Raw genomic sequence first — 57,671 nt, forward strand, 5'->3', positions numbered from 1 at the left:
CACCGAGGAAGCACTGCGGCTTTCGGAGCAGAAATTCGCGTCGGTGTTCCAGCAATGCCCGGACATTCTGGTGATCGCGCGGTTGTCCGACGGCTGCCTGCTGGAGGTCAACGAAGCCTTTGAAGCGCAGATTGGCCTGAAGGCGGAAGATGTGGTTGGCCAGACAGCCACTGAACTGAATATCTGGGGCATCCCCGGGGTCGGGCCCGGGCTGTTACAGCGCTTGCAGGCCGGCAGTATCCGTAACCTGGAGATGCCCTTTCGCCGCAACAATGGCCAGGTGTTTACCGGGCTGATCTCGGCCGAACCTTTCGACCTCGACACCACTCCGGCGCTGGTGGTGGTCGTGCGCGACATCACCCAGCTCAAGGAAACCCAACAGCAACTGCAAACCTCCGAAGAGAAGTTCGCCAAGGCCTTTCACGCCTCGCCGGACGGCTTGCTGCTGTCACGCCAGAGCGATGGCTTGCTGCTGGAGGTCAACGAGGGTTTCAGTCGCATCACCGGATTCAACAGCGCTATGTCGGTGGATCGCTCGGCGCTGGATCTGGGGATCTGGGTCAACCTCAACGAACGCAAGCAGATGCTCGACCTGCTGCACAGAGATGGCTTCGTGCGCGATTTCACCTGCCATATCCGGCGCAGCGACGGGCAGATCCGCCTGTGCGAAGTGTCCAGCCGTCCACTGCCGATCGGCGAAGAAGACTGCATGCTGACCATCGCCCGGGACATCACCGAGCGCCACTTGATGCAGGAAAAACTGCAGCAGGCCGCCACCGTTTTCGAAAGCACCGCCGAAGGCGTGTTGATCACCGACACCCAGCAGCACATCAGCGCGGTCAACCGTGCCTTCACCGAAATCACCGGCTACAGCGAAAGCGAAGCCCTTGGCCATACCCCGCGCCTGCTCGCCTCGGGACTGCACGACAGCGCGTTTTATGCGGCGATGTGGCACCAATTGACCGACGAGGGTCACTGGCAGGGCGAGATTTCCAACCGGCGCAAGAACGGCGAGTTGTATCCGAGCTGGCTGACCATCAGCGCCGTGCGCAATCGCGACAAATTCATCACCCACTTCGTCGCGGTGTTCGCCGATATCTCCAGCCTTAAACACGCGCAGGCCAAGCTCGATTATCAGGCGCACCATGACCCGCTCACCGGCCTGCCCAATCGCACCCTGTTCGAAAGTCGCCTGCTCACTGCACTGAACAGTCAGCAGGAAAATGGCGGTCAGGGCGCCGTGTTGTTCCTCGATCTCGACCGTTTCAAACACATCAACGACAGCCTCGGCCACCCTGTCGGCGACCTGCTGCTCAAGGGCATTGCCGTACGTTTGAAAGAACAACTGCGCGATATCGACACCGTCGCGCGCCTGGGCGGTGATGAATTCATCATTCTGCTGCCGGGCCTGCAACAAGCCAGCGATGCCGATAACATCGCAATCAAACTGCTCAACTGCTTCGGCGCACCGTTTCAGGCTGGTGAGCACGAGTTTTTCATCAGCGCCAGCATCGGTACCAGCCTCTATCCACGCGACGGCTGCGACGTCGCCACACTGGTGAAAAACGCCGACGCGGCGATGTACCGCTCCAAGGCCAAGGGCCGCAACCGCGTCGAAAGCTACACCCGCGACCTCACTGCCCAGGCCAGCGAACGTGTGGCGCTGGAGCACGAACTGCGCCGGGCCATCGAGCGCGAAGAGTTGTTCCTCTACTACCAACCGAAAATCAGCCTCGACGACCATCGCCTGGTCGGCGCCGAAGCACTGATCCGCTGGCGCCACCCGACCTTCGGCGAAGTGCCGCCGGAGCACTTCATCCCGCTGGCCGAAGAGAACGGCATGATCCTGCAGATCGGTGACTGGGTGCTCGAAACCGCCTGCCGGCAGATGTTCGAGTGGCACCAGATCTACGACAGCCTCGGCCCGCTGTCGGTCAACCTCGCCGGTGCGCAACTACGCCAGCCGAACCTGCTCGGGCGCATCGAACAACTGCTCAGAGACAACCGTTTGCAGCCTGATTTACTGCAACTGGAAATTACCGAAAACTTCATCATGAGCCAGGCCGAAGAGGCTTTGGCGGTGCTGCACCAGCTCAAACACTTGGGCGTACAACTGGCGATCGACGACTTCGGCACCGGTTATTCTTCGCTCAGTTACCTCAAACGCCTGCCGCTGGACATCCTGAAGATTGACCAGTCCTTTGTTCGCGGACTGCCCGATGACCCGCACGACGCGGCGATTGTCCGCGCGATCATCGCTCTGGGCCGGAGCATGCAATTCACCGTGATCGCCGAAGGCGTCGAGACCCAGGCCCAGCAGCAATTCCTCGCCGCCGAAGGTTGCGAACAGATCCAGGGCTACATCGTCAGCCTGCCGCTGCCCCCGGAAGAATTCGCCGCGACGTTTCTCCGTGTAACCGTATCGGATTATTCGGATAGCACAGCCGCCAAACCGTCGCTATAATCCGCGGCCTACTGAGGGCCTATAGCTCAGTTGGTTAGAGCAGAGGACTCATAATCCTTTGGTCCACGGTTCAAGTCCGTGTGGGCCCACCAAACAAACAAAGGCTTATGCTTGATGGCATAGGTCTTTTTTTGTGTCTCGTCAGCCAATCAGCTGAACCCGTCCACCTGGATGTGAATGGTGCATGCGGGGAATACGTAAGATCAAATCGCAAGGGAGCACGCAGTGAGCGCAATGGAAAAGGAACTTCCAGAAATACACATCGACGACATCATCAAAATTCTTGAACATTTGAGTACGTGCAGACCCCTGAAGGCATCTGCAAGGCGTAGCAGACTCGAATTGAATGCGGAGAAATTTGCCAATTGGTGTCTCGTTGTCGGCGGTGCCGGGATGGCCGTCGCTGCCTGCATGGCCTACTGGCATACGTCGCAGACTCCGCTGCCGGAAGGGGCCAAGTATCTGGCTCTCTATCTTGTGCTCTTCTCGACAATATCCACTTTGCTGTCGCTGCTTACACCCATGCTGGCACTGATCTATGCGCTCTTCCGATGGGAGACCATCACCTTGAAAAGCATGATTGCCGATTTCAGACACGAAAATGCGTTAGTGGATTCGCTTCAACCTCATCCGGAAGTGGCACTTCTGGATGCCAAGCATTGGCTCGAACTCAGAATCAACCGAGCAGAAGCACGTGTCGCCCTGTTTTTTGGAGAAAAAGCTGCAGCCCTTGCTCTGCTGGGAACGGCCTACGTCTGCGCTGAAAAATTCGGCGGTTTTCCCTGGATCAGTAAGACCTTGTTGGCCGGGCCTGTGAGCGGGAACTGGGGTAATAGCGCCTTGTTGATGATCATTGCCTTGGTACTCGGTCTTTCCATAGGAGCGGTATTGCTCAAACGTGTAAATCTCCGATATCGCTTCCAGATCGAGCTTATCGATCAAGCCTTACGCAGAATGGCCAGATAACGGCCAATCCAACAGATAAAAATCCGCGCAGTTACGCGGATTTTTCGTTTCCACTCTTCGCGCCCATTGGCCAACAATTCGATTACCGGCCACAAGCGTCTCTTCGGTCGAGCCTGTAACATGCTCGCTCCAGGATCCACGCCCTATGGAGCGCAACCCTTGCCCGACACCCGCCCCCCCGCCCTCGACGAAATCGACCGTCAGCTGATCGCCGCCCTGCAGATCAACGCCCGCGAAAGCGTGGCCATGCTTGCCCGGCAGTTGGGTATTGCGCGCACCACCGTCACATCGCGGCTGGCGCGGCTGGAGAAGGCCAAGGTAATCACCGGGTATGGCGTGCGGCTGGGGCAGCGCGTGGTCGATGGCGGTTTGCAGGCGTATGTCGGGATCAAGGTGCAGCCGCGTTCCGGCAAGGAAGTGCTGCGTCGGTTGAGCGCGATGGCGCAGGTGCAGCAGTTGTGTGCGGTGAGTGGCGAGTTTGATTATGTGGCGTGGTTGCGCACCGATTCGCCGGAGCAGCTCGATCAGTTGCTGGATCAGATCGGCAGTGTGGATGGGGTGGAGAAGACTACGACGTCGATCATTTTGAGTAGCAAGATAGATCGGGGGCAGCCGGTTTGAGTAATGGCAATAACCTTCCGATTGGCAAATAGGGCCTCTTCGCGAGCAAGCCCGCTCCCACGTTTGACCGGGTTGAGCGCAGAATCTGCGTCAGACACAACACCCACTGTGGGAGCGGGCTTGCTCGCGAAAGCGGTCTGTCAGACACCTTCCTTGGTGGCGGGAACATTGCCTTCGCGAGCAAGCCCACCCGCACAATGATCGAAGTGCAGTAAAAGATTGTCACTTTGATCAATAGAATGGCAAAACGACGACACTTTGCGTCTTATTAACGTGTTCTACGCTCCCTAGAATGGCTGGCATCTTTTCCTATACTCAGACGCGCACCCTGCGTCGGGTCGCCAGCAAGGTCAGCCATGAACAAGAACAATCGCCATCCTGCAGACGGTAAGAAACCCGTCACCATTTTCGGCCCTGACTTCCCGTTTGCCTTCGACGACTGGATCGAACACCCGGCCGGTCTCGGCAGCATTCCTGAACATAACCATGGCGCTGAGGTGGCGATTGTCGGCGCCGGTATTGCAGGTCTGGTTGCCGCCTACGAACTGATGAAGCTCGGCTTGAAACCAGTGGTGTACGAGGCCTCGAAACTGGGTGGCCGCCTGCGCTCGCAAGCGTTCAACGGCACCGATGGCATCGTCGCGGAACTGGGCGGCATGCGCTTCCCGGTGTCCTCCACCGCGTTCTATCACTACGTCGACAAGCTCGGTCTCGAGACCAAACCTTTCCCGAACCCGCTGACGCCGGCCTCCGGCAGCACCGTGATCGACCTCGAAGGCAAAACCCATTACGCACAAAGCCTGAAGGATCTTCCTGCACTGTTCCAGGAAGTGGCTGACGCCTGGGCGGATGCGCTGGAGGCCGGCTCGCAGTTCGCCGATATTCAGCAAGCGATCCGCGACCGCGATGTGCCACGCCTCAAAGAGCTGTGGAACAAACTCGTACCGCTGTGGGACGACCGCACGTTCTACGACTTCGTGGCCACTTCCAAAGCCTTCGCCAAACTCTCGTTCCATCACCGCGAAGTATTCGGTCAGGTCGGTTTCGGTACCGGTGGCTGGGACTCGGACTTTCCCAACTCGATGCTGGAAATCTTCCGTGTAGTCATGACCAACTGCGACGATCACCAGCACCTGGTGGTTGGCGGTGTGGAGCAAGTGCCGCAAGGCATCTGGCGCCATGTGCCGGAGCGCTGCGTGCACTGGCCAGAAGGCACCAGCCTGAAATCCCTGCACCGTGGCGCGCCGCGTTCCGGTGTGAAGAAAATCGCTCACGCCCCGGATGGCCGCTTTGCCGTCACCGACAACAACGGCGACACCCGCGAGTACGCCGCCGTGCTGACCACCTGCCAGAGCTGGCTGCTGACCACCCAGATCGAATGCGACGAAACCCTGTTCTCGCAGAAAATGTGGATGGCGCTGGACCGCACGCGCTACATGCAATCGTCGAAGACCTTCGTAATGGTCGACCGGCCATTCTGGAAGGACAAGGATCCAGAAACCGGCCGCGACCTGATGAGCATGACCCTCACCGATCGCCTGACCCGCGGCACCTATCTGTTCGACAACGGTGACGATAAGCCGGGGGTGATCTGCCTGTCGTACTCGTGGATGAGCGACGCGCTGAAGATGCTGCCGCACCCGGTGGAAAAACGCGTAGAGCTGGCGTTGAACGCGCTGAAGAAAATCTACCCGAAAGTCGACATCGCCGCGCGGATCATCGGTGATCCGATCACGGTTTCGTGGGAAGCCGACCCGTACTTCCTCGGTGCGTTCAAAGGCGCCCTGCCCGGCCACTATCGCTACAACCAGCGCATGTACGCGCACTTCATGCAGGACGACATGCCAGCCGAGCAACGCGGGATTTTCATTGCCGGTGACGACGTGTCGTGGACCCCGGCGTGGGTCGAGGGCGCGGTGCAGACTTCGCTCAACGCAGTGTGGGGCATCATGAAGCATTTCGGCGGGTCGACACATAAAGAGAACCCGGGCCCGGGTGATGTGTTCAAAGACATCGGCCCTATCGCCCTGCCCGAGTAAGAGGAATCCCCGATGCGTGTAGCCCTTTACCAATGTCCACCGCTGCCCCTGGAACCCGCCGCCAACCTGCATCGCTTGCAGCAACTGGTGATGGAGGCCAAGGGTGCCGACCTGCTGGTGCTGCCGGAAATGTTCCTGACCGGCTACAACATCGGCAAGGAAGCGGTCAGCACCTTGGCCGAGGTCTACAACGGTGAATGGGCGCAGCAGATCGGTCGAATCGCCAAAGCCGCCGGGCTGGCGATTGCTTACGGTTACCCAGAGCGCACGGCCAACGGGCAGATTTACAACGCCGTGCAGTTGATCGACGCGCACGGCGAGCGCCTGTGCAACTACCGCAAGACCCATCTGTTCGGCGACCTGGATCGGTCAATGTTCAGCGCCGGCGAAGATGATTTTCCGGTTGTTGAACTCAACGGCTGGAAGCTCGGTTTCCTGATCTGCTACGACCTGGAGTTTCCCGAGAACGCGCGGCGTCTGGCGCTGGCCGGTGCCGAGCTGATTCTGGTGCCGACGGCAAACATGATTCCGTTCGATTTCGTCGCTGACGTCACCGTGCGTTCCCGCGCCTTCGAAAACCAGTGTTACGTGGCTTACGCCAACTATTGCGGGCATGAAGGCGAGATCCACTATTGCGGGCAAAGCAGCATCGCCGCACCGGACGGCAGCCGCATCGCCCAGGCTGGCCTTGATGAAGCATTGATCGTCGGGGAACTGGATCGCCAGTTGATGGCCGACTCGCGCGCTGCCAATCGCTACCTCAACGACCGTCGCCCCGAGCTTTACCACGCGTTGAACAAGCGCTGACCCCACGCAATCCGCTAGCATTGGCACTTCACTGTTCTGGAAGTGCCCATGCCTGCGCCGACTCACCCCCGCCCCCACACTGAAACCCTGCCAAACGGCTTGCGCGTGACCCTGCGTCAGGCGCCCGGCCTGAAGCGCAGTGCCGCTGCGTTGCGGGTAGCTGCCGGTAGCCATGACGTGCCACTGGAGTGGCCGGGGCTGGCGCATTTTCTTGAGCATCTGCTGTTTCTCGGCACTGAGCGTTTTCCTACCGATCAGGCGCTGATGGCCTACGTGCAAAGTCACGGTGGGCAAGTAAACGCCAGCACTCGTGAACGCACCACAGACTTCTTCTTCGAATTGCCAACCTCGGCCTTCAGCGCCGGGCTTGAGCGTCTGTCAGACATGCTCGCGCACCCGCGTATGAATCCGGACGATCAATTGCGCGAACGGGAAGTGCTGGACGCGGAATTTGTCGCGTGGTCGCAAGATCCTGCGGCTCAGCAGGAACGGGCGTTGTACGAAGGGTTGCCCGCTACACATCCGTTGCGCGGGTTTCATGCGGGAAATCGCAACAGCCTGAAAGTTGAGTTGCCAACATTTCAACAGGCGCTGAAGGATTTCCATCAGCAGTTTTATCGCACCGGGCAAATGACGCTAAGCCTGGTCGGGCCGCAGAGCATTGAGGAGCTGCGCGTACTGGCGCAGCGGTTCGCCGCCGCGTTGCCGGTTGGGGATAACGTCGAGCAAGCAGCGCCACTGCCATTGGCGGTAAAAAGTTATCAACAGGTCGGCGAGCGAAGCAGCAATCTGCTGTTCGCTTTCGAAGCACTGCCCGACTCGTCCGCCGAAGCGCTGGCGTTTCTCTGCCATTGGCTGAACAGCGCCAAGCCCGGCAGTTTGCTCGCCCATCTGCAGCAACAACGTCTCGCGGACAGTTTGAAAGCCGTGCCGCTGTATCAGTTCGCCGGGCAAGCGCTGCTGCATCTGCAATTCAGCGCCCCCGCCGAATCCCTCAGCGCCATTCGTGAACAGCTGCTGGACTGGTTGAGCTTCTTTGCCGCGCAACAGGACTGGGCCGCGTTGCGCGAGGAATACGCCAGGCTGCTTGAGCGTCAGCAGCAAATCAGCGGCGCCCTGCAACTGGCGCGGCTCGACAGTGAACAACGCGAAAACGGTCTGTCGGAAAACGGCGTGGTTGCGCTCAAACAGATCCTGCGCGACATCGGTGTTGTGGATAACTTCGGCGACCATTGGCACCTGCCTGCCGCCAACCCTTTCCTGCGCTCCAGCGAACCGCTGGCCAACGCCGGTCTGATTCGCGGCCAGACCAGCGCCCATCGTGGATTGCGGACTTTCGCTCAGGATCGCTCGCGCGGGCGGCGTGAGCGTTCGCCGATGCAATTCAGCCAGGCATTGCCCGATCATAGCGATCACGGCGCGATTTACCTGCGTTGGCAAACGGAGGCGGCCGCTGGCACCGATTTGCAAGGCAAACTGCAGCGCAGTCTGCGGGAAACGCGGGAAGACGCGCAGCAGGCCGGCGTCGAGTTGGCGTTCAGCGCCACCGGCACACAGTGGCTGCTGAAACTGACCGGCTTGCAGGAGCCGATGCCCAGTGTCCTCGAACACGCGCTGAAATGTCTGACGCAAATTGACGCCGATTCAGCGAGCGCAGAGCCAGAAGCGCCGCTGATACCGATCCGCCAGTTGCTCAAGGCATTGCCTGAACATTGCCTGCCATCGACCGTCGAGTCGAACGACGCCAGACAGCTGTGGACAACTTCGCGCTGGGACGGACTGGCCCTTGGCCTTAACGCACAGACGCAATCGGCCATGGGCCTGGCCCTGAGCCGCATCCCCGGCACACCGGACAATCAATTGCCGGCAGCGTCGACGCTCAATACGCAACATCTGTGGTGCCACATCGATACGGCGTCCAGCGAACATGCTTTGCTGCTGTTCTGCCCGAGCGCCAGTCGCGAGATCGCCGACGAAGCCGCCTGGCGCTTGCTCGCGCAGCTGTGCCGGACACCTTTCTATCAGCGCCTGCGGGTCGAATTGCAATTGGGCTACGCGGTGTTCAGCGCCTTGCGGCAGGTGCACGGCCAGACCGGATTGCTGTTTGGCGTGCAATCGCCCAGCGCCACACCAGCGGTGCTGCTTGGGCATATTCAACAGTTTCTCGCCAGCATTCCCGGGCTGATCGAACGTCTGGATGACGACAGCTTCAACCAGTTGCGCCAGTCACTTGCGGAGCAATTCGACGAGAGCAATCTGTCCCCCAAGGATGCCGCCGAACTACTGTGGCATTCCAGGCTCGCCAGCCACTCGTCGGATTATCTGACGCAACTGATCACGGCCATCGCGCAACTGCAGCGTCCGGCGATGCTGGCGGCCGCGCAACGCTTGATCAGCGAAGCAGGCTGGCACTGTCTCGCGAGCAGCGTGGCACCCGGCGCCCCGTGGCAAGGGAAAAAATGATCATTACTCAGGCTGCAAGGAGCTTTCTCAAAGATTCACGGGCAATACCGTTGAAATTTTGAGTAACATAGCAGCCTAACTATTTGGAACATCCCTGCGCTGCCGTGGACTATAACTATGGACAGCGCTATCCCACCCACCCTGAAGGAGACACCCATGTCCTGGACAAAACCGGCTTACACCGACCTGCGTATCGGCTTCGAAGTCACCATGTACTTCGCCAGCCGCTGAGTTCTGCCTACGCAGACTTGCAGTGCAACGCCTCGGCTCGCCGGGGCGTTTTATTTTCAGCGTTGAAAGATGGGAGCGTTCATGTTCGTCCAGATTCTGGGTTCGGCCGCCGGTGGCGGATTTCCGCAGTGGAACTGCAACTGCGTCAATTGCGCAGGCTTTCGCGACGGCAGCCTGAATGCCAAGGCCCGCACCCAATCATCCATCGCGATTTCCGATGACGGCGTGAACTGGGTGCTGTGCAACGCTTCGCCGGACATCCGCGCGCAACTGCAGAGCTTCGCCCCGATGCAACCGGGCCGCGCCCTGCGCGACACCGGCATCAGCGCGATCATCCTGATGGACAGCCAGATCGACCACACCACCGGCCTGCTCAGCCTGCGCGAAGGCTGCCCGCATCAGGTCTGGTGCACGGACATGGTTCACGAAGATTTGAGCACCGGTTTCCCGCTGTTCAAGATGCTGACCCACTGGAACGGCGGGCTGAACTGGAACCGCATCGAGCTCGACCAGAGCTTCACCGTTGCGGCCTGCCCGAACCTGCGCTTCACCCCGCTGCCGTTGCGCAGCGCGGCGCCACCGTATTCGCCGCACCGTTTCGACCCGCACCCGGGCGACAACATCGGCCTGATCGTCGAAGACCTCAACACGGGCGGCAAACTGTTTTACGCCCCGGGCCTGGGCAAGGTCGACGCACCGCTGCTGGAAATCATGACCGGCAGTGATTGCCTGCTGGTGGACGGCACGCTGTGGGATGACGATGAAATGCAGCGCCGTGGCGTCGGCACCCGCACCGGTCGCGAGATGGGCCACCTGGCACAGAACGGCCCCGGCGGCATGCTCGAAGTGCTGGAACAGCTTCCCGAGCAACGCAAGGTGCTTATCCACATCAACAACACCAACCCGATTCTCGATGAAGATTCGCCGGAGCGCGCGGAGCTGGCGCGGCGTAATGTTGAAGTGGCCTATGACGGCATGAGTATTGTGCTGTAGCAACCGGCCTCTTCGCGAGCAAGCTCGCTCCCACATTGGATCTGTGGCGTTCACAAACCCTGTGGGAGCGAGCTTGCTCGCGAAGACGTCCGCACAGACACCCAGGATTTTAACGGTTGTTCCCCGGAGAACCGCAATGAGCGACACCCCGCTGTCCCCCGCCGAATTCGAAGCGGCCCTGCGCGCCAAAGGCGCCTATTACCACATCTACCACCCGTATCACGTGGCGATGTACGAAGGCCGTGCCACCCGCCAGCAGATTCAGGGCTGGGTCGCCAACCGCTTCTACTATCAGGTGAACATCCCCCTGAAAGACGCAGCGATCCTCGCCAATTGCCCCGATCGCGAGATTCGTCGCGAGTGGATTCAACGCCTGCTCGACCACGACGGCGCCCCCGGTGAAGACGGCGGGATCGAGGCCTGGCTGCGCCTCGGTCAGGCCGTCGGTCTCGACCCGGATCAATTGCGCTCCCAGGAGCTGGTATTGCCCGGCGTACGTTTCGCCGTCGACGCCTACGTCAACTTCGCCCGCCGCGCCAGTTGGCAGGAAGCCGCCAGCAGCTCGCTGACCGAACTGTTCGCGCCGCAGATCCACCAATCGCGTCTCGACAGTTGGCCGCAGCATTACCCGTGGATCGACCCGGCCGGTTACGAATATTTCCGCACCCGCCTCGGTCAGGCGCGGCGCGATGTCGAGCACGGTCTGGCGATCACGCTTGAGCACTACAAGACCCGCGAAGGCCAGGAGCGCATGCTGGAAATTCTCCAGTTCAAACTGGACATTCTTTGGAGCATGCTCGATGCCATGAGCATGGCTTACGAACTGAACCGCCCGCCGTATCACAGCGTCACCGAGCAGCGGGTCTGGCACAAAGGAATCACCCTATGAGTTTTGATCGCAGCAAGATCCCGACCTGGCGTCCCGGCTACCGTTTCCAGTACGAGCCGGCGCAAAAAGGCCACGTGCTGCTCTACCCCGAGGGCATGATCAAACTCAACGAGAGCGCCGCACTGATCGGTGGTTTGATCGACGGTGAACGTGATGTCGCGGCGATCATCGCCAAACTCGACGAGCAGTTCCCCGGCGTGCCCGAGCTCGGTGACGACATCGAGCAATTCATGGAGGTTGCCCGTGCGCAGCACTGGATCGAACTTGCCTGAGGCATCGGTGCAAGTACCGCCAAAACCTGAAGTCGGCCTGCCGCTGTGGCTGCTCGCCGAGCTGACCTACCGCTGCCCGCTGCAATGCCCGTACTGCTCCAATCCACTGGATTTCGCCGAGCAGGGCAAAGAACTGAGTACCGAGCAGTGGATCAAGGTCTTCCGCGAGGCGCGGGAGATGGGTGCGGCGCAACTGGGCTTTTCCGGTGGCGAACCGCTGGTGCGTCAGGACCTCGCCGAGCTGATCCACGAAGCGCGGCAGCTGGGGTTCTACACCAACCTGATCACTTCCGGCATCGGTCTGACCGAGCAGAAGATCAGCGACTTCAAGAAGGCCGGCCTCGATCACATCCAGATCAGTTTCCAGGCCAGTGACGAGCAAGTGAACAACCTGCTCGCTGGCTCGAAAAAAGCCTTCGCGCAAAAACTGGAAATGGCTCGCGCGGTGAAGGCCCACGGCTATCCGATGGTGCTGAACTTCGTCACCCATCGGCACAACATCGACAAGATCGACCGCATCATTGAGTTGTGCATCGCGCTCGAAGCGGACTTCGTCGAGCTCGCCACCTGCCAGTTCTACGGCTGGGCACAGCTCAACCGTGTCGGCCTGTTGCCGACCAAGGAACAACTGGTGCGTGCCGAACGCATCACCAACGAATACCGCGCCAAACTGGAAGCCGAAGGGCATCCGTGCAAGTTGATTTTCGTCACTCCGGACTACTATGAAGAACGCCCGAAAGCCTGCATGAACGGCTGGGGCAGCATCTTTCTGACCGTTACTCCGGACGGAACCGCCCTGCCCTGTCATGGTGCCCGACAGCTGCCGGTACAATTTCCCAACGTGCGCGACCACAGCATGCAGCACATCTGGTACGACTCGTTCGGCTTCAATCGCTTTCGCGGTTACGACTGGATGCCCGAGCCGTGCCGCTCTTGCGACGAAAAGGAACAGGACTTCGGCGGCTGCCGCTGTCAGGCGTTCATGCTTACGGGTGACGCGAGCAATGCCGATCCGGTGTGCAGCAAGTCCGAACATCACGGCGTGATTCTCAAGGCCCGCGAAGAAGCCGAGACCGCCACCCAGACCATCGAACAACTGGCCTTCCGTAATGAACGAAACTCACGCCTCATCGCCAAGGGCTGAGCCTTTCAGCGCCGCCCAGGCCGTCGCCGCCGGCATGGACTTCGCCGAACTGCAATTCGGTGCCCAGGGTTTGTTCTGGAACGAATATCGCCCCGAAGATGCCGCGTGCCGGATCTGGCACTGGCGCGACGGCGTAGCGAAATGCCTGACGCCGAATGGCTTCAGCGTGCGTAGCCGGGTGTACGAATATGGCGGTGGTGCGTTTTGTCTGACGCCAAGTGGAGTGGTTTTCGTCAATGAGGCGGATCAGCAGTTGTATCGGCAGACGTTGGATGGCGCGCCCGAGGTGCTGACTTCTGGCGAGTGTCGTTATGGCGATCTGCATTTTGCTTTCGGCCAGGTGCTGGCGGTTGAGGAGCTGCGCGACCAGCATCGGCTGGTAGCGATTGATCTGGCTGATGGCACGCGGCATTTGCTGGCGGAAGGTGCTGACTTTTACGCTGCGCCGACCATCAGCCCGGACGGTTCGCGACTGGCCTGGATCGAATGGAGTCGGCCGCACCAGCCGTGGACATCCACCCGATTGATGGTTGCCGAGCGTCTGGCTGAGGGTGGCTTCGGCGCACCGCATTGCGTGGCGGGGGCTGACCTTGAAGAGTCGATCCAGCAACCCCGGTTCGACGCAAAAGGACGCTTGTTGTGCCTGACTGACCGCGGCGGTTTCTGGCAGCCCTGGAGCGAAACGCCCGACGGTTTGCAGCGACTGCCCTGCGCCGAGGCCGATCATGCGCCCGCCCCGTGGCAAATGGGTGGCTGCACCTGGTTGCCGGTGGGCGATTCGTTTCTGGCGAGTTGGAGCGAAGGTGGTTTTGGTCGCCTGGCGCTCAACGGTGAAGACTTCACCGGCAATTACAGCCGCTTCCGGCATCTGGCGCTGGATCGGCAATTCATCTACTGCATCGCCGCCTCGCCGATCAGTCCTTCGACCGTGATCGCTATTGATCGCACCACCCACTCAGTGCAAGTGCTGGCTGGCGGTGTGGCACCTCTGCCGGCGGAGCGCATCAGCCGTCCGCAGACCTTGCGCTACCCGAGCGGCAGCGGTGAGGCTCACGGGTTCTTTTATCCGGCGATGAACGACGAAGCCAAGCCACCGCTGGTGGTGTTCATCCACGGTGGCCCGACCTCGGCCTGTTATCCGATGCTCGACCCGCGCATTCAATACTGGACGCAACGCGGCTTCGCCGTCGCCGATCTCAACTATCGCGGCAGCAGCGGTTATGGCCGCGAATACCGTCAGGCGCTGCATCTGAGCTGGGGCGAGGTGGATATTGAAGACGCCTGCGCAGTGGTGACGTATCTGGCCGAGCAGGGCCTGATCGACGGCGAGCGCGCCTTCATCCGCGGCGGCAGCGCCGGGGGTTACACCACTTTGTGCGCGTTGGCGTTTCAGCAGGTGTTCCGCGCGGGCGCCAGCCTCTATGGCGTCAGCGACCCGGTGGCACTGGCCCGGGCGACCCACAAGTTCGAAGGCGATTATCTGGACTGGCTGATCGGTGATCCTGAGCAGGACGCCGAGCGCTATGCCGCCCGCACGCCGCTACTGCACGCGAGCAACATCCAGGTGCCGGTGATTTTCTTTCAGGGTGAGCTGGATGCCGTCGTCGTCCCGCAACAAACCCGCGACATGGTCGCGGCGCTGGAGCAAAACGGCATTCCGGTCGAGGCGCATTACTACGCCGAGGAACGCCATGGCTTTCGCCGGGCGGTGAATCAGGCGCATGCGCTGGAGCAGGAGTGGCGGTTTTATCGGCGGGTGATTGGGTTGGTGGACTGAGCATCGCATTTACATTTCAAAATAGCGGTGCCCCTATCGCGACCAGGCTCACTCCTACAGTTGACCGTATTCACAACACGCATCCCCTGTAGGAGTGAGCCTGCTCGCGATAGCTGTTTATCTGCCTCAGCAATACTCAGCGCTTGGCGATGATGTACACCGCATGCACGATCCCCGGGATATAGCCGCACAGGGTCAGCAGAATATTCAGCCAGAACGCGCCGCCGAACCCGACCTGCAGAAACACGCCCAGTGGCGGCAACAGAATGGCGATGATGATACGAATGAAATCCATGGGTCAGCTCCTGAATGGGGGTTGGCTCACATGAGCCATACAAGCTAATCGACCTGCGCCGTTCGTCAGGGTTCAGTGCAAACGCCATTTGATCGCCACCATCGGGCACAAAAAAACGCCCCACGCCAAAAGAATCAGGCGTGAGGCGTGCGTTATACCGCGAGACGGTTCTTCAAATCGGGCAGGAAACTTCAGCTCAGACGGCAATCCCTTTGCGGCATTGCAGTTGCGCGGTACGCACTCGCGAGAAGGCGCGGGCCAGGCGCAGGAGCATTTCGTCGATGTTGGCCTTGCTGACGGTGAGTGCCGGGGTGAAACGCAGGCAGTTGGCTTGCGGCGCGTTGAGCAGCAGGCCCTCATGCAAGGCGGCTTTGACTACAGCATCGGCGCAATCCTCTGACAGTCTCAGTCCCCAGAACAGACCTTGCCCACGCAGCTCACCGTGACCGTAACGGTGCGCCAGTCGCGCGAGGCCTTCGCGCAAGTGCTGGCCGTGGTCGTTGACCTGCTGCAGAAACGCCCGGTCCTGCACGCTGTCGAGCACCACCAGACCGGCCGCTGTCATCAGCGCGTTGCCGTGATGGGTGCCGCCCAGCTCACCGGCGTCAAAACAGCAGGCCTTGCCTCGGGCCAGCAGGGCCGCCAGAGGAACGCCGCCGCCGAGGCCCTTGCCGAGCACGACGATATCGGCGCGCACGCCGTAGGACTGTTCGGCGAGCAAAGTGCCGCAGCGGCCGATGCCGGTCTGAACCTCGTCAAGGATCAGCAGAATGCCCAGCTCACGGCACAGGCGCTCGACGCCCTTGAGGTAATGCTCGGTGGCCGGAATCACCCCGGCATCGCTCTGGATCGGTTCGAGCATGATTGCCACGGTTTGCGCGTCGACAGCTGCGTGCAGCGCCGGCAAATCGTTGAACGGCACCAAATCGAAACCAGGCAGCGACGGGGCGAAGCGGTTGTGCAGGTTGCAACTGTCCGACGCGGAAATCGTCGCCAGACTACGTCCGTGACAGCCTTGCTTGGCCACGATGATCCGCGACGCGCCGCCACGATGCAGTTGACCCCATTTGCGCGCCAGTTTGATCGCCGCTTCACAGGCCTCACTGCCGCTGTTGAGCAGGTAAGCCTGATCGCTGCAAGTGCTGGCGCACAACCGCTCGGCAAGGCTGAGCATGCCGCGATTATGCACATTGAAACCGGGATTGATCAGCGCCTGAGCCTGACTGGCGATGGCTTTGACCAGTGCCGAAGGGCTGTGGCCGAGGCTGTTGGCGCCGCCGGCCTGAGAGAAGTCGAGATAAGCGCGGTCGTTGCTGTCCCACAGCCATGAGCCCTGACCGCGAACGAACACCTGTTGCGGGCGTTCGACGCTGGGCATCAGCCGCTCGGCATTCAGGCTTTCGCCCGCATCAGCAGGATTGGCCTCGAATGCGAGGTCATCAAGACTCGGCGCCTGGCGCCGCAAACTGAACAGATTCATTGCAAAAAACCTCGCTTGAGGTTTTTTGAACCGCCTATGCAAACCTTATCGAAGCAAACGCTATTCATCGCGCTCTCTGGCCCTGCAAGCCTTGTGATTGCGGTTAGACTAGGCTCACTGACGGCTTCGGGCCATTTCGATTTACCAGCATTTTCGATAAGTGTTACTTATGGATTTCAAACAACTGCGTTATTTCGTCGCGGTCTACGAAGAGGGCCATGTCGGTCGGGCCGCCGAACGCCTGTCGATCTCGCAACCGGCGCTGTCGCAGCAGATTCGCCAGCTCGAACAGAACCTCGACGTCACGCTGTTCGAGCGCAGCAGCAAACGCCTGTTGCCAACCCTTGCCGCGCACACGCTGTACAACCACGCCGTGCCGCTGCTCGACGGTTTGCAGCGGGCGCGGGAAGCGCTGGGCAACTTCAAGGGGCAGGCCTTGCGTACGCTGGCGATCGGCGTACTGCAAACCGTGCACACCAGCCTCGTGCCGCAAATGCTCGAACGGGTGCGCAAGGCGCAGCCGCATCTTGTGGTGCAGATCTATGAACTGACGGGGCTGGAGATCGAGCGCCGTTTGCTCAACGGCTCGCTGGACATCGGCATCAGCTACTTGCCGCCGCGCCAACCGGGGCTGCATGGCGTGATGCTGTATGAAGATGAGCTGACGCTGGTCATCCCGGCGGATCACCCACTGCGTGAATTCAAAAAGGTCTCGATGCGGCAGGCAGCGGAATTGCCAATGTTGCTGCTGGGCGAAGAGTTTCAGATCCGGCAGATCTGGCAGGCGCAACTGACCAGCCTGGGTCGGCGCCCGCAAGTGCAGGCCGAGCTGAACAATATGCTGGGGATTCTCGACAGTTTGCCGCACACCAGACTGGCGACGGTGCTGCCCGGGCGCTCACAGCGGGAATACGACGAGCAGGATCTGCTGTGGAAGCCGTTGAGCGAACCACGGGTGCCGCTGAAGGTTGGGCTGGTGTGCCGCGACGTGCAGCGTCAGCAGGCGTCTCTGGCGTTGCTGCGCACGTTGCTGGAAGAAGTGATTCAGCGTGAAGAAAAACCGCTGAAAGCCGCGCCACCACTGGATCCGCTGGCCTGAAAACTTTTCTGCAGGCAAAAGAAAACCCCGCCGAAGCGGGGCTTTGCAGACTGTTTCCCTGACATCCATTTCACTCCGCCACCCTGGCAGAATCCTACGTGTCCGTGTTGTTGCTTTGCGCTTCCTGCGCGACGTCCATGAGTTGTAGATTAGCTGTGGATCCAATCTACGCCTATGGGAGAACAGCAGCACGTCATGTAAGAGAATGCTTACATGACGTTACATCATCAGAACTGCTCAGCATTCAGCAGGAACAGCGACTCGCTACCCGCCTTCACCGACGCGCTCAACGAGTGGATACGCGGCAGCAGACGGGCGAAATAGAAGCGCGCGGTGCCCAGCTTGCTGGCGTAGAAATCGTCCTGCGCTTCTTTGCCCAGCGCAGCTTTCGCCATCAGTGCCCACATGTAGGCATAAGCGGTGTAGCCAAACGCTTGCAGATATTCGACCGAGGCCGCGCCGATTTCGTTCGGATTGGTTTTCGCCCGATCCAGCAGCCACGCCGTCAGCTCGTCGAGGGTGCTGACGGCATCGTTCAGCGGCTTGATGAATTCGCCGAGGTCAGCGCTGGCGGTCGCGGTGAAGTGGCGGATCTCGTCTGCGAACAGCTTGTAGAACGCGCCACCGCTACCGACGATCTTGCGCCCGACCAGGTCCAGCGCCTGAATGCCGTTGGTACCTTCGTAGATCTGGGTGATGCGCACGTCACGCACCAGTTGCTCCTGACCCCACTCGCGAATGTAGCCGTGGCCGCCGAAAATCTGCTGGCCGTGGACGGTGGTTTCCAGACCCAGGTCGGTGAGGAACGCCTTGGCCACCGGGGTCAGCAGCGCGACCAGATCTTCCGCGCGTTTGCGGGTGGTGGCGTCTTCGCTGAACTTGGCGGTGTCGAGTTGCATCGCCACGTAAGTGGAGAAGGCGCGACCGCCCTCGTTCGAGGCTTTCATGGTCAGCAGCATGCGACGCACGTCCGGGTGAACGATGATCGGGTCGGCAACCTTGTCCTTGTTTTGCGCGCCGGTCGGCGAACGGCTCTGCAGACGATCGCGCGCATATTCGACGGCGTTTTGGTAGGAACGCTCGCCGCTGGCCAGGCCTTGAATGCCGACGCCCAGACGCTCGTAGTTCATCATGGTGAACATCGCCGCCAGGCCCTTGTTCGGCTCGCCGACCAGATAGCCCACGGCTTCGTCGAAGTTCATCACGCAGGTCGCGGACGCCTGGATGCCCATCTTGTGTTCGATCGAACCGCAGTTGGCCGGGTTGCGCGCGCCCAGGCTGCCATCGGCGTTGACCATGAACTTCGGCACCAGGAACAGCGAGATGCCTTTCGGTCCGGCCGGTGCGTCGGGCAGTTTCGCCAGCACCAGGTGGATGATGTTCTCGGTCAGATCGTGCTCACCGCCGGTGATGAAGATCTTGGTGCCGCTGACCTTGTAGGAACCGTCAGCCTGCGGTTCGGCCTTGGTGCGGATGATGCCCAGGTCGGTGCCGGCGTGCGGCTCGGTCAGGCACATCGAACCGGCCCAGATGCCGGCGTACATGTTCGGCAAGTACGCGGCTTTCAGCTCTTCGCTGGCGTGGGCGTTGATCGACAGACAGGCGCCGGCGGTCAGCATCGGATACAGACCGAACGACAGGCTGGCAGAGTTGACCATCTCTTCTACTTGAGCCGAAACGGCCTTGGGCATGCCCATGCCGCCGTAGGCCGGATCGCCGCCGACACCGACCCAACCGCCTTCGGCGTAAGTCTGATAGGCCTGTGGGAAACCGGCCGGGGTGCTGACGGCACCGTCCTTCCAGTGGCAGCCTTCTTCGTCGGCCGCACGGCTCAGTGGCGCGATGCTTTTGCTGGTGACCTTGCCGGCTTCTTCGAGAATGGCTTCTACGGTTTCTGCATCGACAGTCTCGGCCAAGGCCGGCAGTTCGGCCCAGAGTTTGGCGACTTCGAATACTTCATTGAGGACGAAGCGCATATCGCGCAGCGGCGCTTTGTAGTCAGCCATGGCAAACCTCGCAAGATCTAAACAGGTGATTCGTGGAAGAGTGTTTTCGTTGAGGCCGAGTGTACCTCAACAACTTTTGCGACACATAGGGTCAACCGGTGACTGATTTGTTAATTTTGGTCACTGACATTCAGAGATAAAACAAAGCCCGCAATCAGCGGGCTTTTGAGTGATGACGCGTGGCTTGAGTCAGCCAGCGGCGCTGTCCATCCGCACCGCACCGCGACGGTTCTGTCCAAACGCCATGACGCAGTTACGCCCGGCGCCCTTGGCGCTGTACAACGCCTGGTCGGCAGACTTGAGGACTTCTTCCGGGGTGCGCTGTTCGACGCGCTCGGCGACGCCGATACTGACCGTGACCGACACACTGGAAGCACCGCTGCCGCTACGACGCTGGCGACCTTGCTGGTCGTCCTGCGGACGGCTCTCCTGGTTGCGCAACTGGATGTTGTAGGAGGCAATCGACTCGCGAATGACTTCCAGGTGCGGCATGCACTCCTCGAGGGTTTTGCCCGCAAACACCAAGGCGAATTCCTCACCACCATAGCGATATGCCCTACCGCCACCGCTGATTTTCGACAGCTTGCTGGCGACCAGCCGCAGTACTTGGTCACCGACGTCGTGACCGTGGGTGTCGTTGAATTTCTTGAAGTGATCGACGTCGCTCATCGCCAGCACATAATTGCGGCCCAGGCGCTGCATTCGCTCATTGAGCGCGCGCCGCCCCGGCAGACCGGTGAGTTCATCGCGGAAGGCCATTTGATAGGCCTCATGCGCCACGGCAGCGGCAATCATCAACATGACCTGGCTGCACATGATGTTCAGGGTGAACGGCAGGATGAAGGTTTTCGGCAGCATCCAGAACACCCCGAGCAGGCCGACCAATTGCGCCGCGTGCAGTGGACGCGGATTGCGCCAGTATTGCCAGGCCAGCAACAGGAACGCCGAAAGAAACACCGGATAAGACATCTGGATCAGGCTCATCCACGCGCCGTGCAGCGCCGGCCAGCGAATTTCCGATAGCCACATCAGCAACGCCTGGGGATAACTTTGTTCCAGACCCAGAGCGACGCTGCCAAAGGCCAGCAACACGGCGAACCGCGCGACCATGTCCTGGAACAGATGGGTACGTTCCTGCCACGCGGCGAACAGCCCGAACAGCAACGGCAGCAGCAGACAGACCAGGTGGAACACCACCGCAGCGTCATCGCGCACTTTGCCATTGTCGCGGTAATAGTCGGTCTGGGTGTCGAGCAGAAAGTAGGCGATGTACACCGTGAGCATCAGAAACAGTTCGCGTTGACGTCGGTAAACCGCACAGTAAGCGCCGCCCAACAGCAGCACCAGGGTTGGCAACACGTTGAACAGCGAAGTGAAGAAAACGCTGAGGTCTTTGACGTACGCAGCCGCCAACCCCGCAAGCAACAACAGCAGTGAAGGTAGGAAATGACTGAAACGTACAGCGGAAGAACGCGGCAAGGGTAAAGCTCCGACCCGTCATATCAAAGAGATGGCATTGTGCCTGCAATGTGGCCAGTTAAGCACACACAATGTGATCCAGATCACATGCAGTCTCTGTAACGGCAGAAAACCCGGGTTGCTGAGCGATTCAGAAACAAAAAAACCGCTGCCCCCGAAGGAGCAGCGGTTTTCGTCAGACCGCGTTGAGGCTTAGTAGCCCAGTGCGAAGTCTTCTTCTTTCATGTCCATCAGGTTGTTGGCGCCCGACAGCATGGTGGCCACGTGGGTACGGGTACGTGGCAGGATGCGCTGGAAGTAGAAGCGCGCGGTTTGCAGCTTGGCGGTGTAGAACGCGGCGTCGCCGGTGCCTTCTGCCAGCTTCTCGGCGGCCAGACGTGCCATGTCGGCCCAGAAGTAGGCCAGGCAGGCGTAACCGGAGTACATCAGGTAGTCCACGGAGGCCGCGCCAACTTCTTCGCGATCCTTCATGGCAGCCATACCGACCTTCATGGTCAGCTCGCCCCATTCCTTGTTCAGTGCAGCCAGCGGTGCAACGAATTCTTTGACGGCTTCGTTGCCTTCGTTGTTCTGGCAGAACTTGTGGACGATCTTGGTGAAGCCTTTCAGAGCCTCGCCTTGGGTCATCAGCACTTTACGGCCCAGCAGGTCGAGTGCCTGGATGCCGGTGGTGCCTTCGTACAGCATCGAAATGCGGCTGTCGCGAACGTTCTGCTCCATGCCCCACTCGGCGATGAAGCCGTGGCCGCCGTAGATCTGTACGCCGTGGTTGGCCGCTTCGAAACCGACTTCGGTCATGAACGCCTTGGCGATTGGCGTCATGAACGCCAGCAGTGCGTCGGCTTTCTTCTTCTCTTCTTCGTCCACGCCGTATTTGACGATGTCGACCTGCTTGGCGGTGAAGTACACCATCGCGCGGTTGCCTTCGGCGAAGGCCTTCATGGTCAGCAGCATGCGACGTACGTCAGGGTGCACGATGATTGGGTCAGCGGCCTTGTCCGGCGCTTTCGGGCCAGTCAGGGAACGCATTTGCAGACGATCGCGAGCGTATTTCAGGCCACCCTGGAAGCCGATCTCTGCGTGGGCCAGACCTTGCAGCGCGGTACCCAGACGTGCGGTGTTCATGAAAGTGAACATGCAGTTCAGGCCTTTGTTCGCCGGGCCGATCAGGAAACCAGTGGCGCCGTCGAAGTTCATCACGCAAGTGGCGTTGCCGTGGATGCCCATCTTGTGTTCCAGCGAACCGCAGCTCACGGCGTTGCGCGCACCGATGGTGCCATCGGCGTTCGGCAGGAACTTGGGAACGATGAACAGGGAAATGCCTTTGGTGCCAGCCGGAGCATCCGGCAGACGGGCCAATACGATGTGGACGATGTTGTCGGCCATGTCGTGTTCACCGGCCGAGATGAAGATCTTGGTGCCGGAAACTTTGTAAGAACCATCAGCCTGAGGCTCGGCCTTGGTGCGCAGCATGCCCAGGTCGGTGCCGCAGTGCGGTTCGGTCAGGCACATGGTGCCGGTCCACTCGCCGGAAACCAGTTTGGTCAAATAGGCTTCTTGCTGCTCAGGGGTGCCGTGCTCGGAGATGGTGTTCATCGCGCCGTGCGACAAGCCTGGGTACATGCCCCACGACCAGTTGGCTTCACCGACCATTTCGCTCACAGCCAGACCCAGCGACTCCGGCAGGCCTTGACCGCCATGCTCAACGTCGTGCGCCAGGCTTGGCCAGCCGCCTTCGACGAATTGCTTGTAGGCTTCTTTGAAGCCAGTCGGGGTTTTCACACCGGACTCGCTCCAGGTGCAGCCTTCGAGGTCGCCCACGCGGTTCAGCGGTGCCAATACCTGCTCACAAAACTTGGCGCCTTCTTCGAGAATGGCGTCAACCATGTCCGGCGTTGCTTCGGAGCAAGCTGGAAGGCTCTGATAGTGCGCTTCGTAGCCGAGCAGTTCGTCACGAACGAAGCGAATATCACGCAAGGGGGCCTTGTAGTCAGGCATAGCGATAAACCTCTGCTGATGTAACCGGGAATGAACGACCGTGTTGATTTGTTGTGACGGTCAAACAGTTGTTTGAAACATACGTTTACGCCGAAATCTTGTCAAGCGTCGATCTTTTGCCGTTCGTCATGACTTTTTTCAAACGCCGGACGCAGCAAAACGCCATGGACTGCACAGAGCCACGGGCAATGAAAAAAGATTAGTTGAGAGAGAAGGACTTACAACGAAAAACGCCGCGACAAAGCGCGGCGTTCAACGTGCAGATGGCGGAAAATCAGGCGAACGTGTCGATGATCGTACCGAGCATTTCGTCGGAAGCCTTGGCGACTTTCACACCCAGTTCAGCCTGAATCTTGCCTTGGGACATCTCGACCATATTGCTGGCCAGATCCGATTGCTGTGCACGATCCACGCCGCGCAAACGCTCGACTTGCACTTCGGAAGACTGACTGGTGACCGAACGCTCAATGGTGTTGTTGGCAATCTGGCTGGCGGCCTGATCGACGCGATTCTGCCCGCTCTGAATCGAGCTCAGACCTGCGTAAAAAGCTGTGTTACCGGAGATTTCCATAACAGTTCTCATCCTTGGGAAGGATCAATGGCGCCATTGAACCAGAGGCGCCAGAAAAACACCCGTCAAAAACACTAATGGCACAGTGCCTGCCCATAGAGAAAAGCTTAGTCGAGCAGATCCAGTTGCAAATGATCCGCCACCGCTTCGGCACTCAAACTCTTGAGTTTCGGCACGCGCCCCAGACACGGCGCCGGAATCCGCTCGGCCAGCGTCGCCAGATTCTCTTCCAGCCGTGAAGTCTTCGGATCAATGATATTGGCCACCCACCCGGCCAGTTGCAGACCATCACGGGCAATCGCCTCGGCCGTCAGCAGTGCATGACTGATACAGCCCAGCCGTACGCCCACCACCAGAATCACCGGCAGCTTCAACGCGATAGCCAGATCCGACAGATTGTCCTGATCCGCCAACGGCACCCGCCAGCCACCCGCCCCTTCGATCAAAGTGAAATCGGCATTCAGCGCCAGAATGTCGCGCATCGGCGCCAACAGCGATTGCACAGTCAGCGCGACACCGGCCTCACGTGCCGCCAGATGCGGCGCGATGGCCGGCTCGAATGCCACCGGATTGACCTGTTGATAAGTCAGCGGCACCGAGCATTCGGTCAGCAGCACCAGCGCATCGGCATTACGCAAGCCCTTGGGCGTTACTTCGCAACCCGAAGCCACGGGTTTCCCCGCCGCCGTACTCAGCCCGGCCGAGCGCGCCGCATGCAGCAACCCGGCAGCCACGGTGGTCTTGCCGACATCGGTGTCAGTGCCAGTGATGAAATAGGCTGCGCTCATAAGGGTTTCTCCAACACGGCGTAGACCACCTGATAAGTCGCCGGCAATCCCTGTGCCTGACGGAACTGCTCGTAAGCCTCGACCAGGCCGAGAATCCGTGCGCGTCCGGTCAAGCCACCCGGCCGCCCGGGATTCAGATTGTGCGCGCCGAGTGCCTTGAGCTCGTGGGTCAGGCTGCGCACATCCGGGTAGTGCAGCACATGCGCCTGATTCTGCAGACTCACCGTACGCAAGCCGCTGGCGGCACACAACTGCTCATACCGGGAGAACTCACGGAAGCGATTGACGTGCACCAGCCCATCGACCTGCCGCCAGCTGTCGCGCAACTCGTACAAGGTCCCTACACAAAGACTAGCAAACGCGAAAATCCCGCCCGGCTTGAGCACGCGAAAGGCTTCGCTGAGCACCGACTCGAAGTCCGCACACCACTGCACGGCGAGGCTGGAGAAGATCAGCTCGCAGGTGGAATCCTGCAACGGCAGACGCTCCGCATCACCGGCGATGAAATGCTGCGCGCCGCCCAATGGCCGTGCGTGATTGAGCATGCCCTCGGCGATATCCAGTGCCAGCCCCTGACCCTCGACATATCGCTCGGCCAATGCGCGAGTGAAATAGCCGGTGCCGCAGCCCAGATCCAGCCAGGTTGACGGCAGAAAACTCGCCGGCAAACGCTGCAGCAACTGTGAACCGACGTCGCGCTGCAACTCGGCAACGCTGTCGTAGCTGGCCGCCGCACGAGAAAAAGAGGCCGCGACCTGGCGCTTGTCGGGCAAGCCGCCGGGCAGCGCAACAAGAGACAAATCAGTCATCACCGCACTCGTGTAGAAAAGCCTGGATCGCACCCGCCACGCCATGGGGGTCTTCCAGAAGAAACGCATGACTGGCCTGTTCGATCAGACCAATTTCGATATCCGGCAACAGCGCGAACAACGCTCCCGCCGCTTCCGCAGGCACTAAACCGTCCTGCCCGGCGAAGAGGTGAAACTGGGGGCCGCGAAATGCCTGCAACGCTTCGCGGGTATCCAGTTGTGCGAGTAATTCCAGCCCGGCCATTAATGTCTCGGGTGCCACATTCGGCGCGCCACCCAGCAGCAGCCGCGACATGCCGCGCGGGTCTTGCGCGCCCTGAGCACACAACAACGAGAACCGTTTGAGGGTTAGTCGCGGGTCGGCCTGGCAGCCGGCGAGAAATGCATCAAACGTTTCGACCGGCATCGCACTCGGCCATTGCTCATGGGCGACAAACGAAGGATTGCTCGCCAGCGTCAGCAGGCCGCAGCAACGCTCGCCGCGCCGCGCTGCCAACTCGGAGGCAAGCATGCCGCCAAGCGACCAACCGCCCAGCCACACGTCCTGCGGAATACGTTCATCGAGTTCATCGAGCCAGTCTTGCAGGTCGCTGGAATCCAGTTCCGGCAGCGGCTCGATCTCGACATGCAGATGCTCGTCGAGCCCCTGCAATGCCGCGGCCAGAGGCTCCAGTGGCGAAACACCGAGGCCCCAGCCGGGCAGCAGAATCAGGCGATCACGCATGGCTTGGCTCCGGCGGCAGTTGGGCAAAGCAATCGGCCAGTCCTTCTAACAATAGCTGCACCTGCGCCTCGCTGTGGGCAGCGGTCAGGGTCACGCGTAGCCGAGCGCTGCCGGCAGGCACGGTCGGCGGACGAATCGCGGTGACCATCAGTCCGCGTTCACGCAGCATCTGCGACAGGCGCACGGCGCGACCGGCATCGCCGATCAGGATCGGCTGGATCGGGGTGAAACTGTCCATCAGTTGCAGACCGATCTGCTCGGCGCCGTGGCGGAACTGGCGGATCAGCGTCTGCAAATGTTCACGACGCCAGTGTTCCGTGCGCAGCAACTCCAGACTTTTCAGCGTCGCACAGGCCAGCGCGGGTGGCTGGCTGGTGGTGTAGATGTAAGGCCGGGCGAACTGGATCAGGCTTTCGATCAGCTCTTCACTGCCGGCGACAAACGCGCCGGCGGTGCCGAATGCCTTGCCGAGGGTGCCGACCAGCACCGGCACATCGTCCTGACTCAAGCCGAAATGCTCGACGATCCCGCCGCCATTGGCACCGAGCGGGCCGAAGCCATGGGCATCGTCGACCATCAGCCACGCGCCTTTGGCCTTGGCCTCGCGCGCCAGCGCCGGCAGATCGGCGAGATCGCCGTCCATGCTGAACACGCCGTCGGTGACCACCAGCGTGTTGCCGGTGGCTTTCTCCAGGCGCTTGGCCAGGCTGTCGGCGTCGTTGTGCAGATAACGATTGAAACGCGCGCCGGACAATAGACCAGCATCCAGCAACGACGCGTGGTTAAGGCGATCTTCCAGCACCGTATCGCCCTGCCCGACCAGCGCCGTGACCGCGCCGAGATTGGCCATGTAACCGGTGGTGAACAGCAGCGCACGCGGCCGGCCAGTGAGATCGGCGAGGGCTTCTTCCAGTGCGTGATGCGGGCCGCTGTGGCCGATCACCAGATGCGACGCGCCACCACCGACACCCCAGCGCTCGGCTCCGGCGCGCCAGGCTTCGATCACCTGCGGGTGATTGGCCAGGCCCAGGTAGTCGTTGTTGCAGAACGCCAGCAACGGCTGACCGTCGACCACCACTTCAGGTCCCTGTGGGGACTCGAGCAGCGGACGCTGGCGATAGAGATTTTCGGCACGGCGGGCAGCAAGGCGTGCGGCGAGATCGAAAGACATGCAGGCCTCGACTTTCAAGTGACACAGATTCCCTGTGGGAGCGGGCTTGCTCGCGAAGGCGGTCTGACATTCAACGGTAATGTCGACTGCACTGACGCTTTCGCGAGCAAGCCCGCTCCCACAGGGGTTTTGCATTCCTTCAGAGAAATCCGCGCAGGTTTAGACCGCCGCGTTATAGAACTGCTCGCTGCTCTTCTGCTCCACCAGCGCCTGCTCGATCGCGGCCTGATGCACTTCATCGGCATGCTCTTCGCGCGCTTCCGGCTGAATGCCCAGGCGCGCGAACAGTTGCATGTCCTTGTCGGCCTGCGGGTTGGCAGTGGTCAGCAGTTTGTCGCCGTAGAAAATCGAGTTGGCACCGGCGAAGAACGCCAACGCCTGCATCTGCTCGTTCATCGCTTCACGGCCGGCGGACAGGCGCACGTGGGATTGCGGCATGAGGATGCGCGCGACAGCGAGCATGCGGATGAAGTCGAACGGGTCGATGTCTTCGGCATTTTCCAGCGGCGTGCCGGCGACTTTCACCAGCATGTTGATCGGCACCGATTCCGGATGCTCCGGCAAGTTGGCCAACTGGATCAGCAGGTTGGCGCGGTCGTCCAGCGACTCGCCCATGCCGAGAATGCCGCCGGAGCAGATCTTCATCCCCGACTCACGCACGTAGGCCAGGGTTTGCAGGCGCTCGCTGTAAGTACGGGTGGTGATGATGCTGCCGTAGAACTCCGGCGAGGTGTCGAGGTTGTGGTTGTAGTAATCGAGACCAGCCTTGGCCAGCGCTTCGGTCTGTTCCTGATCGAGACGACCGAGAGTCATGCAGGTTTCCAGACCCATGGCTTTCACGCCTTCGACCATCTTCAGCACGTACGGCATGTCTTTGGCCGACGGGTGCTTCCACGCAGCCCCCATGCAGAAACGCGTGGAGCCGATGGCTTTGGCGCGGGCAGCCTCTTCGAGGACTTTCTGCACTTCCATCAGCTTTTCTTTTTCCAGGCCAGTGTTGTAGTGACCGGACTGCGGGCAGTACTTGCAGTCTTCCGGGCAGGCGCCGGTCTTGATCGACAGCAGCGTGGAAACCTGCACGCGGTTGGCGTTGAAATGTGCGCGGTGCACCGTCTGCGCCTGGAACAGCAAGTCGTTGAATGGCTGTACGAAGAGCGCTTTGACTTCAGCTAAAGACCAGTCGTGACGCAGGGTGGCAGAGGTGCTGGCGCTCATGGGCAGTTCCTTGGTTATGCTTGGCTGGCGGCTGCGGGAACGGAATACCCACAGGCGCGACACGGATGTTCGGCATATTTAAGGAAGAGTCATGCGCTGTCAACCACGAGGCGAAGCACAGGTTTACATCTGTTTAAAAAACGTACAGACCTGCTTGCTGTGCGATGAACCCGCAGAAGCAGAATTGCCAATTTGCGACGCCTGCGAAACCGATCTGCCCTGGCTCGGTGACCACTGCCAGACCTGCGCCCTGCCGCTGACCGGCGCTGGACTGACTTGCGGCGGGTGCCTGCTAGAGCCGCCGGCGTTCGAACAGGTGGTCGTGCCGTGGCGCTATGACTTCCCGGTGGACAGTTTGATTACGCGTTTTAAACACAACGCGAAATGGCCGTTTGGCCACTTGCTCGCCGATGTTGCCGGACAATACCTGCAACATCGCTTCGATGAGGGATTGCCACGACCCGACGTGTTGCTGCCGGTGCCACTGGCGAGCAAACGTCTGCGTCAACGCGGGTTCAATCAAGCGGCGATGCTGGGCCGATGGTTGAGCCAACAGCTGGATCTGCCTTTTGAGGAACATGCTCTACGGCGGGTCCACGACACCAGCGCCCAGCAGGATCTCGACGCCAAGGCGCGCAAGCGCAACTTGCGTCACGCCTTCGCTCTGGCTCCTGGCGCAGAAGTGAAAGGTCGGCACTTCGCACTGATTGATGACGTGCTGACCACCGGCGCCACGGCCCAGGCACTGGCGCGACTGTTAAAAGATGCCGGTGCAGCACGGGTTGACGTGTATTGCCTGGCGCGCACGCCAAAACCCGGAAGCTGAAACCGACACAATCCCTTGTAGGAGTGAGCCTGCTCGCGATAGCGCAATTACTGCCAACATTGATGCTGACTGTTCCACCGCCATCGCGAGCAGGCTCACTCCTACAAGAGCACTGTGTTTGGCTTGACTGATGCGTCGCAAGCCGCCAACTTCACTCCCCACCGCCACTGCGAAAAAGCCGCCACTTCCATGTCCCTGCCCACCCTGCTCTCCCAGCACATCGTTCGCCGTCCGCAGCGCATTGCCCTGCTGCAACACATTGCCGAACAGGGCTCGATTACCCGCGCCGCGAAAAGCGCCGGACTGAGTTACAAAGCGGCGTGGGATGCGATCGATGAGCTGAACAACCTGGCGCAGAAACCGCTGGTGGAGCGCGCGGTCGGCGGCAAGGGCGGCGGCGGCGCCAGGTTGTCCAGCGAAGGCGAACGGGTATTGCGTCTGTATCAAAAGCTGCAAGCTTTGCAGGCCCAGGTGCTGGAGGCCGCCGAAGACGCCAGCGATCTGGATCTGCTCGGGCGGTTGATGCTCAGAACCAGCGCGCGCAACCAGCTGCACGGCAAAGTCATGGCCATTGAAGGCCAAGGGCGTAACGACCTGATCCGCCTCGAACTGGCCGAAGGCTTGTGGATCAATGCGCAGATCACCCACGACAGCACCGTGCACCTGGAGCTGCAGCCGGGCACCGAAGTGGTGGCACTGATCAAGGCCGGCTGGCTTGAAGTGCTGGCGGCGGAGCAAGCTGCAACATCTGGACACAATCTTCTAAGCGGCATCATCGAAGCGATCTTCGATGCCGAAGACGGCCCCAGCGAAGTGCGCATCGCCCTGCCCAACGGCCAGACGCTCTGCGCCTTGGCTGAGCCGCTGCAGCTTCGCAGCCGCGGGCTGAGTGTCGAGCAATCGGTGCAGGTGCAGTTCTCGCCGTCCAATGTGCTGATCGGCACACCACTCTAATCAGGCGCTGCAACGAAAGCGTAATCGACGCTCATTAAGGTGGCTGCCAAAACCAAGCAGGGAGCCTGATGTGAGCCTATTAGAAGAAAACCAATCGACTGACCTGGAAAAGATGGTCGGCCTCAGCCGTCGCGGCTTCATCAGCGCCGGCGCGCTGTGCGGTGCCGCCATGTTCCTCGGCGGGAACCTGCTCAGCCGCAGCGCGCTGGCCACCGGCATCAGCGCCGGCAACAGCCGCCTGCTCGGTTTCGAGAGCATTCCCGCCGCAACCACCGATGTCATCAGTCTGCCAAAGGGCTACAAGTCCTCGGTGCTGATCAGCTGGGGTCAGCCATTGCACAAGAACGGCCCGGCCTTCGACCCGAGCGGCAATGGCACCGCCGCCGCTCAGGAAGTGCAGTTCGGCGACAACAACGACGGCATGAGCCTGTTCGAATTCCCCGACGACCGAAACCGTGCGTTGATGGCGATCAACAACGAATACACCAATTACCGCTACCTCTACCCGCACGGCGGCATGCCGCAGTCGGCCGAAGACGTGCGCAAGGCGCTGGCCTGCGAAGGTGTGTCGGTGATCGAAGTGCAGCGCAGGAACGGCCAATGGCAGTTCGTCCAGGGCTCGCGTTACAACCGCCGGATTCACGGCAACTCGCCGCTGCGCATCAGCGGCCCGGCGGCCGGTCACGAGTTGATGAAGACTGCCACCGACAAGCACGGCAAAAAAGTCCTCGGTACCTTCCAGAACTGCGCCAACGGTAAAACTCCGTGGGGCACCTACCTGACCTGCGAAGAAAACTTCACCGACTGCTTCGGCAGCAGCAACGCCCAGCAGCAGTTCGATCCGGCGCAAAAGCGCTATGGCGTGTCGGCCGCCAGCCGCGAGATCAACTGGCACCCGTTCGACCCGCGCTTCGACATGGCGAAGAATCCCAACGAACTCAACCGTCACGGCTGGGTGGTCGAGATCGATCCGTTCGATCCGCAATCGACCCCGGTCAAACGCACCGCGCTCGGTCGCTTCAAGCATGAAAACGCCGCGCTGGCCGAGACCGATGACGGTCGCGCCGTGGTGTACATGGGCGACGACGAGCGTGGCGAGTTCATCTACAAGTTCGTCAGCCGCGACCGCATCAACCATCGCAATGCGAAAGCCAACCGCGACATCCTCGACCACGGCACGCTGTATGTGGCCAAGTTCGACGCCGGCGACGGCAACCCGGATCACCCGAAGGGCCAGGGCCAGTGGATCGAACTGACCCACGGCAAGAACGGCATCGACGCCAGCAGCGGTTTCGCCGATCAGGCCGAAGTGCTGATCCACGCCCGCCTCGCCGCCAGTGTGGTCGGCGCCACGCGCATGGACCGCCCGGAGTGGATCGTCGTCAGTCCGAAGGACGGCCAGGTGTATTGCACCCTGACCAACAACGCCAAGCGCGGCGAAGACGGCCAGCCAGTGGGCGGGCCGAACCCGCGCGAGAAGAACGTCTACGGGCAGATCCTGCGCTGGCGCACCGACCGCGACGATCATGCGGCGAAAACCTTTGCTTGGGATCTGTTCGTGGTTGCCGGCAACCCGGGTGTACACGCCGGTACGCCGAAGGGCGGCTCGTCGAACATCACCCCGCAGAACATGTTCAATAGCCCTGATGGTCTGGGCTTCGACAAGGCTGGGCGTTTGTGGATTCTCACCGATGGCGATTCGAGCAACGCCGGGGACTTTGCCGGGATGGGCAACAACCAGATGCTCTGTGCCGACCCGAAGACCGGTGAGATTCGCCGCTTCATGGTCGGGCCGATCGGTTGCGAAGTCACCGGGATCAGCTTCTCGCCGGACCAGAAAACCCTGTTTGTCGGGATCCAGCATCCGGGCGAGAACGGTGGTTCGACCTTCCCCGAGCATCTGCCGAATGGCAAGCCACGGTCTTCGGTGATGGCGATTACCCGTGAGGATGGCGGGATCGTCGGGGCCTGATAAATCGCTTTCGCGAGCAAGCCCGCTCCCACATTGGATCGGCTGAGTGCATGAGATGGTCGGCACACCGGATATCCACTGTGGGAGGGGGCTTGCTCCCGAAGAGGCCCTTCCAGGCAGCCCACTATTCAAGGCAAAACCCTCAACTCCCACAGTCTGCGCTACCATGCTGGGCCGGACGCGGCAGCCTGCTGCGCGCAGGAGTCAGCATGGCCCACCCGTTTGAAACCCTCACACCCGATCTCGTGCTCGATGCCGTTGAAAGCATCGGGTTTCTCAGTGATGCGCGCATTCTGGCGCTCAACAGCTACGAGAACCGCGTCTATCAGGTCGGCATCGAAGACTCCGAACCGCTGATCGCCAAGTTCTACCGTCCGCAGCGCTGGACCAACGAAGCCATCCTCGAAGAACACCAGTTCACCTTCGAACTGGCCGACGTCGAAATCCCGGTGGTGGCGCCGCTGATCCACAACGGCCAGACCCTGCACGAACACGCCGGTTTCCGTTTCACCCTGTTTCCGCGTCGCGGCGGGCGGGCGCCGGAGCCGGGCAATCTCGATCAGCTGTATCGTCTCGGCCAGTTGCTCGGGCGGATTCATGCGGTCGGCGCGACCAAGCCGTTCGAACACCGTGAAGCACTGGGCGTGCAGAACTTCGGCCATGCCTCGCTGGCGACGTTGCTTGAAGGCAACTTCATCCCCAAGAGCCTGCTGCCGGCCTACGAGTCAGTGGCCCGCGACCTGCTCAAGCGGGTCGAAGACGTCTACGCCGCCACGCCGCACCAGAACATTCGCATGCATGGCGACTGTCACCCCGGCAACATGATGTGCCGCGATGAAATGTTCCACATCGTCGACCTCGACGACTGCCGCATGGGCCCGGCCGTGCAGGACATCTGGATGATGCTCGCCGGCGATCGTCAGGAATGCCTCGGCCAGCTCTCGGAACTGATGGACGGCTACAACGAATTCCATGACTTCGACCCCCGCGAACTGGCGCTGATCGAACCGCTGCGCGCCCTGCGCCTGATGCACTACAGCGCCTGGCTGGCACGACGCTGGGACGACCCGGCGTTCCCGCACAGCTTTCCGTGGTTTGGTACGGAACGGTATTGGGGTAATCAGGTGCTGGCGTTGCGTGAACAGCTGTCCGCGCTGAATGAGGAGCCACTGAAACTCTTCTGATTCACCACAAACCTTTGTGGGAGGGGGCTTGCTCCCTAAGGCGGTGTGTCAGGCAATTATTCTGCTGCTGATACACCGCATTCGCGAGCAAGCCCGCTCCCACATTTGGCAGTGTTCACAAATTCAAAACTCATTTGCCAACAAATCTCCTTACAATCCCTGCTTTGTCAGCTGCCTAAGCAAGGATTCTGCATGCAAGCCGCCAACCCGCGTCGCGGGTACATTCTGGGCCTGAGTGCCTACATCATCTGGGGCCTGTTCCCGATCTACTTCAAAGCCATCGCCGAAGTCCCCGCTGTCGAGATCATCATTCACCGCGTGTTGTGGTCAGCGCTGTTCGGTGCCCTGTTGCTGATGGTGTGGAAGCATCCGGGCTGGTTGCGCGAGTTGCTCGACAACCCCAAGCGCCTCGCGATTCTGGCCCTGAGCGGCACCCTGATCGCGGCCAACTGGCTGACCTACGTGTGGTCGGTGAACAACGGGCGCATGCTCGAAGCGAGCCTCGGTTACTACATCAACCCGCTCGTGAACGTGCTGTTGGGGATGCTGATTCTCGGCGAACGCCTGCGGCGCATGCAGTGGATCGCAGTAGGGCTTGCAGCCGTCGGCGTGGCGCAGCAGGTGTGGCAGGTCGGCAGTCTGCCGTGGGTGTCGCTGGTGCTGGCACTGACCTTCGGCTTTTACGGTTTGATCCGCAAACAGGCGCCGGTCAAGGCCTTGCCGGGGCTGGTGGTGGAAACCTGGATGCTGGTGCCGATTGCCGTGGCCTGGCTGCTGTTCAATCAGACCGCCACCAGCGCACAACCCGAGTTCTGGACCACCTCCCAAGCCTGGTGGCTGGTCGCGGCGGGGCCGGTGACGCTCATCCCGCTGGTATGCTTCAACGCCGCTACCCGTCATCTGCCCTACACCACCATCGGCTTCCTCCAGTACACCGCGCCAACCCTGGTGCTGCTGCAGGCGGTGCTGCTGTTTGGTGAACACCTGTCGTCGAGTACGCTGATCGCGTTCATCTTCATCTGGGCCGGTCTGGCCGTTTATAGCGTCGATGCGGTGATCAGTTTGCGTCGGCGCAGCTGATCAAAAAACGCACAAAGCTTCGCAGGCCACGGTTCTCGTGGCCTGCAACGTTCCTTCCCAAGGTTATCCACAGCGTGATCCCCGCCGTTTGTGCGCAAGTCACTGAATGTTGTCGATTTTTTGATCAGTTCGCTGCAGGCCACGGCCGACGTGGCGCTGCGCCCGGTCTCTACAGGTTATCCACAGGCAGGTGCACGTTAAAACTGGATAACCCGGCGCCGCTTAAACGTCTGTGCGTAACACCAGTTCGACCATCAGATCATCGGCCAGGGTTTCCAGGCGCGATTGCAGCACGTCCAGCGACAGGGTCAGCGGCACCGCGAGGATCGCTTCGGCGTGGAATAGCGGCTCGCTGCTCATCGGCGCCGGGCGCACTTCGGTCACCAACCGTTCGAGGTTCACCCCCTGCTCGCTGAGCAAACGGGTTATGTCGCGCACGATGCCCGGCCGATCATTGCCCACCAGTTCCATGGCGATCGGTTTCCAGGTGCAGGACTGCTCGATACCGCTCTCGGCAATCAGCACGCGAATGCCATGAGCCGACAGCGCTTGTAAGGAATCGACTAATTCGTCGTAAGCCTCCGCCGGTACGCCCACCCGCAGAATCCCGGCGAACTGCCCGGCCATCCGTGACATGCGGCTTTCCAGCCAGTTACCGCCATGCTCGGCGATGCATTGGGCGATGCGCTCGACCTGCCCGGGCTTGTCCGGAGCAAACACAGTGAGTACGAGATGGTCCATGGCGCCGCCCTCTTGTCATGACTTTTGTTATAGAAAGGCAAGTATAGGCAAGCACCGACATTCAGCCGCCATGCTCAAGTGAACAACACTTGTGGCGAGGGAGCTTGCTCCCGCTGGCGGCCGCAGGACGCCCTCTTCAGTCAGTAATATCTTTCGCGGATGCTTCGCACCCGAGCGGGAGCAAGCTCCCTCGCCACAAACGCGGGCTCATCAAAGCTGAATGGAAGCCACACAGTATTTATGTGTACAACTTTTTATATTTAGCTGGAACAATCCGATGGTTTTTTGAGAACATCCTGTTCCGCGACGTGACTGCAATGCGTCATGAGGTCGCAGAACGACGTTATTAGTCTGATTTTCACAAGCGCAACGCATCATGTAGTATGCCTCGGCGCGCACTACATAACGCTGGATCGATGTCTGCCCAAGGCACGTTCGCAACCCTGAAAGCCCCGTCAGCAAGGCCCCCAAGCCGTTGATTGGTCCCAGCCCAGCCGCCAGCAATGGCATGTACTGGTCGGAAGGTTTGTGGTTTAAATGGCCAGAGGCTTCATTGTCAAAATTGAAGAGCTGAAAAGCGAAATAGCTGAGCAGAGTGAGGCAAGCAATGACTGAACACGTTCAAGTCGGTGGCCTGCAGGTCGCCAAAGTCCTGTTCGACTTCGTGAACAACGAAGCCATTCCCGGTACCGGCCTCACCGCCGAAAAATTCTGGGAAGGTGCCGACAAGGTCATTCATGACCTGGCGCCGAAGAACAAAGCCCTACTCGCCAAACGCGATGACTTCCAGGCTCGTCTTGATGCCTGGCATCAGGAGCGTGCTGGTCAGGCGCACGACGCCGTGGCCTATAAAGCCTTCCTGCAAGAAATCGGTTATCTGCTGCCAGAAGCGGCTGATTTCCAGGCAACGACGCAAAACGTCGATGATGAAATCGCCCGTACCGCCGGCCCGCAACTCGTGGTGCCGGTGATGAACGCCCGCTTCGCCCTCAACGCTTCGAACGCCCGCTGGGGTTCGCTGTACGACGCCCTCTACGGCACCGACGCCATCAGCGAAGACGGTGGCGCGGAAAAAGGCAAAGGCTACAACAAGGTGCGTGGCGACAAAGTCATCGCCTTCGCCCGCGCGTTCCTCGACGAAGCGGCGCCACTGGCTGCCGGCTCCCACGTCGATTCCACCGGTTACAAGATCGCTGACGGCAAACTGCTGGTCACCCTCAAGGGCGGCAGCAACACCGGCCTGCGCAACGACGCTCAACTGATCGGCTTCCAGGGCCCGGCAGACGCGCCGATCGCGATCCTGCTGAAGAACCACGGCCTGCATTTCGAAATCCAGATCGACGCCAGCACCCCGGTCGGCCAGACCGATGCCGCCGGCGTCAAAGACATCCTGATGGAAGCGGCACTGACCACCATCATGGACTGCGAAGACTCCGTAGCTGCCGTCGATGCCGACGACAAAGTGGTGATCTACCGCAACTGGCTCGGCCTGATGAAGGGCGACCTGTCCGAAGAAGTCGCCAAGGGCGGCCAGACTTTCACCCGCACCATGAACCCGGATCGCACCTACACCAAGGTCGATGGCAGTGAACTGACCCTGCACGGTCGCTCGCTGCTGTTCGTGCGTAACGTCGGTCACCTGATGACCATCGACGCGATCCTCGACAAACACGGCAATGAAGTGCCGGAAGGCATCCTCGACGGTCTGGTGACCTGCCTGGCGGCGATGCACAACCTCAACGGCAACACCTCGCGCAAGAACACCCGCACCGGCTCGGTCTACATCGTCAAACCGAAGATGCACGGCCCGGAAGAAGCGGCGTTCACCAACGAGCTGTTCGGCCGCATCGAAGATGTGCTGGGTCTGAAACGCAACACGCTGAAAGTCGGGATCATGGACGAGGAGCGCCGCACCACGGTCAACCTCAAGGCCTGCATCAAGGCGGCCAGCGAGCGCGTGGTGTTCATCAACACCGGTTTCCTCGACCGTACCGGCGACGAAATCCACACCTCCATGGAAGCCGGCCCGATGGTGCGCAAGGCCGACATGAAGGCCGAGAAGTGGATCGGCGCCTACGAGAACTGGAACGTCGATATCGGTCTGAGCACCGGCCTGCAAGGTCGTGCGCAAATCGGTAAAGGCATGTGGGCGATGCCCGACCTGATGGCGGCGATGCTCGAACAGAAAATCGCTCACCCGCTGGCCGGCGCCAACACCGCTTGGGTACCATCGCCGACCGCTGCTGCGCTGCACGCGCTGCACTACCACAAGGTTGACGTGTTCGCCCGTCAGGCCGAACTGGCCAAGCGTGCCCGTGCTTCGGTAGACGACATCCTGACCATCCCGCTGGCAGTCAACCCGAGCTGGACCCCGGAGCAGATCAAGAACGAACTGGACAACAACGCCCAGGGCATTCTCGGTTACGTGGTGCGCTGGATCGACCAGGGCGTGGGTTGTTCGAAAGTGCCGGACATCAATGACGTCGGCCTGATGGAAGACCGTGCGACGCTGCGCATCTCCAGCCAGCACATCGCCAACTGGCTGCGCCACGGTATCGTCACCGAAGCGCAAGTGATGGAAAGCCTCAAGCGCATGGCGCCAGTGGTCGATCGGCAGAACGCCAACGACCCGCTGTACCGTCCGCTAGCACCGAACTTCGACAGCAACATCGCCTTCCAGGCGGCGGTCGAACTGGTGATCGAAGGCACCAAACAGCCGAACGGCTACACCGAGCCGGTACTGCACCGTCGTCGTCGCGAGTTCAAGAAAGCCAACGGCCTGTAAATTTGCGCTGAATGACGGACATGAAAAAGCCCTGATCTTGCGATCAGGGCTTTTTTGTTGGCCGGAAATTCTCCCGACCACTGGAGATCCATTGTGGGAGCGGGCTTGCTCGCGAAGACGGACTCACATTCAACATTAATTTCGACGGAAAGGACGCATTCGCGAGCAAGCCCGCTCCCACAGGGAGGGCGATTCAGGGCTCGATGCCTAACTCGTGTTTGACCAGCCCCAGCAACTTCGCCGTATCAATCGGCTTGAGCAGAAAATCCACCACGCTCAGGTGCATCGCGGCAATGGCGTCTTTCACATCGGCATCGCCGGAAACAATGATGATCGGCAACGCCGCCCGCTCCGACTCACGCACCTGCCGAATCAAATCCAGCCCACCAACATTGCCCATGCGCAAATCAGTGATCACCAGCCCGATCGAAGGTTTTTCGTCGAGCATCTTCAGCGCGGTTTCGCCGCTGGCCGCGGTCATGCAACGAATGCCATCCAACGCGAGGATCTCCGACAACAGCTCCCGGGCGTCCTTGTCGTCATCGACGATCAATACACGTTGCGGCGGCAAGTCGGGTTCGAGCATTACAGCGCTGAGCGCTTCACGCTCGGCGTCGCTCAAAATATCGTGGTCGGACATGGCATTCTCTACGTTTTCAATTCAGTCACCTGGCACAGTCGTCAGACATCGCTAAGCAGAGCTTCAATGTGCACTTCGTCGGATTTTTTTCCAAGTGGCTGGCGGAGGAATTTCCGACTGTTTTTGTAGGGCACTTCCTAAATGTGCCGAACGGCAGCCCAAACCTAGACTTACGTCCAATGGGCACCCCGCGCGCAGGGGCCGACCATGGCTGCAACGATCCGACAACAACAATTCGAAAAAGACTGCGGTAATGGTTATGAGTAAAGCGGACGCCTTCACCCAGGCAGGGAAAACCGCGGTATTGCAGAACATTCAGGGCACCCTGCAATTCCTCCAGCGCTTCCCGCCCTTCAATCAGATGGAACACGCCCACCTGGCTTTTCTGGTGGAACAATGTCAGCTGCGTTTTTACGGCCAGGGCGAAAGCATCATCAAGCCCGCCGACGGGCCGGTTGAATATTTCTACATCGTCAAACAGGGCCGAGTAGTCGGCGAACGCCAGCACATAACCCGGCCTGGCACCGAAACCACCTTCGAGATCACCACCGGCGAATGCTTCCCGCTGGCCGCGCTGATTGGCGAACGGGCGACCCGCACTGAACATCTGGCCAGCGAAGACACCTTCTGCCTGCAACTGAACAAACCGGCGTTCATCAAGCTGTTCGCCCTGTCCAACAGCTTCCGTGATTTCGCTTTGCGCGGGGTCAGCAGCCTGCTCGATCAGGTCAACCAGCAAGTCCAGCAAAAAGCCGTGGAAACCCTCGGCACCCAGTATTCGCTCAACACCCGCCTCGGCGAATTGGCGATGCGCCATCCGGTCACCTGCAGCCCGGACACGCCACTGCGCGAAGCGGTGAAGCTGATGCACGAGCAACAGGTCGGCAGCATCGTCGCGGTGGATGAGCACAAGGCGCCGCTGGGGATTTTCACCCTGCGTGACCTGCGCGAAGTGGTCGCCAATGGCAGCGGTGATTTCAGCGAAACCATCGAGCGGCACATGACCTGTTCGCCGTTCTTTCTGTCGCCCGATCACAGCGCCTTCGACGCGGCGATTGCCATGACCGAACGGCACATCGCCCACGTCTGTCTGGTCAAGGATCAGCGCCTGTGCGGCGTGGTTTCCGAGCGCGATCTGTTCTCGCTGCAACGGGTCGATCTGGTGCACCTGGCCCGCACCATCCGCAGTGCCCAGCGCCTCGAACAACTGGTGAGCCTGCGCGGCGAGATCGGCCAACTGGTCGAACGCATGCTCGCTCACGGTGCGTCTTCGACGCAGATCACCCACATCATCACCCTGCTCAACGACCACACTGTGTGCCGGGTGATCGAACTGACCCTCGCCGAAAGAGGCGACCCCGGCGTGCCGTTCAGCTGGCTGTGTTTCGGCAGCGAGGGCCGGCGCGAACAGACGCTGCACACCGATCAGGACAACGGCATTCTGTTCGAGGCGCGGGATGCGGCACACGCGGCGGAGATTCGCGGCAAGCTGCTGCCACTGGCCCAGCAGATCAACCAGAGCCTGGCGCAGTGCGGCTTCAGCCTGTGCAAGGGCAACATCATGGCCGGCAACCCGGAGCTGTGCCTGTCGCGGGCGGAATGGGCGCGGCGCTTTGCGGCGTTCATTCGCGAGGCGACGCCGGAGAACCTGCTGGGATCGAGCATTTATTTCGATCTGCGGGTGGTCTGGGGCGACGAGAAAGGCTGCGCGCAACTGCGCCGGGGGATTCTCGATCAGGTCGGCGACAACCGTTTGTTCCAGCGCATGCTGGCCGAGAACGCGCTGCGCAATCGTCCGCCCGTGGGGCGTTTCCGCGAATTTGTGCTGGCACGCAAGAACGGCGAGAAAGCCACCCTCGACCTCAAGGTTCAGGGCCTGACGCCCTTCGTCGACGGCGCACGCCTGTTGGCGCTGGCGCATGGCATCGAAACCAACAACACTCTGGAGCGCTTGCGTCAGCTGGTCGAAAAAGAAGTCATCGAACGGCTCGATGGCGCGGCGTATGAAGAGGCGTATCACTTCATCCAGCAGACGCGCATGCAGCAGCACCAGATCCAGACCCGTGAGAATCTGCCCTGGTCGAACCGGGTCGATCCCGACAGCCTCAATCATCTGGATCGGCGCATTCTGCGTGAATCCCTGCGCCAGGCCCAGCGTCTGCAAAGCAGCCTGGCCCTGCGGTATCAGCTATGAGCCTGTTCTCGTGGCTGCGGCCGACCAGCCCTCTGCTGTCGGCAGACCTGCAACAACGTCTGGCACAACTGCCAACCATCGGCGAACTGAAAGAATGCAGCCTGCGCGAACAGCGCTGGGTGGTGCTCGATCTGGAAACCACCGGGCTGAACCTGAACAAAGATCGCGTGCTGTCGATCGGCGCGGTGGTGATCGAAGACGGCGCAATCGACTTCAGTCAGCAGTTCGAGCGCACCCTGCAATGTCGGGAGCTGAAGCTCAGCCCCAGCGTATTGATTCATGGCCTGGGGCCGAATGCGATTGCCGCCGGCAGCGACCCGGCCGAGGCGTTGCTGGAGTTCATGGAGTTCATCGGCGACAGCCCGGTGCTGGCGTTTCATGCGCCCTTCGATCAACACATGCTCGGACGCGCATTGAAGGAACACTTGGGTTACAAGCTGCAGAATGTGTTTCTGGATGTCGCGGACATGGCGCCATTGTTGTGCCCACAGGCGAATATTCGCGAGGCCGGCCTGGATGAGTGGATCGACTGGTTCAAGCTTGAGGTGTTCGAGCGGCACAACGCGAGTGCCGATGCGCTGGCCACGGCGGAACTGGCGTTGATCCTGTTCAGCCGGGCGCGGCAGCAGCAGATTCATAGTCCGTTGAACCTGCAACAGCGTTTGAGTCAGTGGAAACGCCGTCAGCAGGCGCCTTCCTTCTAAATCTTCGGTGCCGGTACTGGCCTCTTCGCGAGCAAGCCCGCTCCCACACTGGGATGCATTCCCCCTGTGGGAGCGGGCTTGCTCGCGAAGAACGATGATGCGGTCTTCCTGATACCACCCGACCAGTGGCCAATTGCTAACCATTCCCACCTCTGCGAGAATCGCGAACAATTCTCGTTGGTTAACATTTCCCAATCGGTGCGTCTGGTGTCGTCAGTCCCAAGCCCTCACAGTGAACTCGTCGGTGCGTTGTATCGCGACCATCGCGGTTGGCTGCTGAGCTGGTTGCGGCGCAACGTGGCGTGCCCGCAGCGGGCCGAAGACCTGAGCCAGGACACCTTCGTGCGGCTGCTCGGTCGCGAGCAACTGCTGACGCCGCGTGAGCCTCGGGCGTTTTTGGTGGCGATCGCCAAGGGCCTGTTGTTCGATTACTTCCGCCGCGCCGCGCTGGAACAGGCCTACCTCACTGAATTGATGCTGATCCCCGAAGGCGAACAACCTTCGGTGGAAGAACAGCAACTGATCCTCGAGGACCTCAAGGCCATCGACCGCCTGCTCGGTAAACTGTCGACCAAGGCCCGCGCTGCTTTCCTTTATAACCGCCTCGACGGCCTCAGCCATGGCGAAATCGCCGAAAAGCTTGGAGTCTCAGTGCCGCGCGTGCGGCAGTATCTCGCGCAAGGCATTCGCCAGTGCTACATCGCCCTGTACGGTGAGCCGACATGAATCCGGCCAGCTCCAAACCGGTCTCGGCCCAGGTGCTGGACGCGGCAATTGCCTGGCAGTTGTCGCTGGATTCCGGCAGTCCGCTGGAGCGCGAGGAGTTCGCCAAGTGGCATGCGGCCCATGAAGAACACGCCCGCGCCTGGCGCCAGTTGGGCATGCTCGATCAGCGGTTCAGCGTCGCCAATGGCCCGGCCCGCGCGGCCTTGCTGCAATCGCGCGAAGGCATTCGACGCCGTGTGCGCAAGCTCGGCAGCGGATTGGCCAGCGTGGTGGCGGTAGTCGGTCTGGCGCTGTTTGCCGGCGATCGCTACTTGCCGCTGGATTACTGGCTCGCCGATCAACGCACCGCCACCGGTGAGCAGCGCACGGTGCGTCTGGCCGATGGCACCGTGCTCAATCTCAACACCCACAGCGCGGTGGATGTGCGCTTCGATGCCCGGCAGCGGCTGATCGTATTGCAGGAAGGCGAGATCATGGTCGAAACCGGTCACGGTGATGCGCGGCCGTTCATCGTCGAGACCCGCGAAGGCAGCATGCGCGCGTTGGGCACGCGGTTTCTGGTCAAGCGTGAAGACCAAGGCACACGCTTGAGCGTGCTGCAGTCGGCGGTGGCGGCGCATCCGCAAAGTCATCCTGAAGAACAGATCCTGCGTGAAGGCCAGCAAGTGCTGATCCGCAACGACGGCCTCGACGCGGTCGCCGCGCTCACGCCCGGCGCCGATGCCTGGACCCGCGGCATGCTGGTGGTGGACAACGCGCGGCTGGAAGATCTGGTGCATGAATTGGGTCGTTATCGCCGAGGGCATCTGGGCGTGACGCCGGAAGTCGCCAACCTGCGCATCACCGGCAGCTTCCCGCTGCACGATACCGACAAGGCCCTGAGCGCCCTGCTGCCGACCCTGCCGGTGCAGATCGAGCGGCATACGCCGTATTGGGTCACAGTGGCGAAGGCTGATAACAAGCCTTAAAAAATTCGTTGTCAGGGAAATAGCTATCGCGAGCAGGCTCACTCCTACAACTGGAATGCGTTCCCCCTGTAGGAGTGAGCCTGCTCGCGATAGGGCCACCCGCCACACTCGAAAATTCCGAAGCGGCCGCCCCTTTCCAAGTTAATCGAAATTATTTTCATCCAGCCCTATCACTTTTCAATTCTCGTCCGGCACACAGGCAATTGAGAAATATTTCCATTCAGGAGCCTTCGCATGTCCCGTTCGCTAGACACCTTGTTGCGCCCCAGTCTGTTGGCCATCGCCATTGCCCTCAGCGCGCCGCTGCTCAGCAGCCCGTTGCTCGCCGCTGAACAGGCGTCCGGCGTGCGCGCCTACAACCTGCCGGCGGCGCCGCTGTCGACCACGCTGAACCAGATCGCCAGCCAGGGCGGCCTCGCGTTGTCGCTGAACCCGTCGCTGGCCGCCGGCAAGACCTCAGCGCCGGTCAACGGTCAGTACGACGCCGCTGGTGCTCTGCGCGCGGCGCTGCAAGGCACCGGTCTGCAACTGGAACAAAGCAGCACCGGCACCTACACCCTGGTTGCAGTGCCGGAAGGGACACTGGCGCTGCCGGAAACCGCAGTGATCGGCGTGGAAAACCTGGAAACGGCCTGGGGCCCGGTCGAAGGCTACACCGCTACCCGCACCGCCGCCGGCAGCAAGACCGACACCGCGCTGGTCGAGGCGCCGCGCTCGATCTCCGTCGCCACCCGTCAGCAAATGGACGATCGCAGCGTGCACAGCCTCGATGACGCCGTGCGCTATATGCCGGGCATCACCGCCAGCAGCTACGGCAGCGACACCCGTATCGACTGGCTGCGGGTGCGCGGTTTCGAGCCGACTCAGTTCCTCGACGGCCTGCCGCTGCCAAGAGGCGTATACGCCAACCCAAAGCCTGAAACCTGGAACCTCGACCGCCTCGCGCTGCTGCGCGGCCCGGCCTCTTCCGTCTACGGCCAGACCCCGCCGGGCGGCCTGCTGGACATGGTCAGCCGGCGTCCGAGCAGCGACGCCAGCAGCGAAATCCAGTTGCAGTACGGCAGCGACAACCATCGTCAGATCAACTTCGCCAGCACCGGCAAGATCGACGAGGCCGGGCAGTTTCTCTACGGCATCAGCGGTGTGGTGCGCGACAGCGACACGCAAATCGATCACATCGAAAACAAGCGCTACAACATCGCACCGAGCCTGACCTGGAACATCGACGACGACACCAAATTCACCCTGCTGACCCAGTTCACCCGCGACGATACCGGTGTCACCAGCCAGTTCTACCCGATCCAGGGCACCAAGATCGACATGCCGTTCGGCAAGATTTCCCATCACAAGAACCTCGGTGATCCGGACTACGATTTCTACGACCGCACCTACTACGCGCTCGGTTATGCCTTCGAGCATCGCCTCAACGACGTCTGGCAGTTCAAGCAGAACCTGCGCTATACCAAGTCGGACCTGTCGTTCCAGACCGTGACCGTCAACAGCTACAACACGGAGTACGCCGGGTATACGGTTGACGACCAGGGCAATGTCGGGCGCGGCACCACCAACGTTGATGAAGACATCAGCCAGTTCGCCGTGGACAACAACTTCCAGGCCGACTTCGCCACCGGCGACATCCGCCATACGCTGTTGCTTGGTCTGGATCACCAGCGCAGCAACACCAACTACACGTCGATCTTCGGCACCGCGCCGGACATTAACGTCAACAACCCGATCTACGGTCAGCCGATCTCCCGTCCGCCGCGCTCTTCGGCGTTCTATGACTACGACCAGAAGACCTACCAGACCGGCCTGTACGTACAGGACCAGATGGCCCTCGACCAGTGGCGCCTGACCCTCGGCGGGCGTGAAGACTGGGTGCACACCAGCACGCAGTTCATCAACAAAGGGGACGCCACCAACACCCAGCGCGACAAGGCGTTCAGTGGCAACGCGGCGCTCAGCTATGTGTTCGACTCAGGCTTCGTGCCGTACCTGTCGTACGCCGAATCCTTCCAGCCAACCAGCGGCGCCGACGCCACCTCCACCGGTTCGCTCAAGCCGACCGAAGGCAAGCAATGGGAACTGGGCATCAAGTACCAGCCGCCGGGCAGCAAAACCTTGCTCAGCGCTGCGGTGTATGACCTGACCCAGAAGAACGTCGCGGTCAACAGCATCGTCAACAACGTGACCATCACCAGCCAGACCGGTGAGGTGAAAGTCAAAGGCCTGGAGCTGGAAGCGGTTTCGGACGTCACCGATAACCTGAAAGTCATCGCCGCCTACACCCTGGCCAAATCCGAAGTGCAGAAAGGCGTGGACAAGGGCAATCGCCTGCAACTGATGCCCAACCAGCAAGCTTCGCTGTGGACCGACTACACCTGGCACAGCGGCGTACTCGACGGTTTCGGCATCGGCGGTGGCGTGCGTTACACCGGCAACACCTATGGCGACAAGGCCAACACCTGGCTGGGCAAGGCGGACGCCTACACCGTGTTCGACGCCTCGGTGCATTACGACCTCGGCCGCCTGGACAACGGCCTCAAGGGTGCGTCGCTGGCAGTTAACGCCACCAACCTGTTCGACAAGGACTACATCTCCACTTGCGACGGCTACTACTGCTACTACGGTGACCAGCGCAGCGTCGTCGCCAGCGCCACTTACAAGTGGTAAGCGCGTGAGCTGAAACAGGTTCTGTCACCAGGCCGTCCCCCGTGGACGGCTTCGGTGTTTTTGAAGGTCATGAGATGAAAAGTAAAACAATTCGCCGCTGGTCGTTCATCCACACCTGGACCAGCCTGATCTGCACTGTGTTCTTGCTGATGTTGGCACTGACCGGTCTGCCGCTGATTTTCCATCATGAGATCGAGCATCTGCTCGGTGATGCACCGCAAGTGCGCGAGATGCCCGCCGACACGCCGCGCCTGAATCTGGCGCAACTGGTCGAGGCCGCAGAACAACATCGCCCCGGCGAAGTGGTGCAGTACTTCGGTTTTGAAGACGACGAGCCCAACGCCGTGCTGACGATCATGGCGAAAACTGCCGGCACCGAACCGAACTCGTCGCACACCTTCATGCTCGATGCGCGCACCGGTGAAGCGCTGGAAACCCCGTCGGCCAACGGTGGCCTGATGTTGTTCATCCTGCGCCTGCACGTCGACATGTTTGCCGGGCTGCCGGGCAAGTTGCTGCTGGCGTTCATGGGTCTGCTGTTCGTGGTCGCGATCATTTCCGGCACGGTGCTGTACCTGCCGTTCATGCGCCGCTTGCAGTTCGGCACCGTGCGTCAGGACAAGTCCACCCGCCTGCGCTGGCTCGACCTGCACAACCTGATCGGCGTCGTCACCCTGACCTGGGCCTTGGTGGTCGGCGTTACCGGAGTGATCAGCGCCTGCGCTGACCTGCTCATCGCCGCGTGGCGCAATGACACGCTGACCGCCATGGTCGCGCCCTATCGCGATGCCCCGCCGCTGATCCGCCTGGCACCGGCCACTCGCCTGCTCGACATCGCCCGCGACGTGGCGCCGGGGATGAACCCGGACTTCATCGCCTTCCCCGGCACGCGGTTTTCCAGCGAGCATCACTATGCGGTGTTCATGAAGGGCGGCACACACCTGACCTCGCACCTGCTGACGCCGGTGCTGATCGACGCCAGCACTCTGCAAGTCACCGCTGTGGCCGAGCGCCCGTGGTACATGGACGCCATGGGCATGTCGCAGCCGCTGCACTTCGGCGACTACGGCGGCATGCCGATGAAGATCCTCTGGGCGACCCTCGACATGCTGACCATCATCGTCCTCGGCAGCGGCGTGTATCTGTGGGTGGTACGGCGTAAAGCGGCGAAACCACTGCCAGCGGAGGCTGTTGCATGAAGCCGCGTCAGAGCAATTTCTGGAAGGTCTTCAGCACCCCGCTGGTGATTGCGCTGCTGAGTGCGGCGGGATTATTTTCGGCGTTGCTGGGGGACGGGATCTGGGATGCGTTGAGCTGGGTCGGGTTGGGTGTTCCGGCATTTCTGGCGATCAAGGGGTTGCTGCGACGCGGGTGATTTCCGTGTCGCCTGACAAGGCCTCTTCGCGAGCAAGCCCGCTCCCGCAGGGGATTTGTGAACGAAACAGATCCAATGTGGGAGCGGGCTTGCTCGCGAAGGCGGCCTGATGAACACCAGCAAATCCCTCGCCAGCCGCTCTGTATCTGACTAGGCTAATCTCCTGCTCTTCGATGACCACCGAGGTTTGCCAATGTCCGCCCCCAGCATGACCCTGTTCCACAACACGCTTTCCCCGTTCGTGCGCAAAGTGATGGTGCTGTTGCACGAGACTGGTCAGCAGGATCGCGTCGCCCTGCAAGACTGCGTCCTCACGCCGGTCAGCCCGGACACCGCGCTCAACGCCGACAACCCGCTGGGCAAGATCCCGGCGCTGCGTCTGGCGGACGGTAACGTGATCCATGACAGCCGCGTGATCCTCGAATACCTCGACCAGCAACACGTCGGCAATCCGCTGATCCCCCGCGAAGGCGCAGCCCGCTGGCGGCGCCTGACCCTGGCCTCGCTGGCCGACGGGATCATGGATGCCTCGGTGGTGGTGCGTTACGAACTGGTGCTGCGCGCCCCGGAAAAACACTGGGACGAATGGCTCGATGCCCAGCGCGAGAAGATCCGGCGCGCCCTGGCCTATCTGGAAAGTGACGCCATCGCCGAGCTGACCAGCCATTTCGACGTCGCGGCGATCAGCGTCGCCTGCGCACTGGGTTACATCGATCTGCGCCATCCGGATCTGGACTGGCGCAGCGCCAATCCGCAACTGGCCAACTGGTATTTCGAGGTGAGCCAGCGACCGTCCATGGTTGCCACCATGCCCAAGCCTTAAATCGGCGGAGCCTGTTCTGGCCTCATCGCGAGCAGGCTCACTCCTACAGTTGACCGCATTCCCCTGTAGGAGTGAGCCTGCTCGCGATGGCACCACCTGGGTTCCGGCGGCAGCGCTGCAACAATCAGCGTCAGCAAAACCTCGACCTGCCGCTGATCCTCACGCAGCCCGCTCATTGCATCGCCCCCACATCAAACTCCAGCGGCTTGGCCGGCTTCTGCCCGATCCCGTACCAGTCGAGTTTGCGCGTCAGCACCATGAACACCCCGAGCAGGCCGAACAACAGCAGCGAGCCCATCAGCAACGCGTAATCCTCGGCGCTCAGCAGGCTATACAGCAGGCCATACAACGCCGCCAATCCCGCGGAGAAACTCAGACCGTGACGCACGCTGTGCAGCACGTGGCAGACATAAAACCCGATCAGCAACACACAGCCACTGGCCGACAACAGATACGCCAGGGCAAAGCCGATGTGCTCCGACAGCGACAGCAGCAACAAGTAGAAGAACGCCAGCGCCACCCCGACCAACGCGTATTGCACCGGGTGTACTGCCAGACTCTTGAGCACTTCAAACAGGAAGAAACCGGCGAACGTCAGAACGATAAACAACAGCGCATATTTGATCGCCCGATCGCTCTTCAGATATTGATCCACCGGATCGATGAAACTCACGCCGAAGCTGCGCCCGTTGAACGCCTCGCAGTCATTGCCCAGCACGCAGCGGTTCATCGCTTCCTGCAGGTTGGTGGAGAAAAACGTGGTCTGCCAATCGGCGCTGAAACCCTGGTCGCTGATCTCGCGTTTGCCCGGCAGGAAGTTGCCGACGAAGCTTGGGTGCGGCCAGTTGGCAGCGAGGCTGACTTGGCTGGTTTTACCCACCGGCAGCACCTGCAGCGAACCGGTACCTTGCAGGCGCAGGTCGAAACCGAAGGTCAGCTCGGTGGCGTTGCGAGTGTCCAGTGCTGGCAACGTGACCCGCACACCCTCGCCGAGCCAGCCGACCTGAGTGCCGGGGACGAAATCCAGACGCTGGCCATCGAGTTCCAGTTTCAGCGCGTTTTCGATGCCGCGAATATCGCTGATGCCCACCGCCAGAAACGGCGCATCGAACTGGTAATCGGCAAAATCTTCCTTGATCCCCAGCTGCGCCGGCAACGAGAAATGCCCGTTGATGCGATTGTCGGCATGGAACAGTCGCGCTTCGTAAATACCGCGATTGCGCAGCTCGGTCTGCACCTGGCCGTCGAGTTCGAAACGCTCCGGCAGAAAGTACAAACGACCGCGCTCTTCGCCGAGCTCTTCATAGCGCTTATTGGTTTTCTCGTTGGTCTTCCAGGTACGCACCACCTTGCGGTACGGCACCACCATCACCGGCCCGCTCAGTTGCTGGCTGTAGCTGGAGCTGCGGGCAATGTCTTCGAGCACGCCGTCGCGCAGTTGTTGGCGCTCATCGATGATGCCGTCGATCATCAGCAGCGGTATCAGCAACAGCAGGATCAACAGGGCAATCGCCCCGAGCTTTATGGTCAGATTCTTGTTCATGGGACTCTCCCTGTTTGGATGGGCAGAGTCTGGTGTTGATGTATGAGGGGAATGTGGGGGGAATATGGAGATTGTGTGGAGACTGCACCGGCCCCTTCGCGAGCAAGCCCGCTCCCACAGTTGATCTTTGGTGTGACAGAGACCTGTGTTTCAACACAATCTCCTTGTGGGAGCGAGCTTGCTCGCGAAGGCGGCGACTCGGTCTCAAGGCAGGCGCAATATCACTTCCACACCGCTCTCGACATTGCGAATCTGCATCGACCCACCATGCAACTTCACCACTTCTTCAACAAAGTTCAGCCCCAGCCCGGTGCTCTTGCGCCCACTGTCCGGGCGCGGCAGCGAGTAGAACCGTTCACTCAAGCGTGGCAAGGCGTAATCGGGAATCGCCGACGCTTCGTTGAACAAGCGCAACTCGACCTGCTCCCCCACACGTTCGGCACTGAAGCGCAGCAACCCGGCGACCGGGGTGAAATCCAGCGCATTCTCCAGCAGATTGCCCAACGCCTGGCGCAGCAGAAACGGCTCGCCGATCAGCAGAAGATCTGGCGCAATCGTCTGCTCGACCTTGAGCCGCCGGCCTTCGATGCGCGCGGCCTGCGCCCGCAACAATTCATCAACCAATGTCGCCAGCGGTACCGCCACGCGCTCCTCAAGACCTTGGCGCTGCTCGACTTGCGCCAGATTCAACAGGCGCTCGATCAGTTGCTGCATCCGCGCGCTTTCACTGTCGATGTTGCCGACAAAGCGCAGGCGCTGGATCGCTGGCATGTCACCCTGCAGCAACTCCGCCGCACCGCGAATTGCCGCCAGCGGACTCTTCAATTCATGGGTCAGGGTGTGCACATAGCGCTCGACGTAGGCCTTACCTTCCAGTTGAGTGCGCATCTGCTCCACCGCTGTGGCCAGTTGTTCCAGTTCGCCGCCACGGTAGTGCGGCACTTCAACCCGCCGCCCCTCGCTCACCGCTTGCGCATAACCGGTCAAACGGTGCAGCGCACGACTCAGCCACCACGACAGCAAAGCGCCGAACAGCAGACCGAGGCCGATCAGTCCGGCGCCGTAAAACAGCAAGCGCCGCTCGGTGCGATCGACATAAGGCTGCAAGGAGCTGTTGGGTTTGGCCACGGTGACCACGCCGATGATCCGGCCGTTGTCGCGGATCGGCGCGCCAACGTGCATCACCGAGGAGTTCGCATCATTCGGATCGCTGCGGCTCGAACGAGCGCCGTACTCACCTCGCAAGGTCAGGTAAACGTCGTTCCAGCGCGAGTAATCCTGCCCCACCGCCACGCCGCTGGAGTCCAGCACCACGATGCCTTTGGCGTCGGTGACATAGATGCGGTGGTTGACCTGATTTTTCGGCAAGCCCCAGATCGTCGCCTGCGGCTGGCGCTCGCCATACGCGCGCAGCAATTCGGGCCAGCGGTTCTCGCTGAGCGTGCCGGCCTTGAAATCATCACGCAGGATTTCCGCCATCAGGTTGGCGGTGTCGACCAGGGTTTCTTCGGTGGACTGGCGCACGCCCGGGCGGATTTCTTCCATCACCGTGTTGAGCACGAAGTAACCGGTCAGGCCGACAAACAGCACATACACCAGAAAAATCCGCAGCCCCAGCGACATCAGCTGTGCCCCGGGCTGTAGCTGTAGCCGAGGCCGCGATGGGTCTGGATCGGCTCGGCGTCGGCCCGCACCAGGCGCAGTTTGGCGCGCACGCTTTTGATGTGGCTGTCGATGCTGCGCTCGTAGCCGGCGTCGGCGGCCACCCCCAGTGCGTCGAGCAATTGCTCGCGACTGAAGACTCGCTGCGGTTGTTCGAGCAGGCATTGCAGCAGACGGAATTCGTGGCGGGTCAGGCTCAATGGCTGGCCGCGGTAGGTGATCAGCACGCGCTCGGGGTCGATGCGAAACAGTGCCGAGGACGCTTCAACCACAGGTCGTGGCGCCATACGCTTGAGAATCGCCCGTACCCGCGCCGCAACTTCCCGTGGGCTGAACGGCTTGACCACGTAATCGTCGGCGCCGATCTCCAGCCCCACCACCCGGTCGATCTCGGCGTCCCGGGCACTGAGGAACAGCACCGGCACTTCACTGAAGCGCCGCAGCTGTTTGCAGGTTTCGAAACCGCTGATGTCCGGCAGGCCGATATCGAGAATGATCAAGTCAGCCGGGGTCTGCCGTTGAAACTCCAGCGCCGCCGCGCCGAGGCTCAGCCACGTGGTAGCGAACCCCTCGCCCTGCAGGGCAAAAATCAGCGTGTCGGCAATCGCCGCTTCGTCTTCGACAATCAGGATATGAGGCATGGCGTCCGAGCCCGTGGGTTAAGTGCGCGAACGGTGCCCCAAGCCTGACGTTACGTCAATGAGACCACTTAGCAGTCCGGCTTGTCGGCGGTGAAACGCCGCGCCGGGTTCACTGCCGCGCCGAACTCGCGCAGGGCTTTGGCACCGATCAGCAGCGGGTAGTTGAAGTTGCTGCGGTCGGTCAGGTTGACCTCAACGGTGCGCTTGACGTTGCCCAGGCACAGCTCCAGATCGACCACCGGGCGCTTGGCGACTTCGGTGCTATCGCCCTCGTCTTCTTCATCCGAGCGGCTTTTGATCTTGCTGATCCGCGCGATCTTGTGCTCGTAGACCTTGTTGCTGGCGTCCTTGGTGCCGAGGCGGAAACGCACCCAGTTTTCGCCGTCGCGGGTGAAGGTCTCGATGTCCTTGGCCGACAGCGAGGCGGTCAGCGCGCCGGTGTCCATCTTGGCCTTGAGCACCTCACCACCGATTTCCGGCAGTGCGATGTATTCATAACGCCCGTACAGGGTCGGCTCGGCGGCCATGACCGGCAGGGCGACGAGGGCAAACAGTGCAAGGAGGGATTTCACGTAAGGGGCTTCCTTGGAAAATGAGGGCGTCAGACGCGAGATTTTAGACAGCCGGCGAGCAATTGGTTCGCTTGAGTCCGCCTTCGCGAGCAAGCCCGCTCCCACAGGGGATCCGGGATCTGTTGGAGATGGCATGCACACTGAAGATCCACTGTGGGAGCGGGCTTGCTCGCGAAGAGGCCAGCCCTGCCAACACGGTAATCAGCTCCAGCATAGCCAGCCAAAGGTGAAACATTCGTCACCATCGATTTGGCCTGTCGCCCGAAGCCACTTATCATGGCGCGCCCATCCAACGTCATAGAGTTGCTTATGCGCCGCCTGCTCACCGGCTGTTTCGTCACCCTGCTGCTGTTGCTCAACACCCTGATCCTGATCGGGCCGTTGCTGGTCTTTGCCCTGCTCAAACTGGTCGCACCGGGGCGCTGGCGTGATTACGCATCGGGGGCAGTGATGTGGATCGCCGAGACCTGGGCCGAGATCGACAAGCTGATCTTTCGTCTGTGCATTCCTACCCAATGGGATATTCGCGGCGGCGCAGACCTGCGTGGTGACACCTCGTATCTGGTGATCAGCAACCACCAGTCGTGGGTCGACATCCCGGCGCTGATCCAGACCCTCAACCGGCGCACACCGTTCTTCAAGTTCTTCCTCAAGAAAGAACTGATCTGGGTGCCTTTCCTCGGTCTGGCGTGGTGGGCGCTGGATTACCCGTTCATGAAGCGCTACAGCAAAGCGTTCCTGGCCAGGCACCCGGAGCTGGCGGGCAAAGATCTGGAAATCACCCGACAGGCCTGCGAGCTGTTCAAGCGCCAGCCGGTGACGGTGGTCAATTATCTGGAAGGCACCCGCTACACCGCCGCGAAAAGCGCGCAGCAGCAGTCACCGTTCAAGCATCTGCTCAAACCCAAGGCAGGTGGCGTGGCGTTTGTTCTGGCGGCGATGGGAGAACAGCTGGATGCGCTGCTCGACGTGACTGTGGTTTATCCACAGCAGAAGATTCCGGGATTCTGGGATCTGATCAGCGGTAGCGTGCCGCGGGTGATTGTCGACATCCAGACCCGCGAACTCGACCCGGCGCTGTCGCAGGGCGATTACGAGAACGATCCGGTATTTCGCCAGCAGGTCCAGAACTGGGTCAACCAGCTCTGGACCGAGAAGGATCAGCGCCTCAGCGAACTGCGCGGCGAGCGCAGCTGAATCAGCTACCGGTGCCGGCGCCCCAGATGCTGCCCAGGCTCTGCAGCAGCGGGCCGCCGACGCCTTGGTCACCCAGGTACTTGAGCAGCACCGGGGCAAACTGACCGACCATGCCGCTGTCCATGCCCAAAGCGCCGAAGGCATTGTTCAGGTCGTTGGTGTCCTTGACGTTGCCCAGGGCGTTTTCCAGCCCGGCCGACTTGCCCGACGAGCCCAGCAAACCACTCAGCGCCGCCAGGTTGCCAGCGCCGCCCGACAGCTTGTCGATGCCCGGCACTTCCTTGGCCAACTGCGAATAATCGGTGCCGCTCAACTGGTTCTTGGCCAGGCCGAGCATGGCGCTGGTACCACCGACGGCTTGCTGAGGCGTCACACCGAGACCGGTCACGGCTTGCAGCAAACCAGCTGTTTCCGAGGTCGGCGCGGCAGCGGTCGCGGCGTTACCGCCCTGCATGCTTGCAGCCGCTTTGGTCACATCATCCAGACTGAAGCCGGCAAACACCGGGCTCGCTGCAAGGGTCATCAGTGAAGCCAAGGCAATACCGCGTGAAATCTTCATTCAGACATCCTCTTGCACTGTGGTAACCGCCCGACGATGAGCGGCAAAACTGCCGGTTTGACCGGGTTTCGGCCGGCATGTTCCTCGCCGGCGCATCCATTTAGTCTTTATCAGGGTGCTGTGGCAGCCCTCTAATTGCCAGAGCCAAAAGATCGCAGCCTTCGGCAGTTCCTACACCGATCCCTGCAGGAGCTGCCGAAGGCTGCGATCTTTTGATCTTTTGACGTAAGAAGGGCGACCCTTGGGTCGCCCTTATTTTACTTACGCCGCACTGAACAACCGATGCGGATCGATCACAAACTTCTTCGGCACACCGGCATCGAACTCGCCGTAGCCTTCCGGCGCCTGGTCGAGGCTGATGACTTGCACGCCGACCACTTCGGCGATGTTGATGCGATCCCACATGATCGCCTGCATCAGTTGGCGGTTGTACTTCATCACCGGGGTCTGGCCGGTGTGGAAGCTGTGGGATTTGGCCCAGCCCAGGCCGAAGCGGATGCTCAGGCTGCCCATTTTCGCGGCGGCGTCCACGGCACCTGGATCCTCGGTCACGTACAAGCCCGGAATACCGATCTTGCCGGCCACACGCACCACGCCCATCAGCGAGTTGAGCACGGTAGCCGGGGCTTCGGCTTTCACCCCGTCATGGCCGTGGCCGCGCGCTTCGAAGCCCACGCAGTCCACCGCGCAATCGACTTCCGGTTCGCCCAGCAGCGCGGCGATCTGTTCGTGCAGCGGCGTGTCCTTGGACAGGTCGACCACTTCAAAACCCTGGGCCTTGGCGTGCGCCAGGCGGATGGTGTTGACGTCGCCGATGATCACCACCGCCGCCCCCAGCAGACGCGCCGAGGCCGCAGCGGCCAGACCGACCGGGCCGGCGCCAGCGATGTAGACGGTACTGCCCGGGCCAACGCCCGCCGTCACTGCGCCGTGATAGCCGGTCGGCAGAATGTCGGAAAGGCAGGTCAGGTCGCGGATTTTCTCCATGGCCTTGTCGCGATCCGGCAGCTTCAGCAGGTTGAAGTCGGCGTACGGCACCAGCACGTACTCTGCCTGGCCGCCGGTCCAGTCACCCATGTCGACATAACCGTAGGCACCGCCGGCACGAGCCGGGTTGACGGTCAGGCAGACGCCGGTGTGCTGCTCCTTGCAGGAACGGCAGCGCCCGCAAGCCACGTTGAACGGTACGGAAACCAGGTCGCCGATCTTCAGGTTCTCGACGTCGGAACCCTTTTCGATCACTTCGCCGGTGATTTCGTGGCCCAGCACCAGACCGGTCTGCGCCGTGGTGCGGCCGCGCACCATGTGCTGGTCGGAGCCACAGATGTTGGTGGACACCACACGCAGGATCACCCCATGCTCGATCTTCCTGCCGCGCGGGTCCTGCATTTTCGGATAGTCGATTTTCTGTACTTCGACCTTGCCAGCGCCGAGATACACCACACCACGATTGCCAGACATGCTTTCACCTCGCTGTTGTTTTTATGGAACCGCGTTGCCCAGGCAGGCAGCGCGTTAAGTGCTCGGGTTATTGCTTGTTGGTTTTGCGTTGTCAGTTATGGCCTCTTCGCGAGCAAGCCCGCTCCCACAGTTGATCTTGGGTGTGACAGAGACCTGTGTTTCAACACAAATCCCTTGTGGGAGCGGGCTTGCTCGCGAAAGCGATCTAAAGAACGACCGTGCGATTGGCGTTCAAAAACACCCTTCTTTCGATGTGATAACCAACCGCCCGGGCCAGGGTCAGCCCTTCGATATCCCGCCCCTTGGCGATCAGGTCTTCCGGATAGTGACTGTGATCCACCGCCTCGACACCCTGGGCAATAATCGGCCCCTCATCGAGATCGTTGTTGATGTAATGCGCCGTGGCGCCGACCAGCTTTACGCCCTTGTTGTAGGCCTGGTGATACGGCTTGGCGCCCTTGAACCCCGGCAGCAGCGAGTGATGAATGTTGATCGCCTTGCCATCGAGCTTGCGGCACAGCTCCGGCGACAACACCTGCATGTAGCGGGCGAGGATCACCAGTTCGGCGCCGGCCTCCTCGATCACCTGCCACACCTGACGCTCTTGCGCCGGCTTGTCGTTGGGGTCGAGGGGGAAATGGTAGTAGGGAATCTGGTGCCAGTCGGCCAGCGGCTTGAGGTCCGGATGGTTGGACACCACCGCCGCCACGTCCATCGACAACTGGCCGATGCGCTGGCGGTAGAGCAAATCGTTGAGGCAGTGATCGGCCTTGGAGACCATGATCACCACTTTCGGCCGGTAGTTCGGCGCGGTCAGCTCGAAGACCATGCCGAATGCCTCTCCGCGCTCGGCGAGGCCGGCGCGGAAGGACTGTTCGTCGAAGCCGTCGGGCTGACGGAATTCCACGCGAATGAAGAAACGACCCGAGAGCCGGTCATCGAACGAGTGGTGCTCGGTGACGTAGCAACCCTGCTCGAACAGAAAACGCGTCACCGCGTCCACCGTGCCGAGTACGCTGGGGCAGTCGGCGGTCAGAATCCATGTGTCTGGGGCGCGGCTCATGGTGCGGTGACTCCTGTTTCAACATCTGTGAGCAGAGTGAACTCTGTGGCGAATGAGTTCTGTGGCGAGGGAGCTTGCTCCCGCTGGGTTGCGAAGCGACCCTAAAATCAGCAACCGCGTTCTTCCAGAACGAATGCGCTCGCAGTTTTTTGCGACTGCTTCGCAGCCGAGCGGGAGCAAGCTCCCTCGCCACAAGAAGCAATCGCGGCAACCACTTAGTGTTACGCCTGAACGCTGAGGCCGTACTCGGCCGACGCATCCTGCAACCACAACCACCAGTAGTCCGAAAAGCTGCGACGGATCAGCAGTTCCCAGGTGTCTTCGGCGGTGTGGCGGATCATCAGCTGCGACTTGGCGAATACCGTGCCCACCGCTTTGCCGACCGGGAAGTTGTTGGGGTGCACGTCGTAGCTGGTGGATTTCATCAGCACCTGACGCACGTTCGGCCCGCTCAGTTCGAGCACTTGCTGGCCGCCGCTGACGTTGACGATCGCGATGTGCAGGTCGCCCAGCGCTTCGCGCAGTTTCTGCTCGGCAGCGAATTCTTCACCGCTTGGCACGATCAGCAGCCACTCGTCCGGCCCCATCCATTGCAGGCTGGTTTCACCTTTGACGATCACGCTCAGGGCGCCCGGCAATTCGATACCGAGAGCCTTGTGTACGCCGGCGGCAAACGCGGCGTCATGGCCATCACCACGAATGGTCAGGTGACCGAGAAGTTTCTTTTCACGCACGATGACGCCGGCGTTCTTGCGACCCTTGCCGACCAGGCTGGCGAGGTCGGCATGGTGCAGCGACGACTCGGCACGGGCCCCGGTGGTCGGGCGTTGCTGGTAAACATTGGCTGTGGTCATAAAGCACCTTCCTGAATTCTGACTTGAGCCCTTTGCAAGCAGATCTACCGCTATCGCGAGCAGGCTCACTCCTACAAGGGGTACGCGATCACCTGTAGGAGTGAGCTTGCTCGCGATGAAGTCACCGCGGTGCGACTGCACTCCACAGGAGCCGAACCATCAAATGTTCTGCC

Annotated in this window: 50 protein-coding genes and 1 tRNA gene (2 of these 51 only partly in view); 29 read left to right on the forward strand and 22 right to left on the reverse strand. The window is 60.9% G+C overall.

The genetic code is table 11. From position 1 onward, the window contains the following. The 13 genes from ACS4NR_RS18990 to ACS4NR_RS19050 form a co-directional block, all read left to right on the forward strand. Positions 1 to 2,464, forward strand: the 3' portion of a protein-coding gene (locus ACS4NR_RS18990) for a bifunctional diguanylate cyclase/phosphodiesterase (protein WP_095137426.1). Its footprint begins 1,283 nt before the window's first position; 2,464 of the gene's 3,747 nt are visible here — the last part of the coding sequence; the start codon falls outside the window, past its left edge; it ends in the stop codon at positions 2,462 to 2,464. Between the two features lie 15 nt (positions 2,465 to 2,479). After that, a tRNA-Ile gene (locus tag ACS4NR_RS18995) sits at positions 2,480 to 2,556 on the forward strand. Between the two features lie 133 nt (positions 2,557 to 2,689). Continuing rightward, entirely contained in the window at positions 2,690 to 3,430 is a 741-nt protein-coding gene (locus ACS4NR_RS19000) for a hypothetical protein (protein WP_456018059.1), read from the forward strand. A 159-nt stretch (positions 3,431 to 3,589) separates the two neighbouring features. After that, complete coding sequence (locus tag ACS4NR_RS19005) at positions 3,590 to 4,051, forward strand: Lrp/AsnC family transcriptional regulator (RefSeq protein WP_007966501.1); 462 nt, start codon at positions 3,590 to 3,592, stop codon at positions 4,049 to 4,051. A 356-nt stretch (positions 4,052 to 4,407) separates the two neighbouring features. After that, positions 4,408 to 6,090, forward strand: a complete 1,683-nt coding sequence (locus tag ACS4NR_RS19010) for a flavin monoamine oxidase family protein (RefSeq protein ID WP_456018060.1) — start codon at positions 4,408 to 4,410, stop codon at positions 6,088 to 6,090. Between the two features lie 12 nt (positions 6,091 to 6,102). Then, a complete protein-coding gene (locus ACS4NR_RS19015; RefSeq protein ID WP_456018061.1) occupies positions 6,103 to 6,897 on the forward strand; it encodes a carbon-nitrogen hydrolase family protein in 795 nt (264 codons plus the stop codon). 48 nt (positions 6,898 to 6,945) lie between these two features. Beyond that, positions 6,946 to 9,360 carry a pyrroloquinoline quinone biosynthesis protein PqqF gene (gene pqqF, locus ACS4NR_RS19020; RefSeq protein ID WP_456018062.1) on the forward strand — a complete coding sequence of 805 codons (2,415 nt, stop codon included), beginning with the start codon at positions 6,946 to 6,948 and terminating at the stop codon, positions 9,358 to 9,360. A gap of 156 nt (positions 9,361 to 9,516) precedes the next feature. Next, positions 9,517 to 9,591: a pyrroloquinoline quinone precursor peptide PqqA gene (gene pqqA, locus ACS4NR_RS19025; protein WP_003422658.1), complete on the forward strand. Its 75-nt coding sequence runs from the start codon at positions 9,517 to 9,519 to the stop codon at positions 9,589 to 9,591. Between the two features lie 81 nt (positions 9,592 to 9,672). Continuing rightward, the gene (gene pqqB / locus ACS4NR_RS19030; protein WP_456018063.1) at positions 9,673 to 10,584 is read left to right on the forward strand and encodes a pyrroloquinoline quinone biosynthesis protein PqqB; all 912 of its coding nucleotides are present in this window, start codon (positions 9,673 to 9,675) and stop codon (positions 10,582 to 10,584) included. Positions 10,585 to 10,720: 136 nt separating this feature from the next. Continuing rightward, positions 10,721 to 11,473 carry a pyrroloquinoline-quinone synthase PqqC gene (gene pqqC, locus ACS4NR_RS19035; RefSeq protein ID WP_456018064.1) on the forward strand — a complete coding sequence of 251 codons (753 nt, stop codon included), beginning with the start codon at positions 10,721 to 10,723 and terminating at the stop codon, positions 11,471 to 11,473. Further along, complete coding sequence (gene pqqD, locus ACS4NR_RS19040; protein ID WP_095137430.1) at positions 11,470 to 11,745, forward strand: pyrroloquinoline quinone biosynthesis peptide chaperone PqqD; 276 nt, start codon at positions 11,470 to 11,472, stop codon at positions 11,743 to 11,745. Before pqqC ends, pqqD begins: the two co-directional genes overlap by 4 nt. Next, positions 11,717 to 12,889: a pyrroloquinoline quinone biosynthesis protein PqqE gene (gene pqqE, locus ACS4NR_RS19045; protein ID WP_134787479.1), complete on the forward strand. Its 1,173-nt coding sequence runs from the start codon at positions 11,717 to 11,719 to the stop codon at positions 12,887 to 12,889. Before pqqD ends, pqqE begins: the two co-directional genes overlap by 29 nt. Next, on the forward strand, positions 12,855 to 14,666 hold the full coding sequence (locus tag ACS4NR_RS19050; protein ID WP_456018065.1) for a prolyl oligopeptidase family serine peptidase: 1,812 nt from the start codon (positions 12,855 to 12,857) through the stop codon (positions 14,664 to 14,666). Before pqqE ends, ACS4NR_RS19050 begins: the two co-directional genes overlap by 35 nt. A 136-nt stretch (positions 14,667 to 14,802) precedes the next feature. On the opposite strand, the gene ACS4NR_RS19055 is transcribed toward ACS4NR_RS19050, so the two are convergent. Together ACS4NR_RS19055 and ACS4NR_RS19060 are read right to left on the reverse strand one after the other, a co-directional pair. Further along, positions 14,803 to 14,961 (reverse strand): YqaE/Pmp3 family membrane protein, encoded by a 159-nt coding sequence (locus ACS4NR_RS19055; protein ID WP_003228885.1) that lies wholly within the window; start codon positions 14,959 to 14,961, stop codon positions 14,803 to 14,805. Between the two features lie 196 nt (positions 14,962 to 15,157). Then, positions 15,158 to 16,441: an aspartate aminotransferase family protein gene (locus ACS4NR_RS19060; protein WP_456018066.1), complete on the reverse strand. Its 1,284-nt coding sequence runs from the start codon at positions 16,439 to 16,441 to the stop codon at positions 15,158 to 15,160. 169 nt (positions 16,442 to 16,610) lie between these two features. On the opposite strand from ACS4NR_RS19060, the gene ACS4NR_RS19065 reads away from it, so the two are divergent. Then, positions 16,611 to 17,540, forward strand: a complete 930-nt coding sequence (locus ACS4NR_RS19065) for a LysR family transcriptional regulator (protein WP_456018067.1) — start codon at positions 16,611 to 16,613, stop codon at positions 17,538 to 17,540. A gap of 227 nt (positions 17,541 to 17,767) precedes the next feature. On the opposite strand, the gene ACS4NR_RS19070 is transcribed toward ACS4NR_RS19065, so the two are convergent. The 9 genes from ACS4NR_RS19070 to bioB form a co-directional block, all read right to left on the reverse strand. Then, the gene (locus ACS4NR_RS19070) at positions 17,768 to 19,546 is read right to left on the reverse strand and encodes an acyl-CoA dehydrogenase C-terminal domain-containing protein (protein WP_456018068.1); all 1,779 of its coding nucleotides are present in this window, start codon (positions 19,544 to 19,546) and stop codon (positions 17,768 to 17,770) included. 189 nt (positions 19,547 to 19,735) lie between these two features. Further along, a complete protein-coding gene (locus tag ACS4NR_RS19075; protein WP_456018069.1) occupies positions 19,736 to 21,025 on the reverse strand; it encodes a GGDEF domain-containing protein in 1,290 nt (429 codons plus the stop codon). A gap of 192 nt (positions 21,026 to 21,217) precedes the next feature. Beyond that, positions 21,218 to 23,023: a phenylacyl-CoA dehydrogenase gene (locus ACS4NR_RS19080; RefSeq protein WP_095137437.1), complete on the reverse strand. Its 1,806-nt coding sequence runs from the start codon at positions 23,021 to 23,023 to the stop codon at positions 21,218 to 21,220. A gap of 274 nt (positions 23,024 to 23,297) precedes the next feature. After that, the gene (locus ACS4NR_RS19085) at positions 23,298 to 23,594 is read right to left on the reverse strand and encodes a pyrroloquinoline quinone biosynthesis protein PqqE (RefSeq protein ID WP_115986036.1); all 297 of its coding nucleotides are present in this window, start codon (positions 23,592 to 23,594) and stop codon (positions 23,298 to 23,300) included. A 107-nt stretch (positions 23,595 to 23,701) separates the two neighbouring features. Further along, positions 23,702 to 24,382, reverse strand: coding sequence for a dethiobiotin synthase (gene bioD, locus ACS4NR_RS19090; protein ID WP_456018070.1), 681 nt, complete (start codon positions 24,380 to 24,382; stop codon positions 23,702 to 23,704). Next, a complete protein-coding gene (gene bioC / locus ACS4NR_RS19095; protein ID WP_456018071.1) occupies positions 24,379 to 25,191 on the reverse strand; it encodes a malonyl-ACP O-methyltransferase BioC in 813 nt (270 codons plus the stop codon). Before bioC ends, bioD begins: the two co-directional genes overlap by 4 nt. Next, on the reverse strand, positions 25,184 to 25,915 hold the full coding sequence (locus ACS4NR_RS19100; protein WP_456018072.1) for an alpha/beta fold hydrolase: 732 nt from the start codon (positions 25,913 to 25,915) through the stop codon (positions 25,184 to 25,186). The genes bioC and ACS4NR_RS19100 overlap by 8 nt, the downstream gene beginning before the upstream one ends. Further along, a complete protein-coding gene (bioF, locus tag ACS4NR_RS19105) occupies positions 25,908 to 27,086 on the reverse strand; it encodes an 8-amino-7-oxononanoate synthase (RefSeq protein WP_456018073.1) in 1,179 nt (392 codons plus the stop codon). The genes ACS4NR_RS19100 and bioF overlap by 8 nt, the downstream gene beginning before the upstream one ends. A 159-nt stretch (positions 27,087 to 27,245) precedes the next feature. Continuing rightward, positions 27,246 to 28,301 carry a biotin synthase BioB gene (bioB, locus tag ACS4NR_RS19110; RefSeq protein WP_095137442.1) on the reverse strand — a complete coding sequence of 352 codons (1,056 nt, stop codon included), beginning with the start codon at positions 28,299 to 28,301 and terminating at the stop codon, positions 27,246 to 27,248. 91 nt (positions 28,302 to 28,392) lie between these two features. Here bioB and ACS4NR_RS19115 point away from each other — a divergent pair, with 91 nt between their 5' ends. The 5 genes from ACS4NR_RS19115 to rarD all read left to right on the forward strand — a co-directional run bounded on the left by ACS4NR_RS19115 (position 28,393) and on the right by rarD (position 34,317). Beyond that, on the forward strand, positions 28,393 to 29,127 hold the full coding sequence (locus tag ACS4NR_RS19115) for a phosphoribosyltransferase family protein (RefSeq protein ID WP_456018074.1): 735 nt from the start codon (positions 28,393 to 28,395) through the stop codon (positions 29,125 to 29,127). Between the two features lie 189 nt (positions 29,128 to 29,316). Next, entirely contained in the window at positions 29,317 to 30,081 is a 765-nt protein-coding gene (locus tag ACS4NR_RS19120) for a TOBE domain-containing protein (RefSeq protein ID WP_456018075.1), read from the forward strand. A gap of 70 nt (positions 30,082 to 30,151) precedes the next feature. Next, the gene (locus ACS4NR_RS19125; protein ID WP_456018076.1) at positions 30,152 to 32,053 is read left to right on the forward strand and encodes a PhoX family protein; all 1,902 of its coding nucleotides are present in this window, start codon (positions 30,152 to 30,154) and stop codon (positions 32,051 to 32,053) included. 209 nt (positions 32,054 to 32,262) lie between these two features. Beyond that, positions 32,263 to 33,237: a serine/threonine protein kinase gene (locus ACS4NR_RS19130; RefSeq protein WP_456018077.1), complete on the forward strand. Its 975-nt coding sequence runs from the start codon at positions 32,263 to 32,265 to the stop codon at positions 33,235 to 33,237. A 192-nt stretch (positions 33,238 to 33,429) separates the two neighbouring features. Further along, entirely contained in the window at positions 33,430 to 34,317 is an 888-nt protein-coding gene (rarD, locus tag ACS4NR_RS19135) for an EamA family transporter RarD (RefSeq protein ID WP_095137447.1), read from the forward strand. A gap of 222 nt (positions 34,318 to 34,539) precedes the next feature. Here the strand turns inward: rarD and ACS4NR_RS19140 are convergent, their stop codons facing one another. Beyond that, positions 34,540 to 35,058, reverse strand: coding sequence for a glycine cleavage system protein R (locus ACS4NR_RS19140; protein ID WP_095122549.1), 519 nt, complete (start codon positions 35,056 to 35,058; stop codon positions 34,540 to 34,542). Positions 35,059 to 35,665: 607 nt separating this feature from the next. On the opposite strand from ACS4NR_RS19140, the gene ACS4NR_RS19145 reads away from it, so the two are divergent. Then, the gene (locus tag ACS4NR_RS19145) at positions 35,666 to 37,843 is read left to right on the forward strand and encodes a malate synthase G (protein ID WP_456018078.1); all 2,178 of its coding nucleotides are present in this window, start codon (positions 35,666 to 35,668) and stop codon (positions 37,841 to 37,843) included. Positions 37,844 to 38,036: 193 nt separating this feature from the next. On the opposite strand, the gene ACS4NR_RS19150 is transcribed toward ACS4NR_RS19145, so the two are convergent. Beyond that, positions 38,037 to 38,483, reverse strand: a complete 447-nt coding sequence (locus ACS4NR_RS19150; RefSeq protein ID WP_047596467.1) for a response regulator — start codon at positions 38,481 to 38,483, stop codon at positions 38,037 to 38,039. Positions 38,484 to 38,742: 259 nt separating this feature from the next. Between ACS4NR_RS19150 and ACS4NR_RS19155 the strand changes: the two genes are divergently transcribed. The 8 genes from ACS4NR_RS19155 (at position 38,743) to ACS4NR_RS19190 (ending at position 47,946) form a co-directional block, all read left to right on the forward strand. Then, positions 38,743 to 40,677 (forward strand): DUF294 nucleotidyltransferase-like/CBS domain-containing protein, encoded by a 1,935-nt coding sequence (locus ACS4NR_RS19155; protein WP_456018079.1) that lies wholly within the window; start codon positions 38,743 to 38,745, stop codon positions 40,675 to 40,677. Next, positions 40,674 to 41,381, forward strand: a complete 708-nt coding sequence (locus ACS4NR_RS19160; RefSeq protein ID WP_253149737.1) for a 3'-5' exonuclease — start codon at positions 40,674 to 40,676, stop codon at positions 41,379 to 41,381. Before ACS4NR_RS19155 ends, ACS4NR_RS19160 begins: the two co-directional genes overlap by 4 nt. A 207-nt stretch (positions 41,382 to 41,588) precedes the next feature. Then, complete coding sequence (locus ACS4NR_RS19165) at positions 41,589 to 42,107, forward strand: RNA polymerase sigma factor (protein ID WP_095137807.1); 519 nt, start codon at positions 41,589 to 41,591, stop codon at positions 42,105 to 42,107. Continuing rightward, entirely contained in the window at positions 42,104 to 43,075 is a 972-nt protein-coding gene (locus ACS4NR_RS19170) for a FecR domain-containing protein (protein WP_456018080.1), read from the forward strand. Before ACS4NR_RS19165 ends, ACS4NR_RS19170 begins: the two co-directional genes overlap by 4 nt. A gap of 234 nt (positions 43,076 to 43,309) precedes the next feature. Further along, the gene (locus tag ACS4NR_RS19175; RefSeq protein ID WP_456018081.1) at positions 43,310 to 45,748 is read left to right on the forward strand and encodes a TonB-dependent siderophore receptor; all 2,439 of its coding nucleotides are present in this window, start codon (positions 43,310 to 43,312) and stop codon (positions 45,746 to 45,748) included. A gap of 74 nt (positions 45,749 to 45,822) precedes the next feature. Then, positions 45,823 to 46,947, forward strand: a complete 1,125-nt coding sequence (locus tag ACS4NR_RS19180) for a PepSY-associated TM helix domain-containing protein (RefSeq protein ID WP_253149740.1) — start codon at positions 45,823 to 45,825, stop codon at positions 46,945 to 46,947. Next, positions 46,944 to 47,123 carry a hypothetical protein gene (locus ACS4NR_RS19185; RefSeq protein ID WP_027610674.1) on the forward strand — a complete coding sequence of 60 codons (180 nt, stop codon included), beginning with the start codon at positions 46,944 to 46,946 and terminating at the stop codon, positions 47,121 to 47,123. The genes ACS4NR_RS19180 and ACS4NR_RS19185 overlap by 4 nt, the downstream gene beginning before the upstream one ends. Before the next feature lie 193 nt (positions 47,124 to 47,316). Next, positions 47,317 to 47,946, forward strand: coding sequence for a glutathione S-transferase (locus tag ACS4NR_RS19190; RefSeq protein WP_456018082.1), 630 nt, complete (start codon positions 47,317 to 47,319; stop codon positions 47,944 to 47,946). Between the two features lie 172 nt (positions 47,947 to 48,118). On the opposite strand, the gene creD is transcribed toward ACS4NR_RS19190, so the two are convergent. From creD to rloA2, 4 genes are all read right to left on the reverse strand, one after another. Then, on the reverse strand, positions 48,119 to 49,489 hold the full coding sequence (gene creD / locus ACS4NR_RS19195; protein WP_253151967.1) for a cell envelope integrity protein CreD: 1,371 nt from the start codon (positions 49,487 to 49,489) through the stop codon (positions 48,119 to 48,121). Positions 49,490 to 49,693: 204 nt separating this feature from the next. Next, the gene (creC, locus tag ACS4NR_RS19200; protein ID WP_456018083.1) at positions 49,694 to 51,112 is read right to left on the reverse strand and encodes a two-component system sensor histidine kinase CreC; all 1,419 of its coding nucleotides are present in this window, start codon (positions 51,110 to 51,112) and stop codon (positions 49,694 to 49,696) included. Further along, positions 51,112 to 51,792: a two-component system response regulator CreB gene (creB, locus tag ACS4NR_RS19205; protein WP_115986019.1), complete on the reverse strand. Its 681-nt coding sequence runs from the start codon at positions 51,790 to 51,792 to the stop codon at positions 51,112 to 51,114. The genes creC and creB overlap by 1 nt, the downstream gene beginning before the upstream one ends. A 68-nt stretch (positions 51,793 to 51,860) precedes the next feature. After that, the gene (gene rloA2 / locus ACS4NR_RS19210; protein WP_041069928.1) at positions 51,861 to 52,364 is read right to left on the reverse strand and encodes a retropepsin-like aspartic peptidase RloA2; all 504 of its coding nucleotides are present in this window, start codon (positions 52,362 to 52,364) and stop codon (positions 51,861 to 51,863) included. A 309-nt stretch (positions 52,365 to 52,673) separates the two neighbouring features. Here rloA2 and ACS4NR_RS19215 point away from each other — a divergent pair, with 309 nt between their 5' ends. Next, positions 52,674 to 53,561 (forward strand): acyltransferase, encoded by an 888-nt coding sequence (locus tag ACS4NR_RS19215; protein ID WP_456018084.1) that lies wholly within the window; start codon positions 52,674 to 52,676, stop codon positions 53,559 to 53,561. Position 53,562: 1 nt separating this feature from the next. Here the strand turns inward: ACS4NR_RS19215 and ACS4NR_RS19220 are convergent, their stop codons facing one another. From ACS4NR_RS19220 to ACS4NR_RS19240, 5 genes are all read right to left on the reverse strand, one after another. After that, positions 53,563 to 54,120: a DUF2780 domain-containing protein gene (locus ACS4NR_RS19220; RefSeq protein ID WP_456018085.1), complete on the reverse strand. Its 558-nt coding sequence runs from the start codon at positions 54,118 to 54,120 to the stop codon at positions 53,563 to 53,565. 261 nt (positions 54,121 to 54,381) lie between these two features. Then, positions 54,382 to 55,581, reverse strand: a complete 1,200-nt coding sequence (gene fdhA, locus ACS4NR_RS19225) for a formaldehyde dehydrogenase, glutathione-independent (RefSeq protein ID WP_027610665.1) — start codon at positions 55,579 to 55,581, stop codon at positions 54,382 to 54,384. Between the two features lie 205 nt (positions 55,582 to 55,786). Beyond that, complete coding sequence (gene purU / locus ACS4NR_RS19230) at positions 55,787 to 56,644, reverse strand: formyltetrahydrofolate deformylase (RefSeq protein WP_115986013.1); 858 nt, start codon at positions 56,642 to 56,644, stop codon at positions 55,787 to 55,789. A 221-nt stretch (positions 56,645 to 56,865) separates the two neighbouring features. Then, positions 56,866 to 57,498, reverse strand: a complete 633-nt coding sequence (locus ACS4NR_RS19235; protein WP_034155013.1) for a sarcosine oxidase subunit gamma — start codon at positions 57,496 to 57,498, stop codon at positions 56,866 to 56,868. Positions 57,499 to 57,657: 159 nt separating this feature from the next. Continuing rightward, on the reverse strand, positions 57,658 to 57,671 hold the 3' end of the coding sequence (locus tag ACS4NR_RS19240; protein ID WP_456018086.1) for a sarcosine oxidase subunit alpha. It continues 3,004 nt past the right edge of the window; only the last 14 of its 3,018 coding nucleotides appear in the window; the start codon falls outside the window, past its right edge — the gene reads right to left on this strand; it ends in the stop codon at positions 57,658 to 57,660.

It is taken from the genome of Pseudomonas sp. JQ36 (genome assembly GCF_053851495.1).

Excerpts from the sequence above, each read along its gene's own strand:
- ACS4NR_RS19080 (WP_095137437.1), bottom strand. The coding sequence starts at position 23,023 with ATGCCTGACTACAAGGCCCCCTTGCGTGATATTCGCTTCGTTCGTGAC.
- ACS4NR_RS19175 (WP_456018081.1), top strand. The coding sequence starts at position 43,310 with ATGTCCCGTTCGCTAGACACCTTGTTGCGCCCCAGTCTGTTGGCCATC.
- ACS4NR_RS19215 (WP_456018084.1), top strand. The coding sequence starts at position 52,674 with ATGCGCCGCCTGCTCACCGGCTGTTTCGTCACCCTGCTGCTGTTGCTC.
- fdhA (WP_027610665.1), bottom strand. The coding sequence starts at position 55,581 with ATGTCTGGCAATCGTGGTGTGGTGTATCTCGGCGCTGGCAAGGTCGAA.
- rarD (WP_095137447.1), top strand. The coding sequence starts at position 33,430 with ATGCAAGCCGCCAACCCGCGTCGCGGGTACATTCTGGGCCTGAGTGCC.
- ACS4NR_RS19015 (WP_456018061.1), top strand. The coding sequence starts at position 6,103 with ATGCGTGTAGCCCTTTACCAATGTCCACCGCTGCCCCTGGAACCCGCC.
- ACS4NR_RS19065 (WP_456018067.1), top strand. The coding sequence starts at position 16,611 with ATGGATTTCAAACAACTGCGTTATTTCGTCGCGGTCTACGAAGAGGGC.
- ACS4NR_RS19155 (WP_456018079.1), top strand. The coding sequence starts at position 38,743 with ATGAGTAAAGCGGACGCCTTCACCCAGGCAGGGAAAACCGCGGTATTG.
- pqqC (WP_456018064.1), top strand. The coding sequence starts at position 10,721 with ATGAGCGACACCCCGCTGTCCCCCGCCGAATTCGAAGCGGCCCTGCGC.
- ACS4NR_RS19100 (WP_456018072.1), bottom strand. The coding sequence starts at position 25,915 with ATGCGTGATCGCCTGATTCTGCTGCCCGGCTGGGGCCTCGGTGTTTCG.
- ACS4NR_RS19220 (WP_456018085.1), bottom strand. The coding sequence starts at position 54,120 with ATGAAGATTTCACGCGGTATTGCCTTGGCTTCACTGATGACCCTTGCA.
- ACS4NR_RS19160 (WP_253149737.1), top strand. The coding sequence starts at position 40,674 with ATGAGCCTGTTCTCGTGGCTGCGGCCGACCAGCCCTCTGCTGTCGGCA.
- ACS4NR_RS19010 (WP_456018060.1), top strand. The coding sequence starts at position 4,408 with ATGAACAAGAACAATCGCCATCCTGCAGACGGTAAGAAACCCGTCACC.
- ACS4NR_RS19235 (WP_034155013.1), bottom strand. The coding sequence starts at position 57,498 with ATGACCACAGCCAATGTTTACCAGCAACGCCCGACCACCGGGGCCCGT.
- ACS4NR_RS19060 (WP_456018066.1), bottom strand. The coding sequence starts at position 16,441 with ATGAATCTGTTCAGTTTGCGGCGCCAGGCGCCGAGTCTTGATGACCTC.
- pqqD (WP_095137430.1), top strand. The coding sequence starts at position 11,470 with ATGAGTTTTGATCGCAGCAAGATCCCGACCTGGCGTCCCGGCTACCGT.
- pqqF (WP_456018062.1), top strand. The coding sequence starts at position 6,946 with ATGCCTGCGCCGACTCACCCCCGCCCCCACACTGAAACCCTGCCAAAC.
- bioB (WP_095137442.1), bottom strand. The coding sequence starts at position 28,301 with ATGAGCGCCAGCACCTCTGCCACCCTGCGTCACGACTGGTCTTTAGCT.
- purU (WP_115986013.1), bottom strand. The coding sequence starts at position 56,644 with ATGAGCCGCGCCCCAGACACATGGATTCTGACCGCCGACTGCCCCAGC.
- ACS4NR_RS19150 (WP_047596467.1), bottom strand. The coding sequence starts at position 38,483 with ATGTCCGACCACGATATTTTGAGCGACGCCGAGCGTGAAGCGCTCAGC.
- bioF (WP_456018073.1), bottom strand. The coding sequence starts at position 27,086 with ATGTCTTTCGATCTCGCCGCACGCCTTGCTGCCCGCCGTGCCGAAAAT.
- ACS4NR_RS19190 (WP_456018082.1), top strand. The coding sequence starts at position 47,317 with ATGTCCGCCCCCAGCATGACCCTGTTCCACAACACGCTTTCCCCGTTC.
- ACS4NR_RS19085 (WP_115986036.1), bottom strand. The coding sequence starts at position 23,594 with ATGGAAATCTCCGGTAACACAGCTTTTTACGCAGGTCTGAGCTCGATT.
- ACS4NR_RS19185 (WP_027610674.1), top strand. The coding sequence starts at position 46,944 with ATGAAGCCGCGTCAGAGCAATTTCTGGAAGGTCTTCAGCACCCCGCTG.
- ACS4NR_RS19115 (WP_456018074.1), top strand. The coding sequence starts at position 28,393 with ATGCGCTGTCAACCACGAGGCGAAGCACAGGTTTACATCTGTTTAAAA.
- ACS4NR_RS19130 (WP_456018077.1), top strand. The coding sequence starts at position 32,263 with ATGGCCCACCCGTTTGAAACCCTCACACCCGATCTCGTGCTCGATGCC.
- creD (WP_253151967.1), bottom strand. The coding sequence starts at position 49,489 with ATGAACAAGAATCTGACCATAAAGCTCGGGGCGATTGCCCTGTTGATC.
- pqqB (WP_456018063.1), top strand. The coding sequence starts at position 9,673 with ATGTTCGTCCAGATTCTGGGTTCGGCCGCCGGTGGCGGATTTCCGCAG.
- ACS4NR_RS19170 (WP_456018080.1), top strand. The coding sequence starts at position 42,104 with ATGAATCCGGCCAGCTCCAAACCGGTCTCGGCCCAGGTGCTGGACGCG.
- ACS4NR_RS19055 (WP_003228885.1), bottom strand. The coding sequence starts at position 14,961 with ATGGATTTCATTCGTATCATCATCGCCATTCTGTTGCCGCCACTGGGC.
- ACS4NR_RS19140 (WP_095122549.1), bottom strand. The coding sequence starts at position 35,058 with ATGGACCATCTCGTACTCACTGTGTTTGCTCCGGACAAGCCCGGGCAG.
- ACS4NR_RS19070 (WP_456018068.1), bottom strand. The coding sequence starts at position 19,546 with ATGGCTGACTACAAAGCGCCGCTGCGCGATATGCGCTTCGTCCTCAAT.
- ACS4NR_RS19180 (WP_253149740.1), top strand. The coding sequence starts at position 45,823 with ATGAAAAGTAAAACAATTCGCCGCTGGTCGTTCATCCACACCTGGACC.
- creB (WP_115986019.1), bottom strand. The coding sequence starts at position 51,792 with ATGCCTCATATCCTGATTGTCGAAGACGAAGCGGCGATTGCCGACACG.
- ACS4NR_RS19120 (WP_456018075.1), top strand. The coding sequence starts at position 29,317 with ATGTCCCTGCCCACCCTGCTCTCCCAGCACATCGTTCGCCGTCCGCAG.
- creC (WP_456018083.1), bottom strand. The coding sequence starts at position 51,112 with ATGTCGCTGGGGCTGCGGATTTTTCTGGTGTATGTGCTGTTTGTCGGC.
- bioD (WP_456018070.1), bottom strand. The coding sequence starts at position 24,382 with ATGAGCGCAGCCTATTTCATCACTGGCACTGACACCGATGTCGGCAAG.
- ACS4NR_RS19050 (WP_456018065.1), top strand. The coding sequence starts at position 12,855 with ATGAACGAAACTCACGCCTCATCGCCAAGGGCTGAGCCTTTCAGCGCC.
- ACS4NR_RS19145 (WP_456018078.1), top strand. The coding sequence starts at position 35,666 with ATGACTGAACACGTTCAAGTCGGTGGCCTGCAGGTCGCCAAAGTCCTG.
- bioC (WP_456018071.1), bottom strand. The coding sequence starts at position 25,191 with ATGACTGATTTGTCTCTTGTTGCGCTGCCCGGCGGCTTGCCCGACAAG.